Here is a 55838-nt window from a genome sequence, read left to right on the forward strand (position 1 = left end):
CCGAACTGCTGGCCAGCCCCAAGGACCGCGCGGAAAACCTGATGATCGTCGACTTGCTGCGCAACGATCTGGGTCGTACCTGCCGCATTGGCTCCGTACGGGTGCCGGAGCTGTTCAGCCTGGAAAGCTATCCGAACGTGCATCACTTGGTGAGCAGCGTTACCGGCGAACTGGCGGATGACAAGGACGCACTGGATTTGATCGCCGGCAGCTTCCCCGGCGGCTCGATTACCGGCGCGCCAAAGATTCGCGCCATGCAGATCATCGATGAACTGGAACCGACCCGTCGCGGGTTGTATTGCGGTTCATTGCTGTATCTGGACGTGCGCGGGGAGATGGACAGTTCCATCGCCATTCGCAGTTTGTTGGTCAAGGATGGGCAGGTGTGCTGCTGGGGCGGCGGGGGGATCGTCGCGGATTCGGATTGGCAGGCGGAGTATCAGGAATCGATCACCAAGGTGAAGGTGTTGCTCGATACGTTGCAGAACCTGTAATCCTTTTACTGGCCAACACCATCCTCTGTAGGAGCTGCCGCAGGCTGCGATCTTTTGATCTTGTTTTAAAAGCAAAATCAAAAGATCGCAGCCTGCGGCAGCTCCTACAGGGATCGGGTTTACAGGCTCAGATTGCGGTTCGAAGCCTTGATAAATTCCTGCTTCAACTCGGCAAAGCTGTGCACCGCCGGGAACTGCGGGAACTCGCGAATCACATTGTCCGGCGCATGGAACAGAATCCCGGCATCCGCCTCGCCCAGCATCGTCGTGTCGTTGTAGGAATCCCCCGCCGCGATCACTCGGTAGTAGAGGCTCTTGAACGCCAAAACCGACTGACGCTTGGGATCTTTCTGACGCAACTGATAGCCCGTGACCCGACCGACATCGTCAGTAATCAGACGATGGCAAAGCAACGTCGGGAAGCCCAGTTGACGCATCAGCGGCTGGGAAAACTCGTAAAAGGTGTCCGACAAAATCACCACCTGAAAGCGCTCACGCAGCCAGTCGACAAATTCGCTGGCGCCTTCCAGAGGCTTGAGCGTGGCAATCACTTCCTGGATATCAGATAGCTTCAGGCCGTGCTCGTCGAGAATCCGCAGGCGCTGCTTCATCAACACGTCGTAGTCGGGAATGTCCCGAGTGGTGGCCCGGAGGGACTCGATCCCGGTTTTTTCGGCAAAGGCGATCCAGATTTCCGGGACCAGCACACCTTCAAGATCCAGACAGGCAATTTCCACAAGACACTCCCATTAGTATTATTTATGAGTCGAGCGAGCAAAAGGACTGCCGAACTCTAGCGACTCGCCCCCCTCCGTGCAACGCAGAGGACGCGCCAGCCACCGCAGGATTTTGTTACCATCGACGCATATAGAGCGCCCAGCGCCACCGACCTGTAGGAAGCCGCCCTGATGAGCCCATCGTTCGATGTCGTGGAACTCGCCACGACCTATGCCAACAAATCCGCCCAGGACATCCTGAAACTCGCGTTCGCCGAGTTCGGCGATGACCTGTGGATATCTTTCAGCGGCGCCGAGGATGTGGTGCTGGTGGACATGGCCTGGAAGCTGAACAAGAACGTCAAAGTGTTCAGCCTCGACACCGGCCGCTTGCATCCCGAGACCTACCGCTTCATCGAGCAGGTGCGCGAGCACTACAAGATCGATATCGAAGTGGTGTCGCCGGACTACAGCAAGCTCGAACCTTTCGTGAAGGAAAAAGGCCTGTTCAGTTTCTACAAGGATGGCCATGGCGAGTGCTGCGGCATTCGCAAGATCGAGCCGCTGCGCCGCAAACTGTCTGGCGTGACCGCCTGGGCCACCGGCCAGCGTCGGGACCAGAGCCCGGGCACACGCAGCGCCGTCGCGGTGCTGGAAATCGACACCGCGTTTTCCACCCCGGAACGTACCCTGTACAAGTTCAACCCGTTGGCACAGATGACCAGCGAAGAGATCTGGGGTTACATCCGCATGCTGGAGCTGCCGTACAACAGCCTGCATGAACGCGGATTCATCAGCATTGGTTGCGAGCCTTGCACCCGTCCGGTGCTGCCGAACCAGCATGAGCGCGAAGGTCGTTGGTGGTGGGAAGAAGCCACGCAGAAAGAATGCGGGCTGCATGCCGGGAACATCATCAGCAAGTCCAAAGCTTAAAAGATCGGGCCCGTAGCAGCTCCTGCAGGAGCTGGCGAAGCCTGTGATGGTTTTACTTTAAAAAAGTGTACACAGAAATGTCACCATAAGTGCCATATCTGTGTGCACTTTTAGTTTCAGTGCCCCAAAAAGTTACATTCCCCTGTCCTGACTTCCTCAGTCGAACACTCCGACAAAACCCCGCCCAAAATAAATACCTGTTCAATCGGTCAATTTATATCGTCTTTTTTTCAACTACTTATCTTCATTCAATAACAAAACGAAATTAGCCTTAAATTTTATAGATCACCGACTGGCACATATCTGGCTTAAGTGAACACATGTTTTGTATACAATAAATACAAAAACATACACACACTTTAGATCCGCAAGCCTGAAGCGCCCTATCCCGTACAGGCTGCAGATGCCCCGTAACCAATGATGCTCTCCCACCCGCGACGAAGATTTTTCGAGCCCACGCTCATGCACAGTCATCGCGGCAACGAGCTTCAGGAGCCTGCCGGAATGCGTACTAGCCTCCCCAATAACAATATTGCGCTGGATCTGCCCTCTCCGCTTTCTACCTCAGTGATTCACGATCAAACGTTTCAACCACCCGTCGTGCTCAGCCCCCGCCTGCACAACAAGGACCTCGCGCCGACCAAGGCCGAAGGTCGACGCTGGGGCCGTTACAGCATCTTTGCCCTGTGGACAAACGATGTGCACAACATTGCCAACTACTCCTTTGCCATTGGCTTGTATGCACTGGGCCTGAGCGGCTGGCAGATTCTGCTGTCCCTGGGAATCGGTGCGGCGCTGGTGTATTGCTTCATGAACCTTTCCGGTTACATGGGCCAGAAAACCGGGGTGCCGTTTCCGGTGATCAGCCGGATCAGTTTCGGCATCCATGGCGCGCAGATTCCTGCATTGATTCGCGCCGTTATCGCCATTGCCTGGTTCGGAATTCAGACGTACCTGGCGTCAGTGGTCTTTCGCGTATTGCTGACGGCGGTGCATCCCGGACTCGCCGATTACGACCACAATTCGATACTCGGGCTGTCGAGCCTGGGCTGGGTGTGTTTCGTGGCGATCTGGTTCGTGCAGTTGGCGATCCTGGCCTATGGCATGGAAATGGTGCGACGCTACGAGGCGTTTGCCGGCCCGGTGATTTTGTTGACCGTCGCCGCCCTCGCCGGCTGGATGTACTTCCAGGCCAACGCCACCATCGCCTGGTCGATTCGTGAACCGCTGAGTGGCGGTGAGATGTGGCGCAATATCTTTGCCGGCGGCGCCTTGTGGCTGTCGATCTACGGCACGCTAATCCTCAATTTCTGCGACTTCGCCCGCTCTTCTCCCTGCCGCAAGACCATCCGGGTCGGAAATTTCTGGGGCCTGCCCGTCAACATTCTGGTATTCGCCGGGATCACCGTCCTGCTGTGCGGTGCGCAATTTCAGATCAATGGCCGGATCATCGAAAGCCCGACCGAGATCATCGCATCGATTCCCAATACCTTCTTTCTGGTACTCGGTTGCCTGGCGTTCCTGATTGTCACCGTGGCGGTGAACATCATGGCCAACTTCGTGGCCCCGGCCTTTGTCCTGAGCAATCTGGCGCCCAAATACCTGACCTTTCGCCGCGCCGGGCTGATCAGCGCGACCATCGCAGTGCTGATCCTGCCGTGGAACCTCTACAACAGCCCGCTGGTGATCGTGTATTTCCTGTCTGGCCTCGGCGCCCTGCTCGGCCCGTTGTACGGGGTGATCATGGTCGACTACTGGCAGGTACGAAAAGGCCGGATCAACGTGCCGCAGTTGTACAGCGAAGATCCCGATGGCGATTATTACTACAGCCGTGGGGTTAATTTGCGCGCCGTGGCGGCGTTCATTCCGGCAGCCTTGATCGCCATTGTCCTGGCCCTGGTGCCAGGTTTCGACAGTGTCTCGCCATTCTCCTGGCTGATTGGCGCCGGGATTGCAGGGATGCTCTACCTGATCATCGCCAAACGGCAGCCTTACTACGCCGATGTCAGCGGTGAAACCATCGCGGTCGATAACGTCAGCCATTAATCCTCTTGGCGGCCCGGTGACATCGGGCCGCAAACCACCTCGCTATAAGGACCTCCCATGCGAATTCTCGTGGTCAACGTCAACACCACCGAATCCATTACCCAGGCCATCGCCCGCCAAGCGCAGTCCGTGGCCGCGCCCGGCACGGAAATCATTGGCCTGACCCCGCATTTCGGCGCCGACTCCATTGAAGGCAATTTCGAAAGCTACCTGGCCGCCATCGCCGTGATGGACCGGGTCATGTCCTACGATCAGCCCTTCGATGCGGTAATCCAGGCCGGCTACGGCGAGCACGGCCGCGAAGGTTTGCAGGAGTTGCTCAACGTGCCGGTGGTGGACATCACCGATGCCGGCGCCAGCACCGCGATGTTCCTCGGCCATGCCTATTCGGTGGTCACCACTCTCGACCGCACCGTGCCGCTGATCGAGGATCGCCTCAAATTGTCCGGGCTCTGGGACCGCTGCGCGTCGGTGCGGGCTAGCGGGCTCGCGGTGCTGGAGCTGGAATCCGATCCGGAACGTGCACTGGAGGCGATTGTCCGTCAGGCGGAACTGGCGGTGAGCGAGGACAAGGCTGAGGTGATTTGCCTGGGCTGTGGCGGCATGGCCGGACTGGATGAACAGATTCGTCAGCGCACCGGCGTACCGGTGGTGGATGGCGTGACGGCAGCGGTGACCATTGCCGAATCACTGGTGCGGCTGGGGTTGTCGACGTCGAAAGTACGGACGTATGCGACGCCGCGGCCGAAGACCATTATTGGTTGGCCTGGGCGGTTTGGGCGGTAGACCGCGTTATCGATCTTCGCGGGCAAGCCTCGCTCTCACAGGCTTTTGCATCATTCCGTGGGAGCGTGGCTTGCCCGCGATGGCCTCCCCTTGGTCCCAAGCCGGGCTCAAACTGCACTGAACCGCTGCCCCAACCCCTGCTCGGCAAACTGTTCAATGATGAAGTCGACAAACGCCCGGGTCTTGCCCGGCAGCAGTTTGTGCTCGGCGTAATAGATGGAGATGTTGCCATCGTCGACGTACCAGTCGGGCAACACCCGCTGCAAGGTCCCGGCGTCCAGATAGCCCACGGCGAACGGCATGCTCACCAATGCAATGCCCAAATCCTGGGTCGCCGCAGCGCAGGCCGCTTCCGAATCGCTCATGGTCATTCGCGCCTTGAGCGTCAGCGGGCTGTGTTGCCGGTTGCGACAGGTCAATTGCCAGGAACGCACGCGCCCCGTCTGCGGCGACCGTATCAGGATGCCATCGTGGCGCTGGAGGTCATCGGGCTCGATGATCGCTTCGTGCCCCGCCAGATACCCGGCTGAAGCCACCAACACTCGATGGGCGGGCGTCAGCTTGCGCGCCACCACGCCCTGGGGCAGGTCGAATCCACCACCAATCGCCGCATCGAACCCCTGGCCGATCAGGTCGACCTGACGGTTATCGAAATGCCAGTCCGGGTTGATCGCTGGAAAGCGTCGCAAAAACTCTCCGAGCAACGGCACGATGTACAAGCGCCCGAACACCGTGCCCATGCTGACCTTCAGCGTTCCCGCCGGACGTCCTTCGGCGCTGGCCAGGTTGGCCACGGCATTCTGGATCGTATGCAAGCTGGCGCTGACTTCGCCGAGAAACAGCTGACCGGCCTCGGTCAGCGTCAGGCTACGCGTGCTGCGCTGGAACAGCCGCACACCGAGTCGCGCCTCCAGCTTGGCGACGCTCTTGCCCACCGCAGCAGGCGTCAGGCTCAAGCGCCGCGCAGCCTCGGCGAAGCTGCCGACCTCAGCGCTGCGCACGAAGCATTCGATACTGCTGAAGGTTTCCATAAGCACCACTATAAACTTCTGGTTTACACAGACTATAGCAATCACGGTCTACCCGCCGGGTAATGCGAAGCCGATACTCGACTCCGACAACAAGGCAGCCTGCCTTGAACTTCTGGAGATCGACATGACCACTCAACACCTCAGCGGTAAAGTAGCTCTGATTCAAGGCGGTTCACGCGGTATCGGTGCTGCCATCGTCAAACGCCTGGCCGCAGAAGGCGCAGCCGTCGCCTTCACCTATGTCAGCTCTACCGCCAAAGCCGAAGACCTGCAAAACAGCATCATCTCCGCCGGCGGCAAAGCCCTGGCCATCAAGGCCGACAGCGCCGATGCCGTTGCTATTCGCAATGCCGTCAACGCCACCGTCGAGACCTTCGGCCGCCTGGACATCCTGGTCAACAACGCAGGCGTTCTGGCCGTCGCACCGCTGGAGGACTTCAAACTCGAAGACTTCGACCAGACCCTGGCCATCAACGTACGCAGCGTGTTCATCGCCACCCAGGAAGCCGCCCGCCACATGACCGAAGGCGGTCGCATCATCAACATCGGCAGCACCAATGCCGAGCGCATGCCTTTCGCCGGTGGCGGCCCGTACGCCATGAGCAAATCGGCGCTGGTCGGCCTGACCAAAGGCCTGGCTCGCGACCTTGGCCCGCGGGGTATCACCGTCAACAACGTGCAACCAGGCCCGGTCGACACTGACATGAACCCCGCCAGCGGCGACTTCGCTGATAGCCTGATCCCGCTGATGGCCGTGGGTCGTTACGGCAACGTGGAAGAAATCGCCAGCTTCGTCGCTTATCTCGCAGGTCCCGAAGCTGGCTACATCACCGGTGCCAGCCTGACCATCGACGGTGGTTTCGGCGCCTGATACACCGCTCGACTGACACAAAAAAACGCCGGCAATCGATTGCCGGCGTTTTTTTGTGTCAGAGATTATCGAATGATCACGCCCATTCAAGCGCCGGCAAGCCACATGCGCTGGGCTTGAACGCCTTCAACGTACGAAGAATGCCGTCGGCGTGTGCGTATTTTTCGTCGGCCATCGCCGCATCCGGGACCGCAATCGCCGTCATTCCTGCCGCTTTGGCTGCAGTGACGCCGAACGGCGAATCCTCGAATACCAGGCAATCCCGGGGCGCGACCCCAAGACGTCGTGCCGCCGTCAGGAAAATATCCGGCGCCGGTTTCGCCGCCCCCACTTCCGGGTCATCAGCGGTGACAATGAAGTCAAACAGCGCGAACCAGTCGCGGTGCAAAGTGGTTTTCTGACCAAACGACTGACGCGAAGAACTGGTGCCCACCGCGATAGGAATGTTGTTGGCTTTCAAGTGCCGAACCAGTTCCTCTGCTCCGGGCATCGCCAGCGCCGTCGGAAAACGCTCGCGCATCAAGGGCTCGCGGATCACCAGAAACTCTTCGGCGGTGATCGGCAAGTCCAGCGCCTCGACCACATAGCGCGCCAGATCTCCCGCGCCACGGCCAATGATGTTCTGTTTGACGCTCCAGTCGAAGGTCCGCCCATAACGCTCGGCAATGATGGACGTGACCTCGGTGTAAATGCCCTCGGTGTCCAGCAGCAAACCGTCCATATCGAAAATCACGGCCTTGATCGGACCGAACTCATCCAAGGGTGCACTCATCGCATCTGATCCGTTTTCTCATGACATCCCAGGACGGCTCAGGTACGGCCGGATCCGTGATGGATTAAAGGGTTCAGCAGCATAGCGAGCGCGATTGGTCGAGAGCAACGGGCAATGCCTGGCGGATATAAAATCCTCTGCCGAGGGCGCCGTGATGATTTAGCGATTTCCCCTACACCAAACACCTCCTTTCCCGACTTCTTTCCTTTTTGATCCCCCGCAAAGTCTCTCGCTCCACATTGATCAGCGCGAGGGATTGCGAATGTTCGAACCTGACAAGGTCCTGGCCTTGAACAACGCCATCGGTCTGCTGGTGGTCGCCGCCATGAACCCCGAGCAGCCGAACATCGAAGCGCTGCTCGGTGATTTCCGACTCTGCCTCAACGACTACGAGGCCTGGGCGGAAAACTTTTGGACCGCTGGGGCGCTGAACGTCGAGCAAGTGTTCAAGGTCGGCAACGAAGTCCGGCTCAGCGCACCGAAGGACTCCACCGCGCCTGTCAGTTCGACACTCGCCATGTGCCCGACCAGCGGTCCGTTGACCCTGGTGCATATGTTTGAAGCCGCGCGTTTCGTGCCAATCGGCGATACGCCGGTGATGCTCGAGCCGGTTATCTCCCTGCACAACGGTGAGCTCACGTTCGGTGAGCCCGTCCACGTAACCATCGGCCCCAGCGGCATTCTCGAAATCCCCGAATGTTGGCGCGGCCATCGCTATCGCATCACCTTCTTTCCCAATGTTTCCACTGAACACGTTAAAGCACTCTACGCCTCCTATCAGGGAGTGATCGGCGAGCTGGAAGGCTGGTTGCGCAACGAATGGACGAGCGAATTCGAACCTTTATGGGCAGATTTTTCCAAAGCAGGTTTCACCCAACGCTACGGCCTGCTGCAACAGGCTGACTGGCACGGTTTCGAGCGTTCGCTGCACGGCTTGTGGGATGACGTGAAGCAGGTCTACGCCCTGGTGGCGGACCTGCAAGGCAGCAGCGAACAACTCCTTGAGTACCTGACACAAGGCGAGCTTGAGACGCTGCTGAACGCTTCGGCTGAAACCATTGCCAATGTGTTGCTGATGTTGAGCGATGAGCCGTTGATGTTCATCCATCTCGCCGCCTTCACCAGTTGGCTGAGGATGTTGCCGCCGCAGTACATCGCCGAAGTCGTGGCACAAGTTCGTACGGAAATATTAATCAGCTTCCTGCTGGTGCGTCTCACAGGTCCTACGGGCCTGAAGCTCGGCATGAGCGCCAAAGTGCTGGACAAGATCAAGTCCCATCGGGCTCGACAATGGTTGGCGACTGCCAGTTTGCGACTGGCCGAACTGACGGCCAAATCCGATCTGACAGCCCACGCTGGCGTCCTCAAACCGCTCGTGGTCAGCGCGCGCAATGCACCGCTGAGACCTGCACCGACGGTTCCACTGCAGATCAGCGCCGGCAACTCACCGGCTGTGCAGGTGAACAATCCGCTCGCCATTGCCCGCGACAAGTCTGCAGCCAAGACCCGGTTGGGCCGTCACGAACCCCACGACGACGCACCGAATCAAGCGAAAAATCCCAATGGCGACAGCGCCGATTGCGCGGCACTGACCTGCACCAACGGCTGTCCTGTGTCGATGGTTAGCGGCGAAGAACTGCTGACCCTGACCGACGGTGCGCTGGACGGGCTGCTGCCGTTTGCCTTCACCCGGTTGTACCGCACCAGCGCGGTGGAGATCGATTGCGGGCTGGGCTGGGGGTGGAGCCATTCGCTGGCGCAGCGGTTGGAGCTGGGCGTTGAACAGGTTGTCTGGATCGACCATGAAAACCGCCGCACCACGTTCCCGCTGCCGAGCAACGAACGCCCCGCGATCCACAACAGCCTTTCGCGCGCGGCGATTTATCTCGGTGATGACCCCGAGGAACTGATCCTCGCGCTAGCCGGCGAGACGAGCCGGTTCTATCACTTTCATAACGGTCGACTGACGGCGATCAGTGACGCCTACAACAACCGCCTGCGCATCACTCGCGACCGACAGGAGCGTATTCAACGCCTCGACAACGGTGCCGGTCGTGCCTTGCTGTTGCGCTACGAGCGCAGGCACCTGGTTGCCGTCGAATACCAGTCGTTTTGCCCCAGCGATGACTTGGGTGAAGCCTGGCGTACAGAGCAAACACTGGCTTTCTACCGCTATGACGCCCGCCAGCGCTTGATCGAAGCGATCAATGCCGCCGGCGAAAGCGAGCGTTACGACTACGACGACAACCACGTAATTTTGCAGCGGCAGCTGGCCGGTGGCGCGAGTTTCTTCTGGGAGTGGGAACGGTCCGGCAAGTCGGCGCGCTGCGTGCGGCATTGGGCGTCGTTTGCGCAGATGGACACGCGCTATGTCTGGGATGATCAGGGCAGCGTCACGGTCCGGAACATCGACGGCAGTGAAGAGGTTTACGTCCACGACGACCGGGCGCGACTGGTGCGCCGGGTTGGGCTGGATGGCGGCGAACAGCTCAAGGCCTACGACGAGCAGGGCCGGTTGGTGGCCGAGCAGGATCCGCTGGGGGCCGTCACCGAATACCGTTACGACGACGTCGGACGGCTGGTAACGCTGATTCCACCGGAAGACGAACCGACGTCCTACGAGTATCGCAACGGTTTCCTGCATGCGCGCTATCGCGGTCAGGCGGTGTGGAAATACCAGCGCAATGCTCAGGGCGATGTCACCGAGGCGACCGATCCCGACGGGCAGGTCACCCATTACCACTACGACGGACAAGGCCGGCTGCTGTCGGTCCGCTACCCGGACACCAGTCGCCATGTGTTCGTCTGGAATGCCTTGGGGCAGTTGCTCGAAGAGACCTTGCCGGACGGTGGGCAGCGGCGGTTTTCCTACGATGCGCTGGGGCGGCAGATTACCCGTCAGGACGAACACGGTGCCGTTACCCAGTACCAATGGGATGCCGTCGGCCGACTGATCCAGACCACATTGCCTACCGGGGCCACGCGCGGATTCAGCTACAACGCCTACGGCAAGATCACCGCCGAACGCGATGAACTGGGCCGCGTCACCCGCTACGAATACGCCGACGACCTGCACTTGGTCAGCCGCCGGATCAATCCCGACGGCACCCAGCTTCAGTACCGCTACGACAATGCGCAGCTGCTGCTGACGGAAATCGAAAACGAATCCGGCGAAAAATATCAGCTGGACTACACGCCCAGCGGATTGATCCGACAGGAAACCGGCTTCGACGGTCGCCGCACTGCCTACGCCTACGACCTCAATGGCCATCTGCTGGAAAAAACCGAGTTCGGCGATGACGGCTCGCAGTTGGTCACTGGCTATCAACGGGATTCGGCCGGACGGTTGCTGGTCAAAACGTTGCCCGACGGCATCCAGGTCGAATACCGCTACGACTCGCTGGGCCGGCTGACCAGCGTCGACGACGGCCACGATCATCCGCTGGAATTCGAGTACGACCAGCAGGACCGGCTGATCACCGAACATCAGGGCTGGGGCACCTTGCGTTATGGCTACGACGCCTACGGGCAGCTCAACCGCCTGCGCCTGCCGGACGGCAGCAAACTCGACTACCGCCACGCCAAGGGCGGTGCGCTGACGGCCATCGACCTCAATGGCGCACGACTGACCTCGCATACGTTCCTCGCCGGTCGCGAACAAAACCGTCAACAAGGCCTGCTGCTCAGTGAATATGCCTACGACGAACAGGGCCGTCTGAAGGCCCACGCTGTCGGCCAGCACCAACATCCGCTCTACCGCCGCGACTATGCCTACAGCCTCAATGGCAATCTCGACAGCATCGCCGACACCCGCCATGGCCAGCGCAGCTATCAGTACGACCCGCTCAATCGACTGATCCGCGTGCGCCACTCCCGCGACCAACAGCCGGAAAGCTACGCCCACGACCCAGCCGGCAACCTGCTGATGCAGGACCGCCCCGGCCCGACGACCGTCAAAGGCAATCGCCTGTTGATACAGGGCGATCGCCACTTCGACTACGACACCTTCGGCAACCTGATCCGCGAGCGCCGTGGCACCGGGCAGAAACTCGTCACCGAATACCGCTACGACTGCCAGCATCGGCTGGTCGGCGTCACTACGCCGGACGGTCGTTATTCAAGTTATCGCTACGACGCCTTCGGCCGCCGCATCGCCAAAACCGTCGACGGCAAAACCATCGAGTTTTTCTGGCAAGGCGACCACCTCGTTGCCGAACACAGCCAGGACCACCATCGCAGCTACGTCTACGAACCCGGCACCTTCCGCCCGCTGGCCATGCTCGACGGCAAAGGCCCGCGTAAGGCATGTCCCTTCTACTACCAGCTCGACCACCTCGGCACCCCGCAAGAACTCACGGACTACAGTGGCGACATCATCTGGGCCGCCCGATACACCGCCTATGGCCGCCTCACCCGCCTCAACCGCGACACCCACCAGGTCCTCGATCAACCGCTGCGCTTTCAAGGGCAGTATTTCGACGCGGAAACCGGCCTGCATTACAACCGGCATCGCTACTACAATCCGGATGTCGGACGGTACCTGACGCCGGACCCGAGCAAGTTGGCAGGCGGGTTAAACAGCTATCAGTACACGCGCAATCCGGCGGGTTGGGTTGATCCGTTGGGGTTGAGTGAGTGCCCTGGGGGGGATGAGTGTAAGAAGCCGTCGTTTGGGGATGAGGATCCGGCGGGTAAAGCGGGGGTTGATGAGGGGGAGCCAAAAACTCCCTCCCCCAAAAGAGAAGAGGATTACTTATATCGCGGGGACGAGCGAGAGCCTGATGATGTATTTCAAAATGGTTTTAGAAGCAAAGGAAAAAGCAATGATTTATTGCTCCACTCTATAGACAGTGAAAATCCACCCAGTAATTTTATCAGCACATCACCGTCGCGAAATGTTGGCAAGCTTTTCGCCACTGGATATCACACAAAAGTAGGTTACCTCTATACTCTTCAAAAAATAGATGGGTATGACTTACAAAAAGAGCTTGGACAAGCTTATCTTTTCGGACCAGAAAAAGAGATAGCCATAGCTAACCGTATAGATAATGTCGACGTACTTGGCGCAACGCTAATCATAGATGACGGCAGAGAGCTCGGCTATTCCATACCAAATCCGTACAGGAAAATAAAAAAATGATATCAAAGGTTGAAATCACCATAAGCATTGACGGCATAAAGGAAGTCGCCAACCTTATATGCGACAACAAAGAAACAACCATAACTTTCACAATGAAAAATGGCTTTAACAAAAAATATTCGGACAGTGACTTTTATAGATGCTTCGCACGTGTCCGAGAGGACAATCCCAATATACAATTTCTCTGTAAGGGATCAAAAATCAACGTGCATCCTTCCAGCATGTCATCACAAATGTCTCTTGGGTTGAAAGCATATGAACTGACATTGGGTAAAGCGTCGTCACTCACCGATGTAGTTTATATTTTTGATTATGATGAGAGCAATCTAACAAACGATCCAAATGAACAGCGATCTTTCTACAGATGCTGGATTGAATCAGAAAAGATCTAACCATCAAAGCCCGGTTCACGTCCGGGCTAAATCAGCTTAAGGAACTCTAACCTCCCGCGCTATCATCTGTCCTATCCGTCCCAATACTCCCAGAACCACCCGATCCTCCAGACCCACTTCCAGAACCACTCCCCATCGAACTTCCACCACTCACCGACCCGCTGCGCTTCCCCGAGTCGATGCTCCTCCCGTTGGTATCACCACCATTCCCACCACCAAGGGTGTCCGGTAGCAGCGCCTTCCCATCCGAGGTACCTGCATTCATTTCCGAGTAGGGCGGCATCCCCCCCTTATCGACCGGTGCGTCGCGACCAGTAGATTGAGCAAACGCCGCCAATGAGCTGATCGACAATAAGCCGACTATCGTCAGCGCCGTCCATTTTGATCTGATCATGGTGCATCTCCTTTAAAGAGTGCTTTACCTGATCTCTGGCAGTGATCGCTTTTTAAAGGTGCCGTGCTATCGACAAGCGGCGATGCACCACCGCGCAGGCTTCAGCTCGGTTCGCCCGAGGCGTCATCACCGGCGATGTCCGGGTCTTCCGGGTCGGCTTCCACATTCCCGCGCCTCACATCATCGGCGGGCACCTGCTCCACAGCGGTGTCGTCATCGTCGGGCGGGCGCTGGTCACGGCGCAGGGAGTTGGTGGGCGAAGGCAGCGGATATTCGGGGGTATCGTCGATATCGGAGTCTTTCGGATCGGCGTTCATAACGCACCTCTCATTGGACCTGAAAAGCAGATCCTTGTCTTTCGAGGCCAACACGATAGACGCGGTTCGATCAGAGGGATCGAGGTCGGCCCGACCGCAAAATCACTCGTCGTCTTCCTCGTCATACTCATCATTCTCCAGGTTGCCCACATCGCCTGCGTCATCGGCATCGTTGAGCGGCACCGTGGCGTCGTCCATCAGAGACCCCGGATCTTCGTTGCCAGGATCGTTGATCGGACCTTCTTCTTCCTTGTCTTCAGTTTCCGGAGTCATGGCATGCCTCACAACGTTCAGTGTGTATATTAAGTTCGAGACGTCCTACGGCCAATCGTTCCGGGGTCCTATTGATAGAAACGAAAAACCCGGCACTCGGCCGGGTTTTTACTGTCACTCGATATCGAGTTAGTGATTCTTGTACTTATTTTTATGCTTGTGTTTGTAGTAGCCACCACCGGAATGCGAACTGCCGCGGTCATCACCCATGTTGCTGCCCACCGCGCCACCGGCTGCGCCGCCCAGGCCTGCGCCAATGGCCGAACCAGTGGAGCCACCCAGGCTGTTGCCGATCACCGAACCACCCGCCGCGCCGAGACCACCGCCGACGGCTGCTTCTGTGCGACTGCCCTTGCGCGCACCTACCGCACTGCCTGCCGCACCGCCGACGCCAGCGCCCACCGCGGCCCCGGTGCTGCCGCCCAACTGCCCGCCGACTACGTTGCCCAACACACCGCCAAGACCACCGCCGACTGCAGCGTCACCGTTGCCGCCCGCCATTGCGCCCTGAGCGACCAAAAGCCCCAAAAACACCGTGGACAATGTCAAACGCATGAAACGCATGATATGCACCTCTAATTTCCGCATTGGGGGAAGAAACGTGCCGCGGATAGGCATCAGCCTGCATCTGGGTCTGTTATACAGAGAACCAATGCCGACTGTATGAGATTTGAGCCACATGATGCAGAAACGTTCCAAAACGAAAAAGCCCGGCATTGAGCCGGGCTTTTTCAGCTGACCTTCAGGATCAATGACGTTTTTTGGACAGGTTGCTGCCTACGCCGCCGCCCAATGCGCCACCCAGGCCTGCGCCGATGGTGGAGCCGTTCTTGCCGCCCAAGCTGTTACCGATTATCGAACCGCCCGCCGCGCCAACACCGCCACCGATGGCCGCTTTGGTGCGGCTGCCTTTACGTGCGGCAACAGCGCTGCCGGCTGCACCCGCTACGCCCGCACCAATCGCTGCGCCAGTGCTGCCGCCCATTTTTTGGCCAACCACGTTACCCAACGCACCACCCAGACCACCACCGAGCGCGGCCGTGCCGTCGCCGGCAGCCATCGCACCTTGAGCAACCAAAAGGCCCAGAACCAGAGCAGGCAGTGTCAAACGCATAACAAGAACCTCAAAAAAGTGGAAACCGAAAGGCCGCAGATTGAATGCTTTAGCGGAGGGAAAGTCCAGACACAAAACCAGAACAACCTCGCCATTGGCGACGGTTGGACAGCGTTTATGCAAAAGGTTTTATGACAGGCAAAAAAAAGCCCGCTGGGGAGACGGGCCAGGGTACTGCTTTCTAACGGATGAGTTGAGCCTACGTAGGCCGGTGTGAAAAGTTTGTGAAAAAAATACCAGTGCTCGCAAAGTTGTAGGACATTTCTCAGCATTGCCACCGAGCCACCCTTCCTGCCCTTCAGAAACAAGAAACCCCGCTCAATGACGGGGTTCGTGCTGTGATCGGTTTACTTCCTGGAGGGCGCCCCCAGCTTGGGCATAAATTTCGATTTCGGCCCTCGGGTCCGGGGCACTGCAGATTTGATTTTGTTGATTTTGATACGGTCTTCGCCGAAGCTCGGCACATAGTCCGTCTGACCACACTGCACGCAATCATTGATTGGAAACTCTGCACCGTCGTCTTCGATATACGGCTCAGCCATATCTTCGCTCCTCTCAAAACGGGTCGATACCGGCAAGCCCTTTTTGCCTGAAAAATATCGACCACCCTGGTTTTTGAGACTAGCCGGTCATTCCCAGACTTGTGATTCAGATCGTTACATGCCCGACGAATGGCCAGTACCGAGCAACCTACCTCAGCTTGACCGCCGTCCCGGTCACAAACACCACCACCATTCCACCCTTGCCGGCAGGCATGCTGATCTCATAATCGAGCCCCACCACCGCATCCGCCTGAAGCGCCCGCGCCCGCTCCTTGATCTCCTCGGTCGCCTGAACCCGCGCCTCCTTCAATGCCCGCTCCAACGTCTGAGAACGCCCACCAAAAAAATCCCGCATCCCGGCGAACATATCGCGAATCACGTTAACGCCCTGCACCGACTCGGCGCTGACGATGTCCAGGTAGGCGGTGATTTGTCGACCCTCGATGGTGTGAGTTGTAGTGGTGATCATGAGATGTCCTTGTTCATAGAAGCGCGCATTATTCCTCGGTAGCCAGGTGATGAAAACAAAAAGCCCGGCACCTGTTGAGCTTGGGATAACGATGGGTCAGAGCAGCTTGATCAACACCGCAGTGACAGTCGCCACCGTACCGATCAAGCCAGTCGCAACAGCTACCGGGTACCAAAAAGTTTCACGGGTCATCTTGCCCGCTTCGGCATTCAGCTTGCGCTGCTCAGCCATCAGCTTGACGATTTCCACGTGAACCTTTTCCAGCTCCGCCTGCTTCATGGTGAATTCCTGCATAACGTGCGTGCGTCCATTCCGGATAATGGGGCGCGTCGTGTGCGCTGCCCTTTGGGTCATTTTGTACCTTAAAGGCGCAAAACGAATACCCCCTTCCGATGCGGCTCATGCGAGGTGCCAAAACCTATGAAAGCCCCCAAACCATATGGCTTTCCAGCATTGCTTCCCACACGCCTATCCATCGTCCTACATCAATTTCGGAAGCGCCTTCGCTGATACCGCCATGCATAAAATCCAGACGCCAGAAACCACAAAACCCCTGACTTCTCTCGAAATCAGGGGTTTTGTGTATATCGAATTTGGCGGTGAAGGAGAGATTCGAACTCTCGATACAGTTTCCTGTATACACACTTTCCAGGCGTGCTCCTTAAGCCACTCGGACACTTCACCGTATCTCGTCAAACTTATTCAGTCTGTCGAGGCGCGCTAATGTAGTCGAAAGCTTTTCTGATGGCAAACATTTTTTTCAGAATTTTCATGCGCTTAACGCGATTAGCGCTTTGGGGGCGTTCAAGGGCATGGCAAACCTGCCAATCTCCGGCTTCGCCTCCCCTTCTATATAGAAGCCAATGCACGATGGGCGGGGCGGACAATGCCTGGAGGGCCGGAAAAGGGTGACTGGCGGGTCAGTCACGGCGCTTTACCTGGCCTACAGCGGTGGGTAACGTCTGCCCTACTTTATTAGAAGGATTGGCGTCATGAGTGAGTTGATTTCTTACCATCTCGAAGACGGTATCGCGACCCTGACCTTGAGCAATGGCAAGGTCAATGCCATCTCTCCAGACGTGATTGTCGCGTTTAACGCTGCGCTGGATCGGGCGGTAGCGGATCGGGCGGTGGTGATCATTACCGGTCAGCCGGGAATTTTGTCGGGTGGTTATGATTTGAAGGTGATGACGGCCGGCCCTAACGAGGCCATGGCGCTGGTGGCTGCAGGTTCGACCCTGGCTCGTCGCCTGTTGTCGCATCCGTTCCCGGTGGTCGTGGCGTGTCCTGGTCATGCAGTGGCCAAGGGTGCGTTTCTTCTGTTGTCGGCTGACTACCGCATCGGTGTCGATGGCCCGTTCAGCATTGGCCTGAACGAAGTGCAGATCGGCATGACCATGCACCATGCCGGTATCGAACTGGCCCGTGATCGTCTGCGCAAGTCGGCGTTCCATCGCGCGGTGATCAACGCCGAGATGTTCAACCCACAAAGCGCCGTGGACGCCGGCTTCCTCGATAAGGTGGTGTCGGCCGAAGAGCTGCAAGACGCGGCGCTGGCGGCGGCTCGTCAGTTGAAGAAGCTCAACATGATCGCCCACAAGAACACCAAGTTGAAAACGCGCAAGGCGCTGCTGGAGACGCTGGACAACGCGATCATCCTGGATCAGGAGCACATGGGCTAAGCCCGAACGCGTTGCACCGAAAAGCCCGACCGTCGTGTCGGGCTTTTTCTTGGGCGTCTGGTTTAAAACCTTACAACCGCTCTAGGCCGCATCTGACCCACAAGTCGGAAACATGCGCTAAAAAATCGGCTATCTCCCACTTCTATAGCGGCAATTGCCGAAAACAGTGCACATCCGTACACTGCGCCACCTTTTGTCCCGGTGGGCCTTTAAATGCTGTTTGTGTTTCGTATGTTATTGATGGGCCTGCACTTTATTCTGGCCGGTGTGCTCGGAGTGATTCTCGGGCTGTGCCGTCCGTTCAATCCGGACAACAGCCGTTTGTGCGCCCGTCTGTATGCGTGGCCGGCAATGTGTATTTTACGCTTGCGGGTGAAGGCCGATGTCGGGCCGTTGATGGATAAACCCGACAGCTGCGTGATCATCGCCAACCACCAGTCCAACTACGATCTGTTTGTGTTCGGCAACGTGGTGCCCCGCCGCACCGTGTGCATCGGCAAAAAGAGCCTGAAGTGGGTGCCGCTGTTCGGGCAGTTGTTCTGGCTGGCGGGCAATGTGTTGATCGATCGCGGCAATGCGCACAAGGCACGCCAGTCGATGCTGACCACCACTCACACCCTGCAAAATGAAGACACCTCGATCTGGGTCTTCCCCGAGGGCACCCGCAACCTCGGCGAAGAGCTGCTGCCGTTCAAGAAAGGCGCGTTCCAGATGGCGATTGTCGCCGGCGTGCCAATCGTGCCGGTGTGTGTCAGCAGTTACGTCAAACACATGCGATTGAACCGCTGGCGCAGTGGGAAGATTCTGATCCGTTCGCTGCCGGCAATTCCTACGGCTGGATTGAGTCTGGATGACATGCCGATGTTGATCGCCCAGTGCCGCGAACAGATGCGTGAGTGCATCGACTCGATGGATCGGCAACTGCAAGCCGCCTGAATGAAACCCGCCCTGTGCGGGTTTTCTTTTGCCTGCGAACTCTACCGATTTTGCTGACTCTCAAGCAGTAGACAAGGTTAAGCTGAAACCTGCCTGGCACCGCCAGTCTTTACCAATAGAAAGCGACCGATAAGAAGTGAATCATCATGGGTAGAGTCGTTGCTGCTGCGGTTTACAGCGCCGGTAAGAAAGTCACCAACATCACCCTCGACGAAGGCGCTGCCTGGGCTGCCAAGCCTGGCCACTTTGTGTGGATTGGCCTCGAAGAGCCCAATGCGCAGGAGCTGTTCAACCTGCAACGCCAGTTCAACCTGCACGAACTGGCCATCGAAGACGCCCTGGAAAAACACAGTCGACCGAAGCTGGAAACGTTCGGCGATGCGCTGTTCATCGTCACGTATTCGCCGATCCGCCATGAAGGCAAATTGCAGTTCATCGAGACGCATATCTTCGCCGGCAAGGGTTACATCATTACCGCGCGCAATGGTCACTCGGCGTCCTACGCCCATGTCCGACAACGCTGTGAGGCACGTCCGCTGTTGCTGGAGCATGGGGAAGATTTCGTACTCTATGCCATCCTCGATTTCGTGATTGAAAACTACCAGCCGATGGGCGAAGCGATTCATGCCGAGATCGATGAGCTGGAGAGCAATGTCATCTGCGGTTCCCTGAACGAGCGCGACATCCAGAAACTCCACGGCCTGCGCCGCGATGTATTGCGCTTGCGCCGGTTTGCGGCGCCGATGGTGGAGATCGGTGAAGAACTGCAAAAGCTGAGCTTTCCGTTCATCGACAAAAACATGCGCCCGTATTTCCGCGATGTGCAGATTCATGTCACGCGGCAGATGGAAGACCTGACGACCCTGGCGGACATTGCCAGCCAGACCATTGAGGTCGGGGTGTTGCTGGAGGCGTCACGGCAGAGCGTGGTGCAGCGCAAGTTTGCGGCATGGGCGGCGATTCTGGCATTCCCGACCGCGGTGGCCGGGATCTATGGGATGAACTTCCAGAACATGCCGGAGTTGAGCTGGCATTACGGGTATTTCGCGGTGCTGGGGTTTATCACCGTTGGGTGCGTCGGTTTGTGGGCAAGCTTCAAAAAGTCTGGGTGGTTATAGTCGGAACCTAGGCGTCTGCAAAATTCTCGGGCAGCCTCGCTCATACAGGGTTATCCGTAGGAGCGAGGCTTGCCCGCGAAGCTTTTAAGGCTTAACCGAGTCAGTCTCAGGCTTGTGCGCCACAAACCGCATCATCCACTCTGCGACGGTAGTGCCGTGATGCTCGTGTTCAAGACTCGCCATACCTTTCGAATAAATCTGCTCGCCCAGCGCTTCCTGACGAATATCCAGCAACGCCCGTGAGTAATCGTGAATGAACTCCGGATGCCCCTGGAAGCACAGCACCTGATCGTTGATGTGGTACGCGGCGAACGGGCAGAAATCGCTAGAAGCAATCACTGTAGCGTTTTCCGGCAGCGCGGTGACCTGATCCTGGTGACTGATCAGCAACGTCAGTTCTTCCCTCACCGGGCTCATCCACGGCGCCTTGGCCGCGAGTTTGTATTTGTGGGTGCCGACGCCCCAGCCCTGGGTCGCCCGCTCGCTCTTGCCGCCCAACAGCAGCGCCAACAGTTGATGGCCGAAGCACACGCCCAGCAGCTTGTCGCCGCGCTCGTAGCGTTTCAGCAGATACGTCTTGAGGGTTTGAATCCACGGATCGGTGCCGAAGGAATCAGCCTTGCTGCCAGTGACCAGATACGCATCGAAGGTCAGGTCATCGCTGGGATAATTGCCCTGCATCACGTTGTATACGGTGAATTCGGCCGCGATGGGTTGCTGCGAAAACAGACGCTGGAACATCTGCCCGTAACCCTGATATTGATCGACCAGTTCCGGACGCAGGATGTCGGTTTCCAGAATGCAGATGCGTAACGACATAAAAAATACCTGACACATGGTGGGAATAATGCACACCCCAGAGCCTGCCTTGAAACACGGTGGCAAGGCAAGCCCCGGAAGGCGTCATCGGTCCCTTAGAACGCCTCCTCAGAACAGCGCGTCCTTGGCGGCTTTCTCCAGCAACAGCGCAGGCGGCGTGAAGCGTTCGCCATATTGCTCGGCCAGGTACTGGGCGCGGGCAACAAAGTCTTTCACGCCGTACTGGTTGATGAATTGCAGCGCACCGCCGGTCCAGGCCGCGAAGCCGATGCCGAAGATCGAGCCGACGTTGACATCCGCCGTCGAGGTCAGCACGCCCTCCTCCACACAGCGCACGGTTTCGATGGCCTGGATGAACAGCAGTCGATCACGCACATCCTTAGGCGAAATCTGCCCATCAGCTTTCTCGAAGCGGGTTTTCAGCTCCGGCCACAAATGTTTCTGCCCGGCGGCCGGGTAATCGTAGAAACCACCTCCAGCGGCCTTGCCCGGACGCTTGAATTCCTTGAGCAGCAAGTCAATCACGGCGAACGCCGGGTGCTCAATCAGCGGTTTCCCTTCCGCTTGCAGGTCTTTGGCAGTTTGCTGACGGATATGGCTCATGAGGCTGAGGGAAACTTCGTCAGAGATCGCCAGAGGCCCGACAGGCATGCCGGCCTTGCGCGCTTCGGTCTCGATCATCGGCGCACTCACCCCTTCGCCGAGCATCGCGATGCCTTCGTTGGTGAAGGTACCGAACACACGCGACGTGAAGAAGCCGCGACTGTCGTTCACCACAATCGGAGTTTTCTTGATTTGCAGGACGAAATCGAACCCGCGAGCCAGGGTTTCGTCGCTGGTATGGACGCCTTTGATGATTTCCACCAACGGCATTTTCTCCACGGGACTGAAGAAATGCAGGCCGATGAATTTACTCTGGTCTGGCACGGCGGTAGCCAGGCCACTGATCGGCAACGTCGAGGTATTGGAGGCGATCACCGCGTCCGGGCCGACAACGGTTTGCGCTGCCGATGAGACCCTGGCTTTAAGCTCGCGATCTTCAAACACCGCTTCGATAATCAAATCGCAACCAGCCAGATCCGCATCATTTTCGGTGGTATGGATTCGCGTCAGAATCGCCTCGCGCTGCTCCCGACTCAATTGGCCGCGCGCAACCTTCTTGTCCAGCAACGCCGCCGAGTGGGCCTTGCCCTTCTCTGCCGCAGCGAGGTTGATGTCTTTGAGCACCACATCGATACCGGCCGAGGCGCTGACAAACGCGATGCCCGCGCCCATCATCCCGGCGCCGAGCACGCCGACTTTTTTCGTCACGTAAGGCGCTATGCCCTGAGGTCGCGAACCGCCGGCATTGATCTCATTGAGCTGGAACCAAAAGGTGCCGATGAGGTTTTTCGACACCTGGCCCGTAGTCAGTTCGGTGAAGTAGCGGGTTTCGATCAGATGCGCGGTGTCGAAATCCACCTGGGCGCCCTCCACGGCAGCGCAGAGGATTTTCTCCGGCGCGGGCAGGCAGCCTTGGGTTTTGCTGCGCAGGATCGACGGCGTGATGGCCAGCATCTGCATGACCTTCGGATCCGACGGCGTACCGCCAGGGATCTGATAACCCTTCACGTCCCAACGCTGCACAGCCACCGGGTGCGCGACAATCCACGCCCGCGCCTTGGCCATCAATTCATCGTGATCGGCGGCCAACTCGTCGATCAACCGCGCTTGCAGCGCCTGTTGTGGGCGGATTTTCTTGCCTTCCAGCAGATACGGCAGAGCTTTTTCGATGCCCAGCATGCGCACCATGCGCACCACCCCGCCGCCGCCCGGCAACAGGCCGAGGGTGACTTCCGGCAGGCCAAGCAGCACCGACGGGTTGTCGAGCGCTACACGGTGATGGCATGCCAGGCAGATTTCCCAACCGCCGCCGAGCGCCGCACCGTTAATGGCGGCAACCACCGGTTTACCGAGGGTTTCCAGGGTGCGCAACTGGCCCTTGAGGGTCAGCACCATGTTGTAAAAGGCTTGGGCTTCGGGCTTGCCGACCTTGATCAGTTCATTGAGGTCGCCACCGGCGAAGAAGGTTTTCTTGGCCGAGGTGATGATCACGCCGGCAATCGCATCCTTGTCGGCGACCAGCCGCTCGACACAGGTGGCCATGGCCTCGCGGTAGACCGCGTTCATGGTGTTGGCGCTCTGGCCCGGCATGTCGATGGTCAGGACGACGATCCGGTCCTGGCCCTTTTCGTAACGAATGGCTTGGGTCATGGCAATTTTCCTTGAGTCGGATTTTCTTAAACGCAGGCTCAGAGGCGTTCGATGATGGTGGCAATGCCCATGCCGCCGCCGACACACAATGTCGCCAGGCCATAGCGCAGGCGCCGGGTTTCCAGTTCATCGAGCAGCGTGCCGAGAATCGCGCAACCGGTGGCGCCGAGCGGGTGGCCCATGGCGATGGAGCCGCCGTTGACGTTGACCTTGTCGGGGTCGATGGCCATGTCCTTGATGAACTTCAACACGACCGAGGCGAACGCTTCGTTGACTTCGAACAGGTCGATGTCTTCGACCCGCAGCCCGGCCTTGGCCAGTGCCTTGCGGGTGGCCGGCGCCGGGCCGGTGAGCATGATGGTCGGGTCGGTGCTGGTGACCGCCGTGGCGACGACCCGCGCCCGTGGCTGCAAGCCCAGCGCCCGGCCCTTCGCTTCGGAGCCGATCAGCATCAGCGCCGCGCCATCAACGATCCCGGAACTGTTGCCCGGTGTGTGAACGTGGTTGATCCGCTCGACCTGGCTGTACACCCGCAATGCCGTGGCGTCGAAGCCCATTTGCCCGATCATTTCGAAACTCGGCTTGAGCTTGCCCAGGCCTTCCATCGTCGAATCGGCGCGAATGAACTCATCATGATCGAGCAGGATGATGCCGTTCTGGTCCTGCACCGGCACCAACGACTTGTTGAAGGAACCATTCGCCCGCGCCCGCGCCGCCTTCTGCTGCGAGTGCAACGCGAAGGCATCGACGTCCTGACGACTGAAACCTTCGATTGTCGCGATCAGGTCAGCACCCACGCCCTGGGGTGTGAAATGGCTGTGCAAGTTGGTTTCCGGGTCCAGCGCCCAGGCCCCGCCGTCGCTGCCCATGGCCACGCGGGACATCGACTCGACGCCACCGACCACCACCAGATCTTCGAAGCCGGAACGCACTTTCATCGCGCCCAGGTTCACTGCTTCCAGCCCCGACGCGCAGAAGCGATTGAGTTGCACACCCGCCACGCTGACGTCCCAATCGGCCACTTGTGTGGCGGTCTTGGCAATGTCGGCGCCCTGATCACCGATAGGCGTCACGCAGCCAAGCACCACGTCGTCGACCTGACTGGTGTCCAGGGAGGTGCGCTGCTGCAACGCCGTCAGCAGCCCGGCCACCAGGTTCACTGGCTTGACGCTGTGCAAGGCGCCATTGGCCTTGCCTTTGCCACGGGGCGTGCGTAACGCGTCGAATATCAAAGCTTGGGTCATGGCGTTCTCGAACCTGAGGGTGATCTCTATACCCTCACCTTATGCCGAGCAGCCGTGGATTCAATGACCACAGTGCTCATTGGCGTTGACGGTCACGCTCAGACGAACGGTAGTCAGCTATCGGATTAATCGATTCGTGTCACCAAGCTGTCTAGCCAACGGGCGCCCAAGAAGCTGGCCATAGGCCTCATGTCTTTTTGGCAGCGATTATTGCTAATGCCATACGAAATGGATCTAAGCCAAGCGTGACGCGGGCCCTAATGTAAACCTGTACGAAGTTGTCGTCGGGTTTTGCCGAGGCTCTCGTCCTACAGGAAGTGCAGCGCTCTGCCGTCATGGAGATATGCAGGCAGGCAACCAGGAAATAACAAAAAAGGCGGTCAAGCCATGTTCAAACATTCGAAAGTACGTCAAGCCGGGCTCATTCTATTTGCTACTACGCTGTTGTTGATTTTGCCGAACCTGACCAAGGTGCTTGGCTGATCGAGCAGCGGGGGTTTTCATTTCGCCTGATAAAAATGTGACTGGCTCGCTATCCGGGCCGGCGTGGCTGTGCCAACCTTTGCGGCACTTCCACGACAGGGACGACGATCAATTGAAAGCGCTCATTCTGTTTGGGGCCTTGCTGCTCAGCACGCCTCTGTCTGCCGCGCAGCTGAATCTTGAGCTGGGCGCGAACCCTCGCACCTGGCAGACCGAGGAATTGCTCAAGCATCCTCAGGTTCAGACCATCACGATCACTAACGACGTTTCCTACAAACGGGACATGAGCTATCGCGCCGTGCCGTTGGCAGCGTTGTTGACGGGCATCAAGCCTGACGACCACTTGCAAGCCGTGGCCCTGGACGGTTTTGCCGCCGAACTGGCCGCCGCGCCGTTGCTCAATACCCAAGGCGCGCGGGCCTGGCTGGCGATTGAAGACCCGGCCAAGCCGTGGCCGCCGCTGTCCGAGGGCAAACACAGTGCCGGGCCGTTCTATCTGGTCTGGACCGATCCGCAGGCGGGCAATATCAGCCCCGAGCAATGGCCGTTCGAAGTGGCGAGCATCAAGCGCATGGCCCCGGTGGATGAGCGCTTCCCTGCCCTGTTACCCGATCCTGCATTGAAGGCGGACCATCCGGTGAACAAGGGCTTTGCGCTGTTTCAGAAGAACTGCCTGGCCTGTCATCGACTCAATGGCGCGGGGGACGCGCAGTTCGGGCCGGACCTGAATATTCCGTTCAACCCGACCGAGTATTTCGGCGCAGACTTCCTCAAGCGTTACATCCGTGACCCGCAGAGCTTGCGCCAGTGGCCGCAGGCGAAGATGCCCGGGTTCTCGCCGACGGTGTTGCCGGAGGGGGATCTGGAGTTGTTGGTGGGGTATTTGAAGCACATGGCGGGACGCAAGGTGTCTACGGCCAAGTAAACATCCACCTGTGGCGAGGGAGCTCGCTCCCGCTGGGGCGCGAAGCGGCCCTCAAATCAGGCGACGCGATCCGTCAGGCAAACCGCATTCGCCGGGTTTGCGACTGCTGCGCAGCCGAGCGGGAGCAAGCTCCCTCGCCACAATGAATGACTGCTACTGCTGTTGGACGGAGATCACCGGCGCAGGCGTCGGTGAGACCAACACCTTCGCATGCATCTGCTCGTACCCACCACCACGGCGCATGCCGCGCACCGGGCAGGCGTCGAGGTAGTCCAGGCCCACGGCCAGTTTCAAGTGACGCTCAGGGCGGGCCAGTTCGTTGGTTACATCGAAGCTATACCAGGCGTCATCCAGCCAGGCTTCCGCCCAGGCGTGACTGGCCAGGTGCTCGCTGTTCTCGCTGTACAAATACCCCGACACATAACGCGAAGGAACGCCCAGGCTGCGGGCGCAGGCGAGAAACACATGGGTATGGTCCTGGCAGACCCCGGAACGCCCGGCGAACGCTTGCGCGGCGCTGGTCTCCACTTCAGTGGCACCTGGCGTGTAGGTCATGTGCTGGTTCAGGCCATGCATCAAATCGATCAGCGCCGTACGGTCCCGGCGTTGTTTGCACGCCTTCGCGGCAAACGCACGCAGGGCTTCGTCGGCTTCGGTCAGCCGGGTGAACCGCAAAAACGGCAGCGCCGACTGGCTCTCGTGCTCGGCTTCGCGCAGCTCGTCGATGTCGACCTGGCCACGTGCGCCGATGATGATCGCTTCATGCGGCTCATCCAGGGTCAGCACATGCAGGATGTTGCCGAACGGATCGAGTTGCGCGCGCACCGGGCGCGGCAGGTCGAGTTGCCAGCTCAGCACGTGCTGGCGCTCGCTGTCGTGAGGTGTCAGTCGCAGGTACTGGATGCTCGCCCGCACCTGATCTTCGTAGTGATAGGCGGTCTCGTGGCTAATGGAAAGTCTCATGCAGCCTCCAGATAGGAACTGTGTATGGCATTGCCCAACTGGCGCACCAGCGGGATGAACTCGGTCAGCCAGGCGTGCAGGCCTTCGTCGAGGATTTCGTTGATACCGGTGTAGCGCAGGCGCGCGTCCATTTCCGCCGCCAGGCGTTGTGCGGGACGGCCGTTGGCCCCCGGCAGTTGAGCGAGAATCTGGTCGACCTCTTCGGTGCAGGCTCGCAGGGATCGCGGCACATCGGCGCGCAGCAACAACAGCTCGGCGACATGCCGGGCGCCGGGGGCGTCGCGGTAGATTTCGGTGTAGGCCTCGAACGACGACAAGGCCCGCAGCAAGGCGCTCCACTGGTAATAGGCGTGGGCCGTGCCGTCACTGACCGCTTCGGCCTGATCGCCGGCCATTTCGTAACGGGCATCGAGCAGGCGCAAGGTGTTGTCGGCCCTTTCGATAAAGGTGCCCAGACGAATGAAGCGGAACGCGTCGTTACGCATGATCGTGCCGTAGGAAGCGCCGCGGAACAGGTGGGAACGCTCCTTGATCCACTCACAGAAGCGGCTCATGCCGTAGCGACCCAAGCCCTGTTCGGCGATCCCGCGAATTTCCAGCCAGGTGGCGTTGACGTTTTCCCACATGTCGGCAGTGATTCGCCCACGCACCGCATGGGCGCTGGCTCGCGCGGCACCGAGGCAGCTGTAGATGCTCGCCGGGTTGGCCGCGTCCAGGGCGAAAAAATGCAGCAGCCGTTCGGCATGCAGATCGCCGTGGCGCTCCAGGTAATCGTCCAGCGTGCCGGTGATCAGCAACGGCATCGCGAGTTCGTGCAAGCCGTCGCCACGACCGTCCTGGGGCATCAGCGACAGCGAATAACTGATGTCGAGCATCCGCGCGAGGTTTTCCGCCCGCTCCAGGTAACGCGACATCCAATACAGATCCGAGGCAGTTCTACTTAACATGGAAAGCTTCCTTCAATCCTCGACCACCCAGGTGTCCTTGGTTCCGCCGCCCTGGGAGGAGTTCACCACCAGGGAGCCTTCGCGCAAGGCGACTCGGGTCAAACCGCCGGGCACAACCCGGGTTTCGCGGCCAGACAATACAAACGGACGCAGGTCGATGTGGCGCGGTGCGATGCCGTTTTCGACAAAGGTCGGACAGGTCGACAAAGACAACGTCGGTTGCGCGATGTACGCGTGGGGTTTGGCTTTGATCCGCTCGCGGAAAGATTCGATTTCCGCCGCCGTCGCCGCCGGCCCCACCAGCATTCCGTAACCGCCGGAGCCTTGGGTTTCCTTGACCACAAGCTCCGGAAGGTTGGCCAGCACGTGGGACAGTTCCGAAGGATTACGACACTGCCACGTCGGCACGTTCTTCAGGATCGGCTCTTCATCGAGGTAGAAACGAATCATGTCCGTGACGAAGGGATACACCGACTTGTCGTCCGCGACCCCGGTGCCGATGGCATTCGCCAGCACCACATTGCCGGAGCGGTAGGACGACAGCAGCCCCGGAACGCCGAGCATCGAGTCGGGGTTGAACGCCAGCGGATCGAGGAAGGCATCGTCGAGGCGACGGTAGATCACATCGACCGCTTTCGGCCCGTCCGTGGTGCGCATGAACACCTTGTCGTCGCGCACGAACAGGTCGGCGCCTTCCACCAGTTCAACGCCCATTTCCCGAGCGAGGAACGCATGCTCGAAAAACGCGCTGTTGAAACGCCCCGGCGTCAGCACCACCACGCTCGGGTTGTCGATCGGGCTGGAGCTTTTCAGGGTGTCGAGCAACAGGTTCGGGTAGTGGTCGATCGGTGCGATGCGCTGGGCCGCGAACAACTCGGGGAACAGGCGCATCATCATCTTGCGGTCTTCGAGCATGTAGCTCACGCCGCTGGGGGTACGCAGGTTGTCTTCGAGCACGTAGTAGGTGCCGTCGCCATCGCGCACCAGGTCGACGCCGGATATGTGCGAATAGATATCGCGGTGCAGATCCAGCCCTTGCATCGCCAACTGATACTGCTCGTTGGCCAGCACTTGCTCGGCCGGGATGATGCCGGCCTTGATGATGCGCTGCTCGTGATAGAGGTCGGCAAGGAACATGTTCAATGCCTTTACCCGCTGGATGCAGCCACGCTCGACGACCCGCCATTCACTGGCGGGGATGCTGCGGGGAATGGTGTCGAAGGGAATCAGGCGCTCTGTCCCCTGCTCATCACCATAGAGCGTGAAGGTAATCCCGGCACGATGAAATAACAGATCGGCCTCGCGTCGCCGTTGTGCCAAAAGCTCGTCAGGCGTTTCGGCCAGCCAACGGGCAAACTCCCGATAATGCGGACGGACCTGGCCGCCGGCATCGTACATTTCATCAAAAAAGGTGCGGATCATGCCGTACTCCTTGTCACACGGACATCCAGGCCTTCGCAAGGCCCGTGCCATAGGCAGAAACGCTTTGATATCAATCAGTTGGATAATGTCGCTGCGCGCACCGCACCAATCCTGTGCGGTAAATGCCCCACCCTGATCGCCCCCGCTTCATGGCGAAGCAATGCTGTCGCCTATCAGCAGCATAGTCAGAGTTGATTTCACTGCTCGGGAGGGAGATGCGGATAATCCGTGCATTCGCTGGAAAGATGACCGAACTTCCCTTTAGCCGCCTGTTCAGGTGGCTTTTTTTTTGCCTGTCTGAAATGTTGTGAAATAAAAACAAGATCAAAAGATCGCAGCCTTCGGCAGCTCCTACATTGGGATAGCGTTTCTACATTGGAACGGCGTACACCCTGTAGGAGCTGCCGAAGGCTGCGATCTTTTGATCTTTTGATCTTTCCAAACCCACAAACAAAAACGGCCAACCCAAAGGTCAGCCGTTACTAAGTGTCACTGTTCATAAGCTTATGCGAGTAGCCCTCGTATCTCCTGTTTGACGCCCCATCCCTCGATGATGCCGCCCAGAGGCTCGACCACCGCCTCGAAGTCCTGCTCGAAGTCGCCGATCCCGTCGTAGGTGGCGTACATCACTTTGCTCAGTTCCAGCGACCACGCGCCGTCGTCACGCGCGCTGATCTGGGCATTCAAGGATTCACCACAAAAATGACCTGCCGCCCTGCGTGCCCGCTCCTCGTCCGGGAAAATGGCGTAGAACTCGATGGGATGGAATCGTGAAAAATCGAAACCGCCTTCTTTCATGCGGCGCAGCACGCTGCTGCTGATGTCTTCTTGATAGGCTGTGCTCATGAAACGTCCCCCTCAGACTGATGGATAGACTTTCCGTATTCCCTGCACTTTCAATCGATTGATGAAAGCGATACGACAACAGAGGTTGCCGCCGGGAAACAAGCATGTAGCTGACAAGACCAGACCTTAGCGAGTCATTCGCTGATCTCGGTTGCAGAGTAGCCTCAACACAGAGCCGCTGCCAAGGCCTGGTGGTGAATGTGACAGGAGATGTATCAAATTGGAGTAATGCTGAGGATTTCAATGCTGTTTTGGGATTTCAGACTTTTGACAGTCGGATCAGCGGTACGCCCCTCCAGATCATTGAGATCAAGTTCAGCTGCGACCGGCAGGCGCCGGGCACGAATGAGTTTGGCGGCTTGCTCGCTATTCGGGCATTCCTCGCACTCGAAGAGTTCGTCGACTGATTCACCGTGTTCATCCACGAAAGTGATTTTCCACTTTTGCATCGGTGCCTCCTCGGTAAAACCCATGGATGGGCTTACATCTATCTCGACTCGTGCATTGGCCGATCGTTCCAAGGGATCCTAAAAGCGAGACATGAAAAAAGGCCGTCACCCGCGTGTCTCACACACCGGCGACGGCCTTTCTTATCGACGAAGCATCAGTCGTTGCTAGGTTTGTTCACCGCTTGCAGCACGTACTGCGGCAACGCGAAGGCACCAATGTGGATTTCCGGGTTGTAGTAGCGAGTGATGATGCCGCTGCCGGCGAAGCGCTGTTGCAGGATTTCGCGGGACAATTTGCGATAAGCGGTATCGGTTGCGCCCCAGGCGAAGGTCATCGCGCCGCCGATGTAGGTCGGCACGGCCGCCTGATAGAAGTGCCAGTCCGGGAACAGGCTGCGCAGGCGACCGGCGGTGGTTTTGACTTCTTCGATTTGCATGAATGGGGTGCCGTTCTGGGTCACCAGAATGCCGCCTTCGTTCAGGCAGCGGTGGCAAGCCTGGTAGAAGTTTTCGGAGAACAGCACTTCGCCCGGACCGATCGGGTCGGTGGAGTCGGAAATGATCACGTCGAACTTTTCGGTGGTGGTGGCGACGAAACGCATGCCGTCGTCGATCACCAGGTTCAGGCGTGGATCATCGAACGCACCCTTGGAGTGGTTCGGCAGGAATTCCTTGCACATGTCGACCACGGTGCCGTCGATTTCGACCATGGTGATGTGCTCGACGCTGCGGTGCTTGGCCACTTCACGCAGCATGCCGCCGTCGCCGCCGCCGATGATCAGCACGCGCTTGGCGGTGCCATGGGCGAGGATCGGCACGTGGGTGAGCATTTCGTGGTAGATGAATTCGTCGGCTTCGGTGGTCTGGATTACGCCATCCAGCGCCATCACCCGGCCCATGCGCGGGTTTTCGAAGATCACCAGGTGCTGGTGTTCGGTGCGCACTTCGTGCAGCAGTTTTTCCATGCGAAAACGCTGGCCATAGCCTTCGTAGAGGGTTTCCAGGTAATCGCTGGTTGGGGTATTGCTCATGGGAAGTGCTCCGATGAATGCGGGTGGCAACGGACGGTTACCCGCCCATGATGGCCAATCGATCGCCTTGATTGACCGGGAAAGGCGCGCATTCTACGTCGCGGAACATGACAGGTCGAACCTTCTGATGCTCGCTCCTGCGATGAAGATCGTCAGATCCGCACATCACCTCTTGGCCCGGCGATGGCCCAGATGATCAGGCCCAGCACCGGCAACAGCAGGATCAACAGCACCCACAGGACTTTCATCCCGGTTTCGGCGCCACTTTTAAGCACGTTGATGATGGCCCAGATATCCAGGGCAAAGATAATCAGGCCGATCAGGGTGTTGAACGTGGAACCCATGGTGTCGCTCCAAAAAAATGGTAGGCACTCTTAGGATAGTCGGGCCTGGCGAGGGTTCCGTTTTATTACCGTTGTAGACGGTTTCAGACGTGGATGGCCACTTTCAGGGCTTCCAGGGAGGGCGCGGCGGCGATGCCGACTTCGGCGCACAGTTCCAACACCCGTGGCACGTCGTTGCCATAGACCAGCACCACTTGCAGTTCGTCGTCGAGCAACTGGCTGAAATTCATCAAGGTGTAGCCACCGTTTTCCTTGTTCAGGCTGCTCATCTGCACTTGAATGCGATTGAGCGCCGTCAGGGCTTCGGTTTTGGCCAGTTGCTTGGGCTTGATGTTGAACTCAACGCCGGGGCCGAACGAGGCGACGATCTGCGCGAACAGGTCCATGTAGGTGTCGGCCTGGAACAACACGGTTTCCGGCAGACTGCCGACGACAACCCACTCGCCCAACGGGATCGGAAAGGTGTCGTCGTAGTTGATATCTGGGTTGGCCGCCAGAAAAGCCTCGGGATCGGCGTAGGCCTGAGCCGCTTCGTCAGCGATTTTCAGGATTTCGTCCTCGCCCATGCACCCGGAGCTGATTTTGCTGATGAGTTCGACGAGTGCGGCTTTCATGAGGTGGATCCTGTAGCGAGGGAATTTTGAGGGCGCGAAGGATAACGCATTCAAGGGTGGATTGCGGGCCTGTGGCGAGGGGGCTTGCCCCCGTTCGGCTGCGAAGCAGTCGTTAAACCAGAGAACTGGGTTTGACTGAGATACCAAAAGGGGGCCGCTTCGCGGCCCAACGGGGGCAAGCCCCCTCGCCACAGAGCTCCCTCGCCACAAAAGCCCCGCGACACCACAGAGGTCAGGCCAGGAGTTTTTGCAGTTGAGCCGTGGTATCCGCCGCACCCATGGTCTTGGCCGCGTCCAGCGCAGACACGCCATTGGCGTCCTTGGCTTTCGGATCGGCGCCTTTGCTGATCAGGTAGTCGATGATTTCGACGCGGTTGAACATCGCCGCCATCATCAACGCAGTGCGTCCGTCGAAGGACGAACCTTCCACTTCAGCGCCACCCTCAACCAGCGCCTTGACCACCGCCAGATCACCCTTGAATGCCGCGCCGGCAATCGGGCTCTGGCCGTTGTCGTTGCGAATCTCGGGATCGGCCTTGTGTTCGAGCAGGACTTTTACGGTGTCGACATGGCCGTGGTACGCGGCGAGCATCAGTAAAGTGTCGCCCTTGTGGTTGCGCAGGTTCGGCGGCAGGCCCTTGGTCAGCAGCGCAGCCATCATGGCCGCATCGCCCTCGCGCGCTTTGTTGAACACCTGTTCGGCAAATTCAGCAGCCTCTTCGGGGGTCATCTGGCGGCTTTTGTCTGACATTGGGGACTCCACATTCGGTCAATCGGAAAGCCGATAGTTTCCCGAGCGTTCCGGAACCTGTCACTTGTTTTTTCTCATGGACGGTCATAGCGATATTCAATAGCGACCCTTTCAATAGCGATGCCTGCCTCCGTAAATATCCGCCAGCACCTGCTCGGTGACTCGCACGTAGGTTTCGGTGCCCGGCAGCCAGGCATAAATCGGGTCATCGCCGGTTTTGCTCGGATCGAAGGCTTCGTCCTTGAGCCGGGTCTTCTGGTATTTGAAGGTCCCGGTGGTTTCCATTTTCACTTTCACCCGCAGGAACAGTGGCACCGCATAGGCCGGCATTTGTTGCCTGGCGAACGCCAGCAACTCACTGAAATCCAGGGTCGCCAGGGATTCGGCCGGTGTAATGGCCGCCATTCCCGCCCGCCCGTTGGTATTGTGGATTTCCACGCCATAGGCCACGGCTTCGGCGATGTGCGGGTGTTGCAACAGGATGTTCTCGACCTCGGTGGTAGAGACGTTTTCGCCCTTCCAGCGGTAGGTGTCCCCCAAGCGATCGACAAACTGCGCGTGACCGAAACCGATGTTGCGCAGCAGGTCACCGGTATTGAAGTAACGGTCGCCCTTCACGAACACATCGTGGAGCACCACTTTTGCGGTCTTCTGCGGATCGGTGTAGCCGTCCAGAGGCGCCTTATCGTCGATCCTCGCCAACAACAGCCCCTGCTCGCCCTTGGCCACTTTGCGCATGAACCCCTTGGCATCCCGCGTGGGGGCGCCGCTGTCGTGGTCGTACGCCACCAGCTCCCAGGACATCAGGGAAAAGCCAATGGTGTTGTCGAAGTTGAGGATGTTGGTGAAGCCGATATTGCCGTCGCTGGCGGCGTACAGCTCGCAGATATGGTCGACGGCAAACCGCGTCTTGAACTCGCTCCACGCGCCGGGGCGCAGACCATTGCCGATCATCTTCCTCACGCTGTGCCGACTGTCGTCGACGCTACGCGGTTGATCCACCAGGTAGCGACACAATTCGCCAACGTACCCGAGGGTGGTCGCCCGGTATTTGCGCACGTCGCTCCAGAACTGGCTGGCGCTGAACTTGCGGCGGATGGCAAACCCCGACGCCCCGCTGATCGCCGAGCCCCAGCACACGCAAAGCCCGGTGGCGTGGTACAGCGGCAAGGTGCAATAGACGACGTCCTGCGGCTGCATGTCCAGGGCGATCAGCCCGAAGCTGGCGGAGCTGCGCATCCAGCGGCCGTGTTTGAACACCCCGGCCTTGGGCAACCCGGTAGTGCCCGAGGTGTAGATATAGAAACAAGGGTCGTCGAAAAAAACCTGCCGGCTGCTGACGGGATTGTCACTGGGCGCGTCGCAGCTGGCCGCCATCAGGTTAATGAAACCATCGGGCGTTTTGCCCGGATCACGGTCAGTGTCTTGATCGGCGACAAACCAGGTGCGCGCCACATCGATGGCCACCCGCTCGCGGACCGCATTGAAGGCCGGAACCAGCTCTTCTCCGACCACAATCCCTACAGGCGCCACCAGATTCAGGCTATGAACCAGGGTATCGCGGGTCTGGGAGGTATTCAGCAAGGCGCTGATCGCACCGACCTTGGCCACCGCCAATATCGTCACCAGCAGTTCCACACGGTTCTCGATAAACACCGCGACCACATCGCCCTTGCCGATGCCTTGGGCAATCAGGTGATGGGCGATGCGATTGGCCCACTGATTGGCCTGTGCATAAGTGAGTATCACGTCGCCCTGCAGCAATGCCGGGCCATCGGGATTGCGCAACGTCGCCTGCTCGAAGCTCCAGCCGAGACCACACGGTTGGGTCGGGTCCTTGACGTTGGCGACTTTCATGCCCTTCACCACGCGAGGGATGGCTTTGGCAATGGAAGGCAGCTTGCGGAGCATCATGCCCCAGGTAATCGTGTCGTGCAGCGTGCGGCTCATGGTTGCTCCCGTTCGATCTTCTTATTGTCGGGTGGCGTTGATTGAGGCCGAAAATACGTCAGGGCTTCTTGAGCTGTACACGCGGTTTTTGCAATGTTTTGTATCCACAGCCGAATACTTGGGAAGCCGGAACTCCGGCGTTGCAATTGGTTCCGTCCAATTGTCGCCGATCTCGCAAAATGCAGGATGCACGATGGCCATTCATGCAAATTGCACGAAAGCCAAAAAATCATAAAAATATAACTTACTGATTTATATGAAATTTTAAAAATATAGGTGCTGGCACAATCACTGCAACTACCCCTCCATGTTGCCCTTCAAGCACAAAATGGAGCTGATAGACATGAGCCTGATCCAGGAAAAATTTTCGTCGCTGTTCTCCAACTTCGAAGTGACCACCCAGCCCCGGCCGGATGGCGGCATTCTGCTGACCCTGCGCAGCCACGACGGTAAAGTCTTCAAACGTTCGATTTCCTACCAGCAATTGCATGCCGGCGATCAGCTGTCATGGGTCATCAGCGCGATTCGCCGTGACGTCGCCGAACAGGCCAGTGAACTGCCGCAGATTTCCATGCTGCAAAGCCAGCAACGGTTCGCGCTGCCGACCTATCACTCGGCGTAACCCGTAACAGCGCTATAAACGATCAGGCCGTGAGAGCTTTCGCTTCACGGCCTGAGTTGTTTCTACGGCTGATGCTTAAAAGGCAGAAGGATTGATCCCGGCAAAACTGTCCACCGTCACATGCCCTGCCAATTCCCCGCCCTCGCGGGCCAGGCCACAGGTTGCCATGCCGGCCGTGTGCGCCGCGTCCAGTTCCTGAACGATGTCGGACAGAAACAGAATCTGCGAAGCCTCGACACCAATCGCCTGGGTGATGCGCTGGTAGGACTGCGCTTCGCGCTTGGGCCCTGAAGTGGTGTCGAAATAGCCACTGAACAGTGGCGACAGATCCCCCGCCTCCGAACAACCGAAAATCAGTTTTTGCGCCTGAATCGACCCAGAGGAATAAACAAACAGTTGATAGCCTTCCTGATGCCAGCGTTTCAGCGCTTCAACGGCGTCCGGGTAAACATGACCCTTCAACTGCCCGGCCTGATACCCCTGCTCCCAGACCATGCCTTGCAACGCCTTGAGCGGCGTGGCCTTGCGGTCTTCGGCGATCCAGCCCAAGAGGTTTTCGATAACCCGCTCGACGTCGGCTTGTGGTTCACCGCTGTCACGACGAACGGCGGCAAGCTGTTCGGCGACGTCAGCACGTTCGGCATTTTCGCGAACGAAGTCCGGCAGGTGTTTGGCCGCGTACGGAAACAACACGTCGAACACAAAACTCACCGCGCTGGTGGTGCCTTCGATGTCGGTGAGAATCGCTTTGATCGGCATCGGTTCAGTCCTCAAGACACGGGAAGTGGCTGGCGATGTCATCGCCGGTGAAGTTGGCCACCCAGCCTTCGGGGTTGTTGAACAGGCGGATTGCGACGAAATGCGGGTTTTCACCCATGTCGAACCAGTGCTTTGTGCCGGCAGGCACCGAGATCAGGTCGTTCTTCTCGCAGAGCACGGCGTACACGTAATCGTCGATGTGCAGGGTGAACAAGCCACGGCCAGCGACGAAAAATCGCACTTCGTCTTCGCCATGACGGTGCTCATCGAGGAACTTGGCACGCAACTCGGCTTTTTGCGGGTGATCGCTGTTCAGGCTGACCACATCGACGGTGATGTAACCGCGCTCGGTCATCAGCTTGTCGATTTGCTCCTGGTACGCGGCGATCACTTCTTCCTGACTGGCGCCAGGCTGGATTTTCGCTGCGGCTTGCCAACGGTCGAAACGCACGCCCTGCTCGGCCAGGGTCGAGGCGATGTCTTCAAAGTGGGTCAGCACCTTGTTCGGAATGTCAGGGCTTGAGACGTGGTAAACGGACAGGCTGCTCATCAGGGCAACTCCTTAACAGTTCATGCATTACGGTTAAAGAGCGAGCGCGTCTTCAACTCGCACTCGAACAAAAATTCAAAAGCCTCGATCTGCCGCAGTGCGTCGCTCATGCGCGCGCCCCACGTGTAGAGGCCATGACCGCGAATCAGGTAACCGACGCAATCAGGATGGGCGTCGAGCCAAGGCTGCACCTTGGCGGCCAGCCGCGCAATGTCCTGGTCATTGTCGAAAATCGGCACGCGAACGCGGGACTCGTGAGTCGAAACGCCGCTGAAGGCCTTTTGCAGTTCGTAGTCTTCGAACTCGATGAAATCTTCCGGCGTCAGGCGCGACAGCACCGTGGCGTTCACCGAATGGGTGTGCAGCACCGCGCCGATCTCCGGACGCCAGCTATAGAGCTGGGTGTGCAACAGGGTTTCGGCGGACGGCTTCTTGCCTGGCTCCAGGCTGTTGCCTGACAAGTCGGTGGCCAGCACATCGTCCGGGCCCAGTTGGCCCTTGTGCTTGCCGGACACGGTCAGCAAGGCTTCGGTCGGCGACAGGCGGGTCGAGTAATTGCTGCTGGTGGCCGGCGACCAGCCGCGACCATACAGAAAGCGCCCGGCATCGATGATTTCCTGGGCGAGGTGTTCACGGGTAAGGCTCATGGCCTGTCCTCTTGCATACGTGTGGCAATGATAACGGCAGCGGCAAAGGCTGCGAGGCTGGCAATACTAAAGGTCAATGTGGCGCCGAGGGCATTCCAGCTGTAGCCGGAATACAACGCGCCCAGTGCACCGCCGGTGCCGGCCAGCGCCGCATACAACGCCTGGCCCTGCCCTTGCTGGCGCGCGCCGAAGCTACGTTGCACGAACTGGATGGCAGCGGCGTGAAAGCTGCCGAAGGTGGCGGCGTGCAGCACCTGGGCGAACAGTAACACCCAAAGAAACTCGGCAAACGAGCCGAGCAACAACCAACGCAAAGCCGCCAGCAGGAAACTCGCCAGCAGCACCCGGCGTACCGAGAAGCGCGCGAGAATCTTGCTCATGAACAGAAACATCAAGACTTCGGCGACCACGCCGACCGCCCAGAGCATGCCGATCAGCCCGCGACTGTAACCGAGTCGCTCAAGGTGCAAGGTCAGAAAGGTGTAATACGGCCCGTGACTCATCTGCATCAGCGCCACGCACGCGTAAAACGCCAATACTCCGGGGTTGCGCAATTGCTGGAGGAATCCGTCCCCCGCCAACCGTTCACCCTGAACTGGTTGCGCGTTGGGCACCCACAAGCTGCTGACGACGATCCCGGCCATGATCAGCACCAGTGCCACCGGGTAAATGTCGAGGCTGAGCCATTCGAACAATCGGCCCAGCGCCACCACGGTGATGATGAAACCGATGGAACCCCACAGGCGAATCTGACTGTAGCGCGAGGTCTGCCCCCGCAAATGAGCCAGGGTGATGACCTCGAACTGCGGCAATACCGCGTGCCAGAAGAACGCGTGCAAGGCCATGACCATCGCCAGCCACGCGTAGCTTTTGCTGACGAAAATCAGTGAGAAGGTCAGCAAGGTGCAGGCGGCGCCGAAACGCACGATGGCCAGCCGTCGCCCGGTGTAGTCACCGAGCCAGCCCCAGATATTCGGCGCCACGCAACGCATCAGCATCGGGATCGCCACCAGTTCGCCAATGCGTGCGGCGCTGAAGCCCAGATGATCGAAGTACAGCGCCAGAAACGGCGCTGTCGAACCGAGCAAGGCGAAATAGAACAGGTAGAAGCTGGAAAGCCGCCAGTACGGGAGCGCCGCCGCTGCCATCAGACTGTAGCGGCTTTCAGATCAGCCATTAAAGCTGCCCCAACACCGGAGTGCTCACGCGCACATCGGCGTTCTGCCCGCGGTGACGCAGCAAGTGGTCCATCAGCACGATGGCCATCATCGCTTCGGCGATTGGCGTGGCGCGGATGCCGACGCACGGGTCGTGACGGCCCTTGGTGACGACCTCCACCGGGTTGCCATGGATATCGATGGAACGGCCCGGCGTGGTGATGCTCGATGTAGGCTTGAGCGCCAGGTGCGCAACGATCGGCTGACCCGACGAAATGCCACCGAGAATGCCGCCGGAGTTGTTGCTGAGGAAACCTTCCGGGGTCATTTCATCGCGGTGTTCAGTGCCACGCTGGGCGATGCTGGCAAAACCGGCACCGATTTCCACGCCCTTGACCGCGTTGATGCTCATCAGCGCATGGGCCAGTTCGGCGTCGAGGCGGTCGAAGATCGGCTCGCCGAGGCCCGGCATCACGCCTTCGGCGACCACGGTGATCTTCGCGCCGACCGAATCCTGGTCCCGACGCAACTGGTCCATATAGGCTTCCAGCTCCGGCACTTTGTCCGGGTCGGGACTGAAGAAAGCGTTCTCTTCCACCGAATCCCAGGTCTTGAACGGGATTTCGATCGGGCCGAGCTGGCTCATGTAGCCACGAATGACGATGCCCTGGGTGGCCAGGTATTTCTTGGCAATCGCGCCGGCGGCTACGCGCATGGCGGTTTCACGGGCCGAACTGCGACCGCCGCCGCGGTAATCGCGCTCACCGTATTTGTGGTGGTAGGTGTAGTCGGCGTGGGCCGGACGGAACAGATCCTTGATCGCCGAGTAGTCCTTGGACTTCTGGTCGGTGTTGCGGATCAACAGGCCGATGGCGCAACCGGTGGTGCGGCCTTCGAACACGCCGGAAAGGATCTCGACTTCGTCGGCTTCCTGGCGCTGGGTGGTGTGGCGGCTGGTGCCGGGCTTGCGGCGGTCCAGGTCGCGCTGCAGGTCCTCAAGGGAGATCTCCAGGCCCGGCGGGCAGCCATCGACAATGGCGACCAACGCCGGACCATGGCTTTCGCCCGCGGTGGTGACAGTGAACAGCTTGCCGTAGGTATTGCCGGACATGCAGGACGCTCCGTGAAATCGAACCTAAAATACGTAATGCGCGCCAGTATACGCAGGCTACCCAAGTAGTTCATCCTCGAACCTTATGGGTGCCTGCGAGTCCAACCGGCACCTTGTTGATGATGGCGTGATGATGCTGCGAGTTCTAGCCTTGAGCCTTACCCTGTTTACCGGTTTTGTACAGGCTTCAGTCCTGCAACGCCCGATCACCCTGGACACCGGCAGTGGCGAGCTTTTCGGCTCGCTGTTGCTGCCCAAGTCCGACACGCCGGTACCGGTCGTCCTGATCATTTCCGGCTCCGGTCCCACGGATCGTGACGGAAACAACCCCGACGGCGGGCGCAACGACAGCCTCAAACGGCTGGCCTGGGTGCTGGCCAAACACAACATCGCCAGTGTGCGTTACGACAAACGCGGCGTGGCGGCGAGCCTTGCGGCAACGCCGGATGAACGCAATCTGTCGGTGGAAGCCTATGTGGCCGATGCCGTGGCCTGGGGGCAGAAGCTCAAGGCCGACCCGCGCCTGGGCAAACTGATTTTGCTGGGCCACAGCGAAGGTGCGTTGATTGCAAGCCTGGCGGCGCCAAGTGTCGACGCCGCGGCGGTGATTTCCCTGTCCGGCAGCGCCCGGCCGATCGATCAAGTGCTGCGCCAGCAGTTGAGCAATCGCCTGCCGCCAGCCTTGATGCTGCGCAGCAATGAACTGCTAGACAGCCTCAAGGCCGGCCACACTGACGACAACGTGCCGCCGCAGTTGCAGGTGATTTTCCGCCCCAGCGTGCAGCCGTACCTGATTTCGCTGTTCCGCCAGGACCCGGCGGCAGCCTTCGCTAACCTGACGATGCCGGCACTGATCATTCAGGGCAGCAACGACATCCAGGTCGGCGTGGGTGACGCCAGGGCGCTCAAAGCCGCCAAACCGGACGCCGAACTGGCACTAATCGAAGGCATGAACCACGTCATGCGCATCGTGCCCAACGACGTGAAGCGGCAATTGGCCTCCTATAAAGATCCGCAATTGCCCCTGGCGGCGGAACTCGGCGCACGAATCCTCGGATTTATTGACGGACTTCGCCCCAGTTAAGCTCCAGTCCTGAAAAAAACGGCCGATAAGCCTTTGTCGCCAGCGCTATGACTGGCGGCAACAGGGCTTGGACAGGATCTCGCCGTTATGACTGATACCCAGACTTCACCCGACTCCACCGCTGAAAAAGACACACCGCCAGCGGTCGAGCTGCCGTGGGCGGACGTCCACGTCGAGCACCACAAAATGCTCCGCCTGGCGCCGTTGCAAACCGACCGTAACACCGGCGGCCGACCGCTGCGCTTTGTCGAATTCGGTTACGCCGAACGCAACAGCAAGGAGCACAGCCTGCTGCGCATGGCCATCAAGCTGCCAGGCCAACGGGTACGCAAAGAACAGAATCATCTGGATGTGTGGGTCGATCACGCCGCCAAACGCGTGCATTTCGCTCCGGAAAGCGGCTTGCAGATAGAGCCGATGAACCGTGGCATCGGGCGCTATATGGCATCTCAGGGTGTCACGTGGGCAAAGAAACGATGGCCCGCCTACACCGTCGACGGCACCGACCTGAACAACAAGGACGCGTTGAACGAAGACACGCGCCTGCGCCGCGACCACTTTCTGCGGGTGCACGGTTTTGACGTGGCCTACGCCGATGCCCAGCATTTGAAGGGCAGCGTCAAAGAGGTGCAGATCGGTGATTTGCTGGGCGACTGGAACAGCGAAAAGCTGCAACAGGTGGAAATCCTCGAAGCCGCGCAGATGCTCCAGCAAGCCGAGCAGAACCTGGCGGAACAGGAAGTCAAACTGAAGAAACACGAAGAAAAGGTCAGCAAGTACAAGCGTGAAGACGCTGGACTGCGTTTTACCATTACCTGTCTGGTGGCGTTTGCGGTGTTTCAGGCGGGGTTGTTGATCTGGATTGCCACGCACCGGTAAACCGGCGTTAGTCGCAAGAAAAGATCGCAGCCTTCGGCAGCTCCTACATTGGTTCGGTATACACCTGTAGGAGCTGCCGAAGGCTGCGATCTTTTGCTTTTATAAGGGGTCAGACGCGAGAAGCGAACAGCGCCTGATGATCGCGGCACTGCTCGGCTGTCAGCATGAACACCCCATGCCCACCGCGCTCGAACTCCAGCCAGGCGAAATCGACTTCCGGGTACAACGCCTCGACGTGAACCTGGCTGTTACCCACCTCGACGATCAACAAACCTTTCTCGGTCAGATGATCCGCCGCTTCGGCGAGCATGCGGCGCACCAGATTCAAACCGTCGTCGCCACAGGCCAGGCCCAGCTCGGGTTCGTGTTGATATTCGTCCGGCATGTCGGCGAAATCTTCCGCATCGACGTAAGGCGGGTTCGACACGATCAGGTCGAAACGTTGCCCTGGCAAACCATCGAAACCATCGCCCTGAACGGTGAACACGCGCTCGTCGACACCGTGGCGCTCGATGTTCTGGTTAGCCACTTCCAATGCTTCGAACGACAGGTCAGCCAAAACCACTTCGGCGTTCTGGAACTCATAGGCACAGGCAATACCGATGCAACCGGAACCGGTGCACAAGTCGAGAATGCGCGCAGGTTCGGCGCCCAGCCACGGCTCGAAACGCTTTTCGATCAGCTCGCCAATCGGCGAACGCGGGATCAGTACGCGTTCGTCGACGATGAACGACAAGCCACAGAACCAGGCCTCGCCCAGCAGGTAAGCGGTCGGAATGCGCTCTTCGATACGGCGCTTGAGCAAGTTTTGCAAATGGGCCAGTTCGTCGTCTTCCAGACGGCAGTCCAGATAGCTGTCGGCGATTTCCCACGGCAAGTGCAACGCGCCCAATACCAGTTGGCGGGCTTCGTCCCAGGCGTTGTCGGTCCCATGGCCGAAAAACAGATCCTCCCCATGGAAGCGGCTGACGGCCCAACGGATATGGTCACGCAGGGTACGAAGTCGGGAAGTGGTCACGGGATAAACTCCAGAAAAAACGACTGGCGATTCTAACAGCCAAACGGCGCCACGACGACGCAGGAAAAACACCGTATCAGATGTAGGACTCTTCTATTTTTTCAGCGAGCTATTGAACAGAACGAGTATCTTGACAAGGCTGCGAGCCAGCAACGGCGGTGCCTACGATGGTAGCGATTCACAGAAGCGCTCAGCCAGAGGAGAATGTCGCAAAAGCCCCACCCGAAGGAGCCCCAGAATGTCCGTTCCAAAAACGATGTTTCAACTCAGCGGCCGTGGTTACGCAGCGGCCAATCTGGGTCATGCGACCCTAGTCATCATCGATGCCCAGAAAGAATACCTCAGTGGTCCGCTGGCCCTGAGCGGCATGGATGCTGCCGTCGCGAACATCAAACACCTGCTGGCCGCTGCCCGTGCAGCCGGTCGGCCAATCGTGCATGTGCGTCACCTCGGCACCGTCGGTGGGCTGTTCGATCCCCAGGGCGAACGCGGTGAGTTCATCCCGGGCCTGGAGCCACAGGGCGACGAAACCGTCATCGGCAAATTGCTGCCAAGCGCGTTTCACGGCACCGAACTGTACGATCGCCTGCAACAACTGGGCTCGCTCGACCTGATCGTTTGCGGTTTCATGAGTCACTCCAGCGTCAGCACCACCGTGCGTGCGGCGAAGAACCTGGGCTTTCGCTGCACCCTGGTGGAAGACGCCTGCGCGACGCGGGATTTGCCTTGCAAGGGCGGGATCCTCAGCGCCGAACACGTTCAGCAGACCGAAATGGCGATCATGGCGGACAACTTCGCCACCCTCGCCCTGACCCGCGATCTGATCTGATCTGATCGACCGTCGATGAGCGGCCCATACCGCCGCTCATCCGCAAAAGCCTCTCATTTGCCGTAATTGCCCTAGCCTCAGGAACATCCCGGTCAACTCCCGGTCGAAGGGCCGATACCCATTGAGGAAGGTCGGAATGAAGTTATCCGATGGTTTTGATGCACGCCGCTTGCGGCCCAAGGGCCAACGCAACTGGCGATTTCGCTTCGGCGCAGCGTTCGCTGCCCTGCTGGCGATGTGCGGCGTATTGCTGGCGATGGCCGGCGCGGCCAGCCTGCTGGGGCGGCCACCGGCGTTGGGCGAGTTGAATGCCAGCCCGCTGGGCTCGTCGATCATTCTGGCGGTGGGCGTGTTCGTGCTGTACCTCGGCGTGTTGCTATGGCGCCGCTGCCGTCGCCGTTCGCGCCAGTCGCGAGAACTGAACATAGCCCCGCACCTGATGAAAAAACACGACTGAATCAAAGGCCCGGCGTTTTGACGGGCCTCAATTGTTATGGATAGCGCTCCGACTTGGGTAAACTGCCCCCCTTCGCGGAGGCTGACATGCAAGACGACGATTTTTCCCTGTTCAAAAGCGCGATCCAAGGCGTCAAGCCGATCAAGCACGATCGCGCCGAAACCGGCAAACCCAAGGCCGACCGCGCGCAAATCGCCAAGCTGCGCCAGGCCGCCACTGTGCGCACCGATGCGACCACCGTTGACGGGCTGTCCGATCAGTTTGTGATTGATGTCGGCCCGGAAGACGAGCTGATGTGGGCGCGTGACGGTGTTCAGGAAAGCCAGATGCGCAAGCTCAAGATCGGACAGATTCCGTTCGAAGGCAGCCTTGACCTGCATGGCATGAACGTGGAAAAGGCCCGTGAAACCCTCTGGGCGTTTCTGGCCGAAGCAACTAAATTCGAAATCCGCTGCGTGCGCGTCACCCACGGCAAAGCCGTGCGTCTGGACGGCAAGCGGCCGATGATCAAGAGTCACGTCAACACTTGGCTGCGTCAGCATCCACAGGTGCTCGGCTTCACCTCGTGCCAGCCGAAACACGGCGGCGCTGGAGCGGTTTACGTGATGCTTAAACGAACCATGATGGAAGGTCGTGACGAGTAAAGCTGTCGCTTCACGCTTGCAGCGCCGTGTTTGCCACCGTACCCTTGCCCTTTGCGTAAAATCCCACAGGTAGTTTCATGTCCCTGGAACAGAATTACACCGCGATTCTCGGCCAATTGGGCGAGGACGTGTCCCGCGAGGGCCTGCTCGACACGCCAAAACGTGCCGCCAAAGCCATGCAGTACCTCTGCCGCGGTTATGAACAGACGCTGGAAGAGGTCACCAACGGTGCCTTGTTCAGCTCCGACAACAGCGAGATGGTGCTGGTCAAGGACATCGAGCTCTACTCGTTGTGCGAGCATCACCTGCTGCCGTTCATCGGCAAGGCGCACGTTGCCTACATCCCGAGCGGCAAGGTACTGGGACTGTCGAAAGTCGCGCGGATCGTCGATATGTACGCCCGCCGCCTGCAGATCCAGGAAAACCTCAGCCGCCAGATCGCCGACGCGGTCCAGCAAGTCACCGGCGCCCTGGGCGTGGCGGTGGTGATCGAGGCCAAGCACATGTGCATGATGATGCGCGGTGTGGAGAAACAGAATTCGACGATGATCACCTCGGTGATGCTCGGTGAGTTCCGCGAAAACGCCGCCACCCGCAGCGAGTTTCTCAGCCTGATCAAGTAATTCGCAGCACGAAGAAAACCGGCACTGATCGCCGGTTTTTTTTCGCCTGCGAAAAATCAGGTAAGCTGCGCGCCTTCTGTTTGCCCTGAGAGACTTATACCGTGTTCGTCAAAGCGCTTCGTATCGGCCTCGGCCAACTGATCATCTTCATCGACTTCATCACCCGTCCAGGTAAGAAGCAGCGCCCCGCCGCCGCTCAGGCCCAAGTGGAAGCGGCCGCCAAGGACCTGACGCTGTATCAGTTCCACGCCTGCCCGTTCTGCGTGAAAACCCGCCGCACCCTGCGTCGCCTGAACGTTCCGGTGGCCTTGCGCGATGCCAAGAACAACGAACAGGATCGCCAGGCCCTGCTGGAGCAAGGCGGCAAGATCAAGGTGCCGTGCCTGCGCATCGAAGAAAATGGCCAGACCACCTGGATGTATGAGTCCAAGGTGATCATTGATTATCTGGATAAGCGGTTTGCTGCGGTCTGACGCCTCTGTTGCACCGGTGTAAACACCGCAAAATCCAGACAAAAATAAACCGGCCGATTGGCCGGTTTATTCGTTTCTGCACCCTCTCCCACCAACAGCCTCAGGCCGCTTCTGCCGCCAGGGCCTGACGCACCACCGCCGCCAATCGCTTGAGCCCTTCGTCCAGCCTTGCCGGGTCAATGTGGCTGAAATTCAGCCGCAGATGGCCGGGGTTGTTATCCGGCTCAGGGAAAAACGGTTCGCCCGGCATGAACGCCACATCTGCTGCCAGCGCCGCTTTGAGCAGCGTGCGGGTATCCAGCGGCTGCTTGAGCGTCAGCCAGAAAAACAGCCCACCCTGCGGCACGTTCCAATCCGCCAGATCGGAAAAATGCCTTTCCAGTGCTGACTGGAACGCATCCCGACGAACCCGGTAGAAGTCCCGCAACTCGCCCAGGTGCTGCTGGTACTTTTCAGTACCGATCCATTGCAGCGCTTGCCACTGCCCGATGCGGTTGGTGTGCAGATCGGCCGATTGCTTGAGCCGTAGCAAATGCGGGAACAGGTCCGGACTGGCAATCAAGTAACCAACCCGCAGGCCCGGCAACAGGGTTTTCGACACGGTGCCGGTGTAGATCCAGCTGGCCTTGGTCAAGCGGCTGACGATCGGCGTGGCGCTGCCGCCGTCGAAGGTCAGTTCGCGGTAGGGTTCGTCTTCGATCAGGGTCACGCCAAATTCATCGAGCAACGCTGCCACCGCGTCGCGCTTGGCTTCGCTGTAACGCACCGCCGACGGATTCTGAAACGTCGGGATCAGGTAGATGAACGCTGGCTTGTGTTGTTCCAGACGGCTGCGCAGTTGCGCCAGGTTCGGGCCATCGGCCTCCAGCGGGACGGTGATGCAGTCGGCGCCAAACAGCTGGAAAATCTGCAACGCCGCCAGGTAGGTCGGCGCCTCGAGCAGAATTTCGGTGCCTTTGTCGATGTGGAGCTTGGCCGCCAGATCGAGGGTTTGTTGCGAACCGCTGACCACCAGCACCTGACTCGCTTCGCACGGCACGCCCAACGCCCGGGCTTCGGCCGCCAACGCTTCACGCAACGCCGGCTCGCCTTCGCTCATGCCGTATTGGCCCATGGACAGCGGCATGTCCGCCCACTCGACTTTCGGCAGCATGGCTTCGGCTGGCAAACCGCCGGCGAACGACATCACTTCCGGACGCTGGGCGGCGGCGAGGATTTCACGGATCAAAGAACTTTTAAGGCGCGAGACACGTTCGGAAAAAGCCATGGGGGTCACCGGTAGCGAGGCCTGAGGAAAATGAGTCAAACTGATTGACCGAAATTACGACAGACCGAGCGGATACGTCAACATGCTTGACCTTAAAAACCCCACCACCCAGCAACAAGCCATGGAAGCGTTTTTCTTCGGCTATCAGGCCTTCACCGCCAAGGCTGATGAAATGCTCGAGCGTCGCGGCTTGAGCCGGGTGCATCAGCGCATCGTGTTTTTCATCGCGCGTTATCCGAACCTGAGCGTCAAGGAGTTGCTGGCGTTGCTCGGCGTGACCAAGCAGGCGCTGAACATTCCGCTGCGGCAGTTGGTGGAAATGCACTTGGTGAACAGCGTCGCGTCCCAGACCGACAAGCGTAAGCGGCTGCTGGAACTGACCGTGGAAGGCGCGCGGTTCGAGCAGTCGTTGCGGCGCGAGCAGGTGAAATTGCTCGAGCGGGTGTTTGCCGAGGCTGGGGAGACGGCGGTGAATGGGTGGTTGGCGGTGAATCTGGCGCTGGGGGAAGTAACCAGAGTTGACCGGGACGACACCTGACTGTGGCGAGGGAGCTTGCTCCCGTTCGGCTGCGCAGCAGTCGCAAAGAACGATAACGCCAGTACGCCTGAAAAATTGCCACCGCCTGAGTCGGGCCGCTGCGCGCCCCAGCGGGAGCAAGCTCCCTCGCCACAAAAAACTCGCTACACATCACATTTCATATCTATATACCCCGCCTGCCATTTTTTTCGTCTACAAAATCAAAAACATTATTTGCTTTATTTGTATACAAAAGCATAATTCGCTTCGTGCGAGTTCCTGACCATCAGGTCAACAAATTCGCAAGTACCTCAAAGGGTCGCTGCCACCCTCATGGGTCCGGCCCTGGAAATAACAATAAAACTCTTGAGGAGTACTCGCTGTGGAAAGCCGCAAATCCGAAGCCTCGACGCTGGAACTCTCGCCGCCGTTACGCAATGGCTGGCTGGAGCGCATCTTCAAACTCAGCTTGCACGGCACCACGGTGAAGACCGAGCTGATCGCCGGTCTGACAACCTTCATCACCATGGCCTACATCATCTTCGTCAACCCCAACATCATGGCCGACGCCGGGATCGATCACGGTGCCGCGTTCGTGGCCACCTGCATCGCCGCCGCGCTGGGTTGCCTGTTGATGGGCCTGTACGCCAACTGGCCGGTGGGCCTGGCGCCGGGCATGGGCCTGAACGCGTTCTTCACCTACACCGTGGTCGGCACCATGGGCTACAACTGGGAAACCGCCCTCGGCGCGGTGTTCGTGTCCGGTGTGTTGTTCATGTTCCTGACCTTTTCCCGGATTCGCGAATGGCTGCTCAATAGCATTCCGGTGAGCCTGCGCTTTGCCATGGGCGCTGGTGTGGGGCTGTTTCTGGGGCTGATTGGCCTGAAAACCGCGGGTATCGTCGTCGATAGCCCGGCCACCCTGATCAAGCTCGGCTCCCTGCGCGAGCCCGGCCCGCTGCTGGCTGCCATCTGCTTCCTGATGATCGCCGTGCTCAGCTACCACAAAGTGTTCGGCGCGATCCTCATCAGCATCATCACCGTGACCCTCGCCGGCTGGGGCCTGGGCCTGGTGCACTACGAGGGCATCATGTCGGCCCCGCCAAGCCTGGCACCGACCTGGATGGCCATGAACATCGCCGGCGTGTTCAACGTCAGTATGATCAGCGTGGTGCTGGCCTTCCTCTTTGTGCACATGTTCGACACCGCCGGCACCTTGATGGGCGTCGCCCAGCGCGCCAACCTGGTGAACGCAGACGGCCGGATCGAAAACCTGTCCCGCGCCATGAAAGCCGACAGCGCCTCCAGCGTTTTCGGGGCGGTGGTGGGTGTTCCGCCGGTCACCAGTTACGTGGAAAGTGCCGCTGGCGTAGCAGCGGGTGGTCGGACTGGTCTTACCGCCGTGACCGTAGGTGTGCTATTTATTGCCGCAATGTTTTTCGCACCGCTGGCTGGCATGATCCCCGCTTATGCAACCGCCGGTGCGCTGATTTATGTAGCGATGCTGATGATGGGCGGCATGGCGCACATCGAATGGGACGAAGCGACCGACAGCATTCCGGCGATCGTCACCGCGATCATGATGCCCCTGACCTTCTCGGTCGCCGACGGCATCGCGCTGGGCTTCATCACCTACGTGGCGCTGAAGGCCGGCACCGGTAAGTACAAGGAAATTTCGGTGAGCCTGTGGGTGCTCTGCGCGATCTTCATCGCCAAGTTCATCTTCTTGTAAGCGTCACGCGGTACGCGTTTCAAACCAGCCTCACCCCGTCGGGTGGGGCTTTTGTGCATAGGGAGGAAAGTGATGAGTCTGGAAACCTGGCTGCTGTTCAGCGGCGCTGCGCTGGTGGTAATCCTGATACCGGGGCCACTGTCTTTGCTGATGATCAGCAACAGTCTGAATTACGGTTTGCGCCGTTCTTACCCGGCGTTTCTCGGGGGCGTGTTTGCCTCGATCTGCTTGCTCAGCGCTTCGGCGCTCGGCCTGGGTGCATTGCTGCTGGCGTCGGAACAGCTGTTCAGCACCCTGAAAATCGTCGGTGCGCTGTATCTGTTCTACCTCGCCTGGCAGAGCTGGCAGCAATCACGCCAACCCTCCCAGGGCGCTGAAGTGCCCCAGGCTGCGCCGGTGCCGCGCTTTCGTGCACTGTTCGGGCGCGCATTCATGCTCGGCGCCAGCAACCCGAAAGACATTTTGTTCTTTGCCGCGTTCCTGCCGCAGTTTTTGAGTGCCGAACAACCGTTCCTGCCGCAGTTGCTGGTGATGATTGCCACCTGGACCGTGCTGGATCTGCTGTGCAAGCTGGCTTATGGGCTGGGGGCTCATGGTGCTGCGCGGTATCTGCGCAGTGGCAAGGGGCAGAGCTGGTTTAACCGGGTCAGTGCCGGGTTGTTCAGCGGGGCTGGTGCGGCGTCATTGTTGAGCCGTTGAGTAAAAGCAAGATCAAAGGATCGCAGCCTTCGGCAGCTCCTACGCGCCTGTGGGCGCCGCCGAAGGCTGCGATCTTTTGACTTTTCTACAAGCAAAAAAAAGCCCGCAGTGTGAGCGGGCAAAAGACCAAAGAAGCTATATGCGCAGGATTTTTGGGGGGAAAGTCCTAGCTTCCTCTATAGGTCGAATAGCTATACGGCGAAATCAGCAACGGCACGTGGTAGTGATCCTGTTCGGCAGAGATGCCGAACCGCAGCACCACCACGTCGAGGAACGCAGGCTCAGGCAACTGAACGCCACGGGCGCGGTAGTAATCGCCCGCATGAAATTGCAACTGATAGACCCCGGTACGGTAGTCATCGCCTTGCAGCAGCGGCGCATCGACCCGGCCGTCGCTGTTGGTGAGCACCGTGGCGACCAGTTCCAGCTGCGAGCTTTCGACGCGGTACAGCTCGACCTTGATCGAACTGCCCGGGCAACCGTGTGCAGCGTCCAAAACGTGTGTAGTCAAACGTCCCATTGATTCTGCGCGCCTGCCTGCGTGGAGCAGTCAGACCTCGCGCCTCCCGAAGTCAGTTGAAAAGGAGACCGCACCGTTCCGGAGCACGAAAAGTTGCGGCGAGCGACTGATTAAGACATTTTTCAAAAAAATTGTACACAATAAAAACGACATTTTTACTGCCACCAATGGCATTCATGGTTTGCAGGCGAATCTTGCGCCAAACCATAAGATCAGTGGACCTTCTATCCATTAGCTGACCAGTCAGGCAGGTTTCTTGCAGTACCCTCCAATGAGAGCAGTCAGTGAAAAATGCAAAAAATCAGGCTTACAAAGTGAATATAAAGTTGTATACAATCACTCCATCGCTGTGACGCCAGCCTGCCCTCTCATCGCCAGGCTGCCACACACACCCTGACTTTGAACAAGTCGACACGAACAAGAAGGAAGACTGCAGTGAGCGCTGACTACCCACGCGACCTGATCGGTTACGGCAGTAACCCTCCTCACCCACACTGGCCGGGCAATGCCCGCATCGCCCTGTCCTTTGTGCTCAACTACGAGGAAGGTGGCGAGCGCAATATCCTTCACGGCGATAAAGAGTCCGAAGCCTTCCTCTCGGAAATGGTCTCGGCGCAGCCGCTGCAAGGCGAGCGCAACATGAGCATGGAATCCCTTTACGAGTATGGCAGCCGTGCCGGCGTCTGGCGGATTCTGAAACTGTTCAAGGAATTCGACATCCCGCTGACCATCTTCGCCGTGGCCATGGCCGCCCAGCGTCACCCGGACGTGATCCGCGCGATGGTCGAGGCCGGCCACGAGATCTGCAGCCACGGCTATCGCTGGATCGACTACCAATACATGGACGAAGCGCAGGAACGCGAGCACATGCTCGAAGCGATCCGCATCCTCACCGAAATCACCGGTGAGCGCCCGCTGGGCTGGTACACCGGCCGCACCGGCCCGAACACCCGTCGACTGGTGATGGAAGAAGGCGGTTTCCTCTACGACTGCGACACCTACGACGACGACCTGCCCTACTGGGAACCGAACAACCCGACCGGCAAGCCGCACTTGGTGATCCCGTACACCCTGGACACCAACGACATGCGCTTCACCCAGGTCCAGGGCTTCAACAAGGGCGATGACTTTTTCGAATACCTGAAAGACGCTTTCGACGTGCTGTATGCCGAAGGCGCCGAGGCACCGAAGATGTTGTCGATCGGCCTGCACTGCCGGCTGATCGGCCGCCCGGCGCGTCTGGCCTCGCTCAAGCGCTTTATCGAATACGCTAAAAGTCATGAACAGGTGTGGTTCAGCCGCCGCGTCGACATCGCTCGCCACTGGCAGCAAACCCATCCGTATCAAGGGGCTGCCAAATGAGCCACTTCCAGACACTGAAGCCATCGACCCTGAGCCGCGACGCGTTTGTCGCCGCCTTCGCCGACATCTACGAACACTCGCCATGGGTGGCCGAGAAGGCCTTCGACCTGGGCCAGGACGCTTCGATCGACCAGATCGAAACCCTGCACCAGCGCATGAGCGACATCCTGTTGAGCGCCGATCACGCCAGCCAACTGGCCCTGATCAACGCGCACCCGGACCTGGCCGGCAAAGCTGCCGTCCAGGGCCAACTGACCGAAGCCAGCACCCATGAACAAGCTGGCGCCGGTATTCACCAATGCACGGCCGAAGAGTTTGAGCGCTTCACCGAGCTGAACGACGCCTACAAGGCCAAGTTCAAGTTTCCCTTCATCATGGCGGTAAAAGGCAGCAACCGGCATCAGATCCTCGCGGCGTTCGAAACGCGCATTCACAACCCGGTCGACACCGAATTCAAATGCGCGCTGGCGGAGATCAACAAGATCGCGTTGTTCCGATTACTGACCCTATAGCAAGCCTGGCCCGACGTTGACGAACGCAAAAAACGCCCCGGGCCCTGCAAGCATCCCAAGCCAACTTATTTAAAGGCAGACAAGAAGAATGAAAGCTTACGCCGTACCTTTCGAGAAGTTCGTCAACCTGGCCGACGCCCGTCTGGGCACCAAAATCATCTCGGTCACCGATGACTGGTTCGCAGACGCCAACCGTCTGTTCCAGCCGACCCCGGCCGTGTGGAAGGAGGGCGTGTTCGATGACAACGGCAAGTGGATGGACGGCTGGGAGTCGCGCCGCAAGCGCTTCGAAGGCTACGACAGCGCGGTGATCCGTCTGGGCGTACCGGGTTCGATCAAAGGCGTGGACATCGACACTTCATTCTTCACCGGCAACTACCCGCCATCGGCCTCCCTGGAAGCCTGCTTCCTGGCCTCGGGCGAGCCGGACGAAAACACCCAGTGGACTGAAGTACTGTCGGCCGTCGAGCTGCAGGGCAACAGCCACCACTACCACGAAATCAATAACGACCAGGCGTTCAGCCACCTGCGCTTCAACATCTATCCGGATGGTGGCGTGGCCCGTCTGCGCGTGTACGGCATCCCGTTCCGCGACTGGTCGGCCGTTGGCGACAACGAACAAGTCGACCTGGCTGCAGCCCTGAACGGCGGTCGCGCCCTCGCCTGCTCCGACGAACACTTCGGCCGCATGAGCAACATCCTCAACCCGGGCCGTGGCATCAACATGGGCGATGGCTGGGAAACCGCACGTCGTCGTACCCCGGGCAATGACTGGGTGATCGTCGCGCTGGGTCATGCGGGTGAAGTCGAGAAAGTCATCGTCGACACCCTGCACTTCAAGGGCAACTACCCGGACAGCTGCTCGATCCAGGGCGCATTCGTGAAGGGCGGTACCGACAGCCAGATCGAAACCCAATCGCTGTTCTGGCGCGAACTGCTGCCAAGCCAGAAGCTGGAAATGCACGCCGAACACACCTTCGCCGAGCAGATCAAGGCGCTGGGCCCGATCACCCACATCCGCCTGAACGTGTTCCCGGATGGTGGTGTGAGCCGCCTGCGCGTTTTGGGCAAGGTCGCTAAATAAGGTTGAACCCTGTGGCGAGGGAGCTTGCTCCCGCTGGAGTGCGTAGCGCTCCCATCTTTCTTGGGGCCGCTTCGCAGCCCAGCGGGAGCAAGCTCCCTCGCCACAAAAGCAGAATAAACAACACAGAATTTTGGATAAGAAGACCAGCATGCGCACATTGACGATTGAACCGCTGACCAAAGAAGCCTTCGCCCCTTTCGGTGACGTGATCGAAACCGACGGCAGCGATCACTTCATGATCAACAACGGTTCGACCATGCGCTTCCACAAACTGGCGACGGTGGAAACCGCCACGCCAGAGGACAAGGCGATCATCAGCATCTTCCGCGCCGACGCGCAGGACATGCCGCTGACCGTGCGCATGCTGGAGCGTCATCCGCTGGGCAGCCAGGCGTTCATTCCGCTGCTCGGCAACCCCTTTCTGATCGTGGTCGCGCCACTTGGCGATGCACCTGTATCAGGCTTGGTCCGCGCCTTCGTCACCAACGGCAGGCAGGGCATTAATTACCATCGCGGCGTCTGGCACCACCCGGTGCTGACGATCGAAAAGCGGGATGACTTCCTGGTGGTTGATCGCAGTGGCACAGGCAATAACTGCGATGAGCATTTTTTCCAAGAGGATGAGTGTTTGATCCTCGCCCCCCACCAATAAGAGAAGGTCTGATCACTCGACAACAAGGGTGACAGGCGAGAGGTAAAGACTGTGGAAGCACATCTGTTGGAATGGCTGAACCTGAGCGTGCGCTGGGTTCACATGATCACTGGCGTGGCCTGGATCGGCGCGTCGTTCTATTTCGTCTGGCTGGAAAACAACCTCAATCGGGTCAACCCGAAAAACGGGCTGGCGGGCGATTTGTGGGCGATCCATGGCGGCGGTATCTACCACCTGGAAAAATACAAACTGGCTCCACCGACCATGCCGGACAACCTGCACTGGTTCAAATGGGAAGCCTATTTCACCTGGCTGTCGGGGATCGCACTGCTGTGCGTAGTGTTCTACTCCAACCCGACGCTGTACCTGCTGGCTCCGGGCAGCACCCTGAGCGGCCCTGAAGGCGTGGCCATCGGCCTCGGCTCGTTGTTCATCAGCTGGTTCATCTACTCCTTCCTCTGCGACTCGGCCCTGGGCAAACGCCCTGCCCTGCTAGGCGCAATCCTGTTCGTGCTGATCATCGGCGCCGCCTACGGCTTCAGCAAAGTGTTCAGCGGTCGTGGTGCTTACCTGCACGTCGGCGCGATCATCGGCACCATCATGGTCGGCAACGTGTTCCGCATCATCATGCCAGCCCAGCGCGCCCTGGTCGCAGCGATCGCCGAAAACCGCACGCCCGATCCGGCGCTGCCGGCCAAAGGTTTGCTGCGTTCGCGGCACAACAACTACTTCACCTTGCCGGTGCTGTTCATCATGATCAGCAACCACTTCCCGAGCACGTACGGCAGCCAGTACAACTGGCTGATCCTGGCCGGGATCGCGGTGCTGGCGGTGTTGGTGCGTCACTACTTCAACACCCGTCACGACAGCCACAAATTCGCCTGGACCCTGCCCGTTGCGGCGGTCGGCATGATTTGCCTGGCCTACGTGACCGGCCCGGCGCCGATGTCCAGCGCACCTGAAGTGGCCAAGGCTCCTGGGACCATCGAGTACCAGCCGCTGCCGGAAACCGCCCTGGGCGGTGGTGCCAAACCTGAAGCGGCGAAACCTGATGCGCCCGCCGCTGCACCGGCCCAAGCCTCGAATCAGGGCCCGACGTTCGACAAGGTTCACAGCGTCATTCAGGAACGTTGCGCGGTCTGTCACTCGGCCAAACCCACCAGCCCGCTGTTCAGTGCCGCACCGGCCGGCGTGATGTTCGATACGCCAGAACAGATCCACCAAAACGCCGCTCGCATCCAGGCTCAAGCGGTCACCAGCCAGATCATGCCACTGGGCAACATCACCCAGATGACCCAGCAGGAACGTGACCTGATCGGCGCGTGGATTGTTCAGGGAGCTCCGACCAAGTAAGTAATAAGCCATTGTGGAGATAGGGTTTGTGTGGCGAGGGGGCTTGTCGGCGCGCCGCACCGCCCCGTTCGACCGCGAAGCGGTCGCAAAACCTGCAGATGCGGTCCTCTAGATAGAACGCGATTGTTGGGTTTGGGGGCTGCTTCGCAGCCCAACGGGGGCAAGCCCCCTCGCCACAGCAAGCTCCCTCGCCACAGGTCCCCCTGATACAAAAATCACA

At 59.1% G+C, this 55838-nt stretch carries 58 protein-coding genes and 1 tRNA gene (1 of these 59 only partly in view); 27 read left to right on the top strand and 32 right to left on the bottom strand.

The features are described 5' to 3' along the window. Window positions 1-494, top strand: the 3' end of a protein-coding gene (gene pabB / locus ACEN9A_RS20570) for an aminodeoxychorismate synthase component I (protein ID WP_258670242.1). 844 nt of this gene lie to the left of the window's left edge; the window shows 494 of its 1338 coding nt (coding positions 845-1338); the start codon falls outside the window, past its left edge; it ends in the stop codon at window positions 492-494. Window positions 495-613: 119 nt separating this feature from the next. On the opposite strand, the gene thrH is transcribed toward pabB, so the two are convergent. Next, window positions 614-1231: a bifunctional phosphoserine phosphatase/homoserine phosphotransferase ThrH gene (gene thrH / locus ACEN9A_RS20575; protein WP_019648252.1), complete on the bottom strand. Its 618-nt coding sequence runs from the start codon at window positions 1229-1231 to the stop codon at window positions 614-616. A gap of 171 nt (window positions 1232-1402) precedes the next feature. Between thrH and ACEN9A_RS20580 the strand changes: the two genes are divergently transcribed. The 3 genes from ACEN9A_RS20580 to ACEN9A_RS20590 all read left to right on the top strand — a co-directional run bounded on the left by ACEN9A_RS20580 (window position 1403) and on the right by ACEN9A_RS20590 (window position 4975). After that, complete coding sequence (locus ACEN9A_RS20580) at window positions 1403-2143, top strand: phosphoadenylyl-sulfate reductase (protein ID WP_007942164.1); 741 nt, start codon at window positions 1403-1405, stop codon at window positions 2141-2143. Window positions 2144-2647: 504 nt separating this feature from the next. Then, window positions 2648-4189: an NCS1 family nucleobase:cation symporter-1 gene (locus ACEN9A_RS20585; RefSeq protein WP_258670247.1), complete on the top strand. Its 1542-nt coding sequence runs from the start codon at window positions 2648-2650 to the stop codon at window positions 4187-4189. A gap of 57 nt (window positions 4190-4246) precedes the next feature. Then, entirely contained in the window at window positions 4247-4975 is a 729-nt protein-coding gene (locus ACEN9A_RS20590) for an aspartate/glutamate racemase family protein (protein WP_007942162.1), read from the top strand. 107 nt (window positions 4976-5082) lie between these two features. Here ACEN9A_RS20590 and ACEN9A_RS20595 read toward each other — a convergent pair whose 3' ends face one another. Continuing rightward, window positions 5083-6006 (bottom strand): LysR family transcriptional regulator, encoded by a 924-nt coding sequence (locus ACEN9A_RS20595; protein WP_019648249.1) that lies wholly within the window; start codon window positions 6004-6006, stop codon window positions 5083-5085. A 124-nt stretch (window positions 6007-6130) separates the two neighbouring features. Here ACEN9A_RS20595 and ACEN9A_RS20600 point away from each other — a divergent pair, with 124 nt between their 5' ends. Beyond that, window positions 6131-6877: a 3-oxoacyl-ACP reductase family protein gene (locus tag ACEN9A_RS20600; protein ID WP_018925243.1), complete on the top strand. Its 747-nt coding sequence runs from the start codon at window positions 6131-6133 to the stop codon at window positions 6875-6877. Between the two features lie 76 nt (window positions 6878-6953). Here ACEN9A_RS20600 and ACEN9A_RS20605 read toward each other — a convergent pair whose 3' ends face one another. Beyond that, on the bottom strand, window positions 6954-7649 hold the full coding sequence (locus ACEN9A_RS20605; protein WP_007942158.1) for an HAD-IA family hydrolase: 696 nt from the start codon (window positions 7647-7649) through the stop codon (window positions 6954-6956). 262 nt (window positions 7650-7911) lie between these two features. On the opposite strand from ACEN9A_RS20605, the gene ACEN9A_RS20610 reads away from it, so the two are divergent. Together ACEN9A_RS20610 and ACEN9A_RS20615 are read left to right on the top strand one after the other, a co-directional pair. Continuing rightward, complete coding sequence (locus ACEN9A_RS20610; protein WP_258670252.1) at window positions 7912-12789, top strand: RHS repeat-associated core domain-containing protein; 4878 nt, start codon at window positions 7912-7914, stop codon at window positions 12787-12789. Continuing rightward, complete coding sequence (locus tag ACEN9A_RS20615) at window positions 12786-13181, top strand: hypothetical protein (protein WP_258670254.1); 396 nt, start codon at window positions 12786-12788, stop codon at window positions 13179-13181. Before ACEN9A_RS20610 ends, ACEN9A_RS20615 begins: the two co-directional genes overlap by 4 nt. 495 nt (window positions 13182-13676) lie before the next feature. Here ACEN9A_RS20615 and ACEN9A_RS20620 read toward each other — a convergent pair whose 3' ends face one another. The 8 genes from ACEN9A_RS20620 to ACEN9A_RS20655 all read right to left on the bottom strand — a co-directional run bounded on the left by ACEN9A_RS20620 (window position 13677) and on the right by ACEN9A_RS20655 (window position 16974). Then, window positions 13677-13892, bottom strand: a complete 216-nt coding sequence (locus ACEN9A_RS20620; RefSeq protein WP_018925239.1) for a hypothetical protein — start codon at window positions 13890-13892, stop codon at window positions 13677-13679. A gap of 102 nt (window positions 13893-13994) precedes the next feature. Continuing rightward, complete coding sequence (locus ACEN9A_RS20625) at window positions 13995-14165, bottom strand: hypothetical protein (RefSeq protein ID WP_007940775.1); 171 nt, start codon at window positions 14163-14165, stop codon at window positions 13995-13997. Between the two features lie 129 nt (window positions 14166-14294). After that, window positions 14295-14720 carry a glycine zipper domain-containing protein gene (locus ACEN9A_RS20630; protein WP_026286342.1) on the bottom strand — a complete coding sequence of 142 codons (426 nt, stop codon included), beginning with the start codon at window positions 14718-14720 and terminating at the stop codon, window positions 14295-14297. A gap of 193 nt (window positions 14721-14913) precedes the next feature. After that, window positions 14914-15279 (bottom strand): glycine zipper domain-containing protein, encoded by a 366-nt coding sequence (locus ACEN9A_RS20635; RefSeq protein WP_019648242.1) that lies wholly within the window; start codon window positions 15277-15279, stop codon window positions 14914-14916. 347 nt (window positions 15280-15626) lie between these two features. Continuing rightward, window positions 15627-15821, bottom strand: coding sequence for a hypothetical protein (locus ACEN9A_RS20640; protein WP_007940781.1), 195 nt, complete (start codon window positions 15819-15821; stop codon window positions 15627-15629). Between the two features lie 148 nt (window positions 15822-15969). Further along, on the bottom strand, window positions 15970-16290 hold the full coding sequence (locus ACEN9A_RS20645; RefSeq protein WP_019648241.1) for a YbjQ family protein: 321 nt from the start codon (window positions 16288-16290) through the stop codon (window positions 15970-15972). Window positions 16291-16386: 96 nt separating this feature from the next. Further along, the gene (locus ACEN9A_RS20650) at window positions 16387-16569 is read right to left on the bottom strand and encodes a hypothetical protein (protein WP_007940783.1); all 183 of its coding nucleotides are present in this window, start codon (window positions 16567-16569) and stop codon (window positions 16387-16389) included. A gap of 315 nt (window positions 16570-16884) precedes the next feature. Beyond that, window positions 16885-16974 (bottom strand) — tRNA-Ser (locus ACEN9A_RS20655). 308 nt (window positions 16975-17282) lie between these two features. On the opposite strand from ACEN9A_RS20655, the gene ACEN9A_RS20660 reads away from it, so the two are divergent. From ACEN9A_RS20660 to ACEN9A_RS20670, 3 genes are all read left to right on the top strand, one after another. Next, a complete protein-coding gene (locus tag ACEN9A_RS20660) occupies window positions 17283-17972 on the top strand; it encodes a crotonase/enoyl-CoA hydratase family protein (RefSeq protein WP_019648239.1) in 690 nt (229 codons plus the stop codon). A gap of 213 nt (window positions 17973-18185) precedes the next feature. Further along, on the top strand, window positions 18186-18908 hold the full coding sequence (locus ACEN9A_RS20665; RefSeq protein ID WP_019648238.1) for a 1-acylglycerol-3-phosphate O-acyltransferase: 723 nt from the start codon (window positions 18186-18188) through the stop codon (window positions 18906-18908). Window positions 18909-19054: 146 nt separating this feature from the next. Continuing rightward, the gene (locus tag ACEN9A_RS20670) at window positions 19055-20026 is read left to right on the top strand and encodes a magnesium and cobalt transport protein CorA (RefSeq protein ID WP_019648237.1); all 972 of its coding nucleotides are present in this window, start codon (window positions 19055-19057) and stop codon (window positions 20024-20026) included. Window positions 20027-20110: 84 nt separating this feature from the next. Here ACEN9A_RS20670 and ACEN9A_RS20675 read toward each other — a convergent pair whose 3' ends face one another. From ACEN9A_RS20675 to ACEN9A_RS20685, 3 genes are all read right to left on the bottom strand, one after another. After that, window positions 20111-20845: an amidotransferase gene (locus ACEN9A_RS20675; RefSeq protein WP_258670264.1), complete on the bottom strand. Its 735-nt coding sequence runs from the start codon at window positions 20843-20845 to the stop codon at window positions 20111-20113. 108 nt (window positions 20846-20953) lie between these two features. Then, complete coding sequence (locus ACEN9A_RS20680) at window positions 20954-23098, bottom strand: 3-hydroxyacyl-CoA dehydrogenase NAD-binding domain-containing protein (protein ID WP_258670266.1); 2145 nt, start codon at window positions 23096-23098, stop codon at window positions 20954-20956. Window positions 23099-23136: 38 nt separating this feature from the next. Continuing rightward, window positions 23137-24342, bottom strand: a complete 1206-nt coding sequence (locus tag ACEN9A_RS20685) for an acetyl-CoA C-acetyltransferase (protein ID WP_019648234.1) — start codon at window positions 24340-24342, stop codon at window positions 23137-23139. Between the two features lie 595 nt (window positions 24343-24937). On the opposite strand from ACEN9A_RS20685, the gene ACEN9A_RS20690 reads away from it, so the two are divergent. Next, complete coding sequence (locus ACEN9A_RS20690) at window positions 24938-25750, top strand: c-type cytochrome (protein ID WP_258670269.1); 813 nt, start codon at window positions 24938-24940, stop codon at window positions 25748-25750. Between the two features lie 153 nt (window positions 25751-25903). Here the strand turns inward: ACEN9A_RS20690 and ACEN9A_RS20695 are convergent, their stop codons facing one another. The 10 genes from ACEN9A_RS20695 to ACEN9A_RS20740 all read right to left on the bottom strand — a co-directional run bounded on the left by ACEN9A_RS20695 (window position 25904) and on the right by ACEN9A_RS20740 (window position 35067). After that, on the bottom strand, window positions 25904-26713 hold the full coding sequence (locus ACEN9A_RS20695) for a transglutaminase family protein (protein ID WP_258670272.1): 810 nt from the start codon (window positions 26711-26713) through the stop codon (window positions 25904-25906). Next, window positions 26710-27660: an alpha-E domain-containing protein gene (locus ACEN9A_RS20700; RefSeq protein ID WP_258670274.1), complete on the bottom strand. Its 951-nt coding sequence runs from the start codon at window positions 27658-27660 to the stop codon at window positions 26710-26712. The genes ACEN9A_RS20695 and ACEN9A_RS20700 overlap by 4 nt, the downstream gene beginning before the upstream one ends. 12 nt (window positions 27661-27672) lie before the next feature. Continuing rightward, window positions 27673-29082, bottom strand: coding sequence for a circularly permuted type 2 ATP-grasp protein (locus ACEN9A_RS20705; RefSeq protein ID WP_018925211.1), 1410 nt, complete (start codon window positions 29080-29082; stop codon window positions 27673-27675). A gap of 504 nt (window positions 29083-29586) precedes the next feature. Continuing rightward, window positions 29587-29928, bottom strand: coding sequence for a ribonuclease E inhibitor RraB (locus tag ACEN9A_RS20710; protein WP_018925210.1), 342 nt, complete (start codon window positions 29926-29928; stop codon window positions 29587-29589). A 215-nt stretch (window positions 29929-30143) separates the two neighbouring features. Next, window positions 30144-30377 carry a hypothetical protein gene (locus tag ACEN9A_RS20715; protein WP_019648231.1) on the bottom strand — a complete coding sequence of 78 codons (234 nt, stop codon included), beginning with the start codon at window positions 30375-30377 and terminating at the stop codon, window positions 30144-30146. Window positions 30378-30532: 155 nt separating this feature from the next. Next, complete coding sequence (gene speE, locus ACEN9A_RS20720; RefSeq protein ID WP_258670278.1) at window positions 30533-31408, bottom strand: polyamine aminopropyltransferase; 876 nt, start codon at window positions 31406-31408, stop codon at window positions 30533-30535. A 152-nt stretch (window positions 31409-31560) separates the two neighbouring features. Further along, a complete protein-coding gene (locus tag ACEN9A_RS20725; RefSeq protein ID WP_007940802.1) occupies window positions 31561-31752 on the bottom strand; it encodes a PLDc N-terminal domain-containing protein in 192 nt (63 codons plus the stop codon). A gap of 83 nt (window positions 31753-31835) precedes the next feature. After that, window positions 31836-32366: a hypothetical protein gene (locus ACEN9A_RS20730; RefSeq protein WP_007940803.1), complete on the bottom strand. Its 531-nt coding sequence runs from the start codon at window positions 32364-32366 to the stop codon at window positions 31836-31838. 232 nt (window positions 32367-32598) lie between these two features. Continuing rightward, on the bottom strand, window positions 32599-33117 hold the full coding sequence (locus ACEN9A_RS20735; RefSeq protein WP_019648228.1) for an ankyrin repeat domain-containing protein: 519 nt from the start codon (window positions 33115-33117) through the stop codon (window positions 32599-32601). Between the two features lie 111 nt (window positions 33118-33228). Continuing rightward, window positions 33229-35067 carry a long-chain-acyl-CoA synthetase gene (locus tag ACEN9A_RS20740; protein ID WP_258670280.1) on the bottom strand — a complete coding sequence of 613 codons (1839 nt, stop codon included), beginning with the start codon at window positions 35065-35067 and terminating at the stop codon, window positions 33229-33231. Window positions 35068-35410: 343 nt separating this feature from the next. Between ACEN9A_RS20740 and ACEN9A_RS20745 the strand changes: the two genes are divergently transcribed. Further along, a complete protein-coding gene (locus ACEN9A_RS20745; protein WP_018925205.1) occupies window positions 35411-35689 on the top strand; it encodes a DUF3509 domain-containing protein in 279 nt (92 codons plus the stop codon). 75 nt (window positions 35690-35764) lie between these two features. On the opposite strand, the gene mtnC is transcribed toward ACEN9A_RS20745, so the two are convergent. From mtnC to aroC, 5 genes are read right to left on the bottom strand one after another with little or no spacing between them, the layout of a single operon-like run. Further along, window positions 35765-36448 carry an acireductone synthase gene (mtnC, locus tag ACEN9A_RS20750; RefSeq protein ID WP_258670281.1) on the bottom strand — a complete coding sequence of 228 codons (684 nt, stop codon included), beginning with the start codon at window positions 36446-36448 and terminating at the stop codon, window positions 35765-35767. A gap of 4 nt (window positions 36449-36452) precedes the next feature. Next, entirely contained in the window at window positions 36453-36998 is a 546-nt protein-coding gene (locus ACEN9A_RS20755; RefSeq protein WP_018925203.1) for a 1,2-dihydroxy-3-keto-5-methylthiopentene dioxygenase, read from the bottom strand. Window positions 36999-37018: 20 nt separating this feature from the next. Next, complete coding sequence (locus tag ACEN9A_RS20760; protein ID WP_019579710.1) at window positions 37019-37645, bottom strand: methylthioribulose 1-phosphate dehydratase; 627 nt, start codon at window positions 37643-37645, stop codon at window positions 37019-37021. Then, window positions 37642-38793, bottom strand: coding sequence for an MFS transporter (locus ACEN9A_RS20765; RefSeq protein WP_258670284.1), 1152 nt, complete (start codon window positions 38791-38793; stop codon window positions 37642-37644). The genes ACEN9A_RS20760 and ACEN9A_RS20765 overlap by 4 nt, the downstream gene beginning before the upstream one ends. Before the next feature lie 28 nt (window positions 38794-38821). Then, window positions 38822-39913, bottom strand: a complete 1092-nt coding sequence (gene aroC, locus ACEN9A_RS20770; protein ID WP_019648222.1) for a chorismate synthase — start codon at window positions 39911-39913, stop codon at window positions 38822-38824. An 85-nt stretch (window positions 39914-39998) separates the two neighbouring features. Here aroC and ACEN9A_RS20775 point away from each other — a divergent pair, with 85 nt between their 5' ends. Next, on the top strand, window positions 39999-40997 hold the full coding sequence (locus ACEN9A_RS20775) for an alpha/beta hydrolase (RefSeq protein ID WP_019648221.1): 999 nt from the start codon (window positions 39999-40001) through the stop codon (window positions 40995-40997). A gap of 87 nt (window positions 40998-41084) precedes the next feature. Then, a complete protein-coding gene (locus tag ACEN9A_RS20780) occupies window positions 41085-41876 on the top strand; it encodes a hypothetical protein (protein ID WP_258670289.1) in 792 nt (263 codons plus the stop codon). A gap of 109 nt (window positions 41877-41985) precedes the next feature. On the opposite strand, the gene prmB is transcribed toward ACEN9A_RS20780, so the two are convergent. Next, the gene (prmB, locus tag ACEN9A_RS20785) at window positions 41986-42894 is read right to left on the bottom strand and encodes a 50S ribosomal protein L3 N(5)-glutamine methyltransferase (protein WP_258670292.1); all 909 of its coding nucleotides are present in this window, start codon (window positions 42892-42894) and stop codon (window positions 41986-41988) included. A gap of 238 nt (window positions 42895-43132) precedes the next feature. Here prmB and ACEN9A_RS20790 point away from each other — a divergent pair, with 238 nt between their 5' ends. The 5 genes from ACEN9A_RS20790 to ACEN9A_RS20810 all read left to right on the top strand — a co-directional run bounded on the left by ACEN9A_RS20790 (window position 43133) and on the right by ACEN9A_RS20810 (window position 45920). After that, window positions 43133-43723 (top strand): cysteine hydrolase family protein, encoded by a 591-nt coding sequence (locus ACEN9A_RS20790; RefSeq protein ID WP_007940817.1) that lies wholly within the window; start codon window positions 43133-43135, stop codon window positions 43721-43723. Between the two features lie 136 nt (window positions 43724-43859). Beyond that, complete coding sequence (locus ACEN9A_RS20795; protein ID WP_019579704.1) at window positions 43860-44180, top strand: hypothetical protein; 321 nt, start codon at window positions 43860-43862, stop codon at window positions 44178-44180. An 86-nt stretch (window positions 44181-44266) separates the two neighbouring features. Continuing rightward, window positions 44267-44824: a Smr/MutS family protein gene (locus ACEN9A_RS20800; protein ID WP_008005647.1), complete on the top strand. Its 558-nt coding sequence runs from the start codon at window positions 44267-44269 to the stop codon at window positions 44822-44824. A 77-nt stretch (window positions 44825-44901) separates the two neighbouring features. Then, on the top strand, window positions 44902-45447 hold the full coding sequence (gene folE / locus ACEN9A_RS20805; protein WP_007988130.1) for a GTP cyclohydrolase I FolE: 546 nt from the start codon (window positions 44902-44904) through the stop codon (window positions 45445-45447). A gap of 101 nt (window positions 45448-45548) precedes the next feature. Next, window positions 45549-45920: a glutathione S-transferase N-terminal domain-containing protein gene (locus ACEN9A_RS20810; protein WP_258670296.1), complete on the top strand. Its 372-nt coding sequence runs from the start codon at window positions 45549-45551 to the stop codon at window positions 45918-45920. A 100-nt stretch (window positions 45921-46020) separates the two neighbouring features. Here the strand turns inward: ACEN9A_RS20810 and ACEN9A_RS20815 are convergent, their stop codons facing one another. Continuing rightward, a complete protein-coding gene (locus tag ACEN9A_RS20815; RefSeq protein ID WP_258670298.1) occupies window positions 46021-47187 on the bottom strand; it encodes an aminotransferase-like domain-containing protein in 1167 nt (388 codons plus the stop codon). Window positions 47188-47269: 82 nt separating this feature from the next. On the opposite strand from ACEN9A_RS20815, the gene ACEN9A_RS20820 reads away from it, so the two are divergent. From ACEN9A_RS20820 to ACEN9A_RS20830, 3 genes are all read left to right on the top strand, one after another. After that, window positions 47270-47725, top strand: a complete 456-nt coding sequence (locus ACEN9A_RS20820; RefSeq protein WP_019648217.1) for a MarR family winged helix-turn-helix transcriptional regulator — start codon at window positions 47270-47272, stop codon at window positions 47723-47725. A 361-nt stretch (window positions 47726-48086) separates the two neighbouring features. After that, window positions 48087-49436 carry an NCS2 family permease gene (locus tag ACEN9A_RS20825; protein WP_019648216.1) on the top strand — a complete coding sequence of 450 codons (1350 nt, stop codon included), beginning with the start codon at window positions 48087-48089 and terminating at the stop codon, window positions 49434-49436. 72 nt (window positions 49437-49508) lie between these two features. After that, window positions 49509-50135, top strand: coding sequence for a LysE family translocator (locus ACEN9A_RS20830; protein WP_258670303.1), 627 nt, complete (start codon window positions 49509-49511; stop codon window positions 50133-50135). A gap of 166 nt (window positions 50136-50301) precedes the next feature. Here the strand turns inward: ACEN9A_RS20830 and uraH are convergent, their stop codons facing one another. After that, window positions 50302-50655, bottom strand: coding sequence for a hydroxyisourate hydrolase (gene uraH, locus ACEN9A_RS20835; RefSeq protein WP_019648215.1), 354 nt, complete (start codon window positions 50653-50655; stop codon window positions 50302-50304). 435 nt (window positions 50656-51090) lie between these two features. Between uraH and puuE the strand changes: the two genes are divergently transcribed. The 5 genes from puuE (at window position 51091) to ACEN9A_RS20860 (ending at window position 55618) form a co-directional block, all read left to right on the top strand. Next, window positions 51091-52017, top strand: coding sequence for an allantoinase PuuE (gene puuE / locus ACEN9A_RS20840; RefSeq protein WP_007940832.1), 927 nt, complete (start codon window positions 51091-51093; stop codon window positions 52015-52017). Continuing rightward, window positions 52014-52529 (top strand): 2-oxo-4-hydroxy-4-carboxy-5-ureidoimidazoline decarboxylase, encoded by a 516-nt coding sequence (gene uraD / locus ACEN9A_RS20845; RefSeq protein WP_258670307.1) that lies wholly within the window; start codon window positions 52014-52016, stop codon window positions 52527-52529. The genes puuE and uraD overlap by 4 nt, the downstream gene beginning before the upstream one ends. Window positions 52530-52617: 88 nt before the next feature. Beyond that, a complete protein-coding gene (alc, locus tag ACEN9A_RS20850; RefSeq protein WP_007940834.1) occupies window positions 52618-53613 on the top strand; it encodes an allantoicase in 996 nt (331 codons plus the stop codon). Between the two features lie 148 nt (window positions 53614-53761). Continuing rightward, window positions 53762-54265 carry an ureidoglycolate lyase gene (locus ACEN9A_RS20855; protein ID WP_018925187.1) on the top strand — a complete coding sequence of 168 codons (504 nt, stop codon included), beginning with the start codon at window positions 53762-53764 and terminating at the stop codon, window positions 54263-54265. A gap of 51 nt (window positions 54266-54316) precedes the next feature. Next, window positions 54317-55618 (top strand): urate hydroxylase PuuD, encoded by a 1302-nt coding sequence (locus ACEN9A_RS20860; protein WP_258670311.1) that lies wholly within the window; start codon window positions 54317-54319, stop codon window positions 55616-55618. Window positions 55619-55838: the final 220 nt, after the last annotated feature.

The organism is Pseudomonas sp. Pseusp18, assembly GCF_059506005.1.

Excerpts from the sequence above, each read along its gene's own strand:
- ACEN9A_RS20580 (WP_007942164.1), top strand. The coding sequence starts at position 1,403 with ATGAGCCCATCGTTCGATGTCGTGGAACTCGCCACGACCTATGCCAAC.
- ACEN9A_RS20585 (WP_258670247.1), top strand. The coding sequence starts at position 2,648 with ATGCGTACTAGCCTCCCCAATAACAATATTGCGCTGGATCTGCCCTCT.
- ACEN9A_RS20590 (WP_007942162.1), top strand. The coding sequence starts at position 4,247 with ATGCGAATTCTCGTGGTCAACGTCAACACCACCGAATCCATTACCCAG.
- ACEN9A_RS20595 (WP_019648249.1), bottom strand. The coding sequence starts at position 6,006 with ATGGAAACCTTCAGCAGTATCGAATGCTTCGTGCGCAGCGCTGAGGTC.
- ACEN9A_RS20600 (WP_018925243.1), top strand. The coding sequence starts at position 6,131 with ATGACCACTCAACACCTCAGCGGTAAAGTAGCTCTGATTCAAGGCGGT.
- ACEN9A_RS20605 (WP_007942158.1), bottom strand. The coding sequence starts at position 7,649 with ATGAGTGCACCCTTGGATGAGTTCGGTCCGATCAAGGCCGTGATTTTC.
- ACEN9A_RS20610 (WP_258670252.1), top strand. The coding sequence starts at position 7,912 with ATGTTCGAACCTGACAAGGTCCTGGCCTTGAACAACGCCATCGGTCTG.
- ACEN9A_RS20615 (WP_258670254.1), top strand. The coding sequence starts at position 12,786 with ATGATATCAAAGGTTGAAATCACCATAAGCATTGACGGCATAAAGGAA.
- ACEN9A_RS20620 (WP_018925239.1), bottom strand. The coding sequence starts at position 13,892 with ATGAACGCCGATCCGAAAGACTCCGATATCGACGATACCCCCGAATAT.
- ACEN9A_RS20625 (WP_007940775.1), bottom strand. The coding sequence starts at position 14,165 with ATGACTCCGGAAACTGAAGACAAGGAAGAAGAAGGTCCGATCAACGAT.
- ACEN9A_RS20630 (WP_026286342.1), bottom strand. The coding sequence starts at position 14,720 with ATGCGTTTGACATTGTCCACGGTGTTTTTGGGGCTTTTGGTCGCTCAG.
- ACEN9A_RS20635 (WP_019648242.1), bottom strand. The coding sequence starts at position 15,279 with ATGCGTTTGACACTGCCTGCTCTGGTTCTGGGCCTTTTGGTTGCTCAA.
- ACEN9A_RS20640 (WP_007940781.1), bottom strand. The coding sequence starts at position 15,821 with ATGGCTGAGCCGTATATCGAAGACGACGGTGCAGAGTTTCCAATCAAT.
- ACEN9A_RS20645 (WP_019648241.1), bottom strand. The coding sequence starts at position 16,290 with ATGATCACCACTACAACTCACACCATCGAGGGTCGACAAATCACCGCC.
- ACEN9A_RS20650 (WP_007940783.1), bottom strand. The coding sequence starts at position 16,569 with ATGAAGCAGGCGGAGCTGGAAAAGGTTCACGTGGAAATCGTCAAGCTG.
- ACEN9A_RS20660 (WP_019648239.1), top strand. The coding sequence starts at position 17,283 with ATGAGTGAGTTGATTTCTTACCATCTCGAAGACGGTATCGCGACCCTG.
- ACEN9A_RS20665 (WP_019648238.1), top strand. The coding sequence starts at position 18,186 with ATGCTGTTTGTGTTTCGTATGTTATTGATGGGCCTGCACTTTATTCTG.
- ACEN9A_RS20670 (WP_019648237.1), top strand. The coding sequence starts at position 19,055 with ATGGGTAGAGTCGTTGCTGCTGCGGTTTACAGCGCCGGTAAGAAAGTC.
- ACEN9A_RS20675 (WP_258670264.1), bottom strand. The coding sequence starts at position 20,845 with ATGTCGTTACGCATCTGCATTCTGGAAACCGACATCCTGCGTCCGGAA.
- ACEN9A_RS20680 (WP_258670266.1), bottom strand. The coding sequence starts at position 23,098 with ATGACCCAAGCCATTCGTTACGAAAAGGGCCAGGACCGGATCGTCGTC.
- ACEN9A_RS20685 (WP_019648234.1), bottom strand. The coding sequence starts at position 24,342 with ATGACCCAAGCTTTGATATTCGACGCGTTACGCACGCCCCGTGGCAAA.
- ACEN9A_RS20695 (WP_258670272.1), bottom strand. The coding sequence starts at position 26,713 with ATGAGACTTTCCATTAGCCACGAGACCGCCTATCACTACGAAGATCAG.
- ACEN9A_RS20700 (WP_258670274.1), bottom strand. The coding sequence starts at position 27,660 with ATGTTAAGTAGAACTGCCTCGGATCTGTATTGGATGTCGCGTTACCTG.
- ACEN9A_RS20705 (WP_018925211.1), bottom strand. The coding sequence starts at position 29,082 with ATGATCCGCACCTTTTTTGATGAAATGTACGATGCCGGCGGCCAGGTC.
- ACEN9A_RS20710 (WP_018925210.1), bottom strand. The coding sequence starts at position 29,928 with ATGAGCACAGCCTATCAAGAAGACATCAGCAGCAGCGTGCTGCGCCGC.
- ACEN9A_RS20715 (WP_019648231.1), bottom strand. The coding sequence starts at position 30,377 with ATGCAAAAGTGGAAAATCACTTTCGTGGATGAACACGGTGAATCAGTC.
- speE (WP_258670278.1), bottom strand. The coding sequence starts at position 31,408 with ATGAGCAATACCCCAACCAGCGATTACCTGGAAACCCTCTACGAAGGC.
- ACEN9A_RS20725 (WP_007940802.1), bottom strand. The coding sequence starts at position 31,752 with ATGGGTTCCACGTTCAACACCCTGATCGGCCTGATTATCTTTGCCCTG.
- ACEN9A_RS20730 (WP_007940803.1), bottom strand. The coding sequence starts at position 32,366 with ATGAAAGCCGCACTCGTCGAACTCATCAGCAAAATCAGCTCCGGGTGC.
- ACEN9A_RS20735 (WP_019648228.1), bottom strand. The coding sequence starts at position 33,117 with ATGTCAGACAAAAGCCGCCAGATGACCCCCGAAGAGGCTGCTGAATTT.
- ACEN9A_RS20740 (WP_258670280.1), bottom strand. The coding sequence starts at position 35,067 with ATGAGCCGCACGCTGCACGACACGATTACCTGGGGCATGATGCTCCGC.
- ACEN9A_RS20745 (WP_018925205.1), top strand. The coding sequence starts at position 35,411 with ATGAGCCTGATCCAGGAAAAATTTTCGTCGCTGTTCTCCAACTTCGAA.
- mtnC (WP_258670281.1), bottom strand. The coding sequence starts at position 36,448 with ATGCCGATCAAAGCGATTCTCACCGACATCGAAGGCACCACCAGCGCG.
- ACEN9A_RS20755 (WP_018925203.1), bottom strand. The coding sequence starts at position 36,998 with ATGAGCAGCCTGTCCGTTTACCACGTCTCAAGCCCTGACATTCCGAAC.
- ACEN9A_RS20760 (WP_019579710.1), bottom strand. The coding sequence starts at position 37,645 with ATGAGCCTTACCCGTGAACACCTCGCCCAGGAAATCATCGATGCCGGG.
- ACEN9A_RS20765 (WP_258670284.1), bottom strand. The coding sequence starts at position 38,793 with ATGGCAGCGGCGGCGCTCCCGTACTGGCGGCTTTCCAGCTTCTACCTG.
- aroC (WP_019648222.1), bottom strand. The coding sequence starts at position 39,913 with ATGTCCGGCAATACCTACGGCAAGCTGTTCACTGTCACCACCGCGGGC.
- ACEN9A_RS20775 (WP_019648221.1), top strand. The coding sequence starts at position 39,999 with ATGGGTGCCTGCGAGTCCAACCGGCACCTTGTTGATGATGGCGTGATG.
- ACEN9A_RS20780 (WP_258670289.1), top strand. The coding sequence starts at position 41,085 with ATGACTGATACCCAGACTTCACCCGACTCCACCGCTGAAAAAGACACA.
- ACEN9A_RS20790 (WP_007940817.1), top strand. The coding sequence starts at position 43,133 with ATGTCCGTTCCAAAAACGATGTTTCAACTCAGCGGCCGTGGTTACGCA.
- ACEN9A_RS20795 (WP_019579704.1), top strand. The coding sequence starts at position 43,860 with ATGAAGTTATCCGATGGTTTTGATGCACGCCGCTTGCGGCCCAAGGGC.
- ACEN9A_RS20800 (WP_008005647.1), top strand. The coding sequence starts at position 44,267 with ATGCAAGACGACGATTTTTCCCTGTTCAAAAGCGCGATCCAAGGCGTC.
- folE (WP_007988130.1), top strand. The coding sequence starts at position 44,902 with ATGTCCCTGGAACAGAATTACACCGCGATTCTCGGCCAATTGGGCGAG.
- ACEN9A_RS20815 (WP_258670298.1), bottom strand. The coding sequence starts at position 47,187 with ATGGCTTTTTCCGAACGTGTCTCGCGCCTTAAAAGTTCTTTGATCCGT.
- ACEN9A_RS20820 (WP_019648217.1), top strand. The coding sequence starts at position 47,270 with ATGCTTGACCTTAAAAACCCCACCACCCAGCAACAAGCCATGGAAGCG.
- ACEN9A_RS20830 (WP_258670303.1), top strand. The coding sequence starts at position 49,509 with ATGAGTCTGGAAACCTGGCTGCTGTTCAGCGGCGCTGCGCTGGTGGTA.
- uraH (WP_019648215.1), bottom strand. The coding sequence starts at position 50,655 with ATGGGACGTTTGACTACACACGTTTTGGACGCTGCACACGGTTGCCCG.
- uraD (WP_258670307.1), top strand. The coding sequence starts at position 52,014 with ATGAGCCACTTCCAGACACTGAAGCCATCGACCCTGAGCCGCGACGCG.
- alc (WP_007940834.1), top strand. The coding sequence starts at position 52,618 with ATGAAAGCTTACGCCGTACCTTTCGAGAAGTTCGTCAACCTGGCCGAC.
- ACEN9A_RS20855 (WP_018925187.1), top strand. The coding sequence starts at position 53,762 with ATGCGCACATTGACGATTGAACCGCTGACCAAAGAAGCCTTCGCCCCT.